This window comes from Lysinibacillus sp. LK3, from assembly GCF_001043675.1.
GTDB lineage: Bacteria > Bacillota > Bacilli > Bacillales_A > Planococcaceae > Lysinibacillus > Lysinibacillus capsici.
In genome coordinates, this window is the sequence record NZ_LDUJ01000018.1 from 115343 (window position 1) to 173013 (window position 57671).

Genomic DNA, 57671 nt, shown 5'->3' on the forward strand with positions numbered 1-57671 from the left:
AAGTGATTGGGGTTATTGGTTCAAAGCCACCTCATATTTTACCTGCGGATGTACGTAATAAGGTAGTAGACATTAAAGATATGTTTATTGATATTGGTGCAGCTTCTAAAGATGAAGTACTTGAGTGGGGTGTACGTCCTGGCGATATGGTAACACCGTACTTTGAATTTAATGTAATGAAAAATGATAAGTATCTATTAGCTAAAGCTTGGGATAACCGTATCGGCTGTGCAATCGCGATTGATGTTATGAAAGCGTTACAAAATGAAAAGCACCCTAATATTCTTTATTCTGTAGGGAATGTACAAGAAGAAGTTGGACTTCGCGGTGCAAAAACTGCTACACATAAAATCCAACCAGATATTGGATTTGCAGTGGACGTAGGTGTAGCAGGAGATACTCCTGGAGTTACAGCAAAAGAATCAACGAGTAAGATGGGTGCAGGCCCTCAAATCGTTGTGTATGATGCATCTATGGTTTCACATCGTGGCTTACGTGAATTCGTATTAGATGTAGCAGATGAGCACAATATTCCATATCAATTTGAAGCGATGGCTGGCGGTGGTACAGATGCTGGCTCCATCCACGTAACAGCAAATGGTGTACCAGCACTATCAATCGGTATTGCAACACGCTATATTCATTCACATGCAGGTATCCTACATCGTGATGATTATGATAATGCCGTTAAATTAATGGTAGAAGTCATTAAAAAATTAGACCGTGATGCAGTCAATAAAATTACTTTTGACTGATACTGCTAAATAGATATAGCATGATTTTGCCTTCTAACAAAATGTTAGGAGGCTTTTTTACTCATTCCAAGACAATTAGACTTGCTAATATGAATAGTAATTATAAACACAAGTCCCATTCTTATTAGTGAGTAAGACTCTTATAGAAATCAAAATATAGAGAAGTATTAATTTGTAGGTTAATGGAAAATATCTGCAAGTAAATTGATTGTTGCTGTGCTGAGCAACAGCCCATGTTAAGTTAGCTTATGACAAGAATCATTGCTAGCTTCTAGAAGCGTTTAACAAGCATAGAACTATTAAGAATGAGTAAAGGTTGACAGGTTTCAAGCTATGTATAGGAGCTACAAGTAGTTCTTGTGAAGAATAGGGTATTCCCGTTTATACCATTCAAGAAACACCCCATTTTCGCTATAAAGAATTTTGCAAGAGCTGTAGAATATTTTTCCCCATTTCAAGAGGGTTTGTTGCTAGTATAGAGGATCGATAATTGGATAGAATCACGACACCTGTTTGCTGTTTTTTATTAAATCCTAGATAACTAGAGAAGCCTTTCGTTGATCCGTTATGCCAAATAATATCGTCTTCAAGTACCCATCCTAATCCGATCCTTACATCTTTTGAAATAGTATGAGTAGCTTGATGTGTTAATAGATAGCCTGAATTTTGATTGCCAATGTGTATTTTTAAAAATTTTAATAAATCATCAACAGTGGATCGTATAGCGCCAGCTGCCATAAATTCATTCATTTCAAGTGGGGGCTTGTTATGTCCCCGAACAGAATATCCCTTCAATACGATATTTTCTTTAGAGGGGGGGATAGAAATAAAGGTATTCGTTAAATTTAAAGGTTCTACGATTCTACGAGTAATGGCTGTTTCAAAGTCAGTGTGAAGTTCATTTGCTAATAAATATCCTAAAAGGCCCATTCCTACATTAGAATATCTAAACTTAACTTTAGGCTCCTGGGTATGGGTTTTAAAATACTGTATTGCCTCATTCAATGAGTAGGGACAAAAGGGGTCACGAGGTGTTTGGCTATCAAAAAGATTATAGATGTTCTTCAGTACACCAATTCCCGGTAGACCAGATGTGTGATTTGCCAAATGCCTCAAAGTTACAGGGTGATTATCGGGAATTTCAGAAAAGTATTTGGCGATAGAATCTTCTATCTTCACGATTCCTTCTTGAATCATTTCCCCAAACATGGATGTTGTTAAAACTTTAGAGATTGACCCAATTTCATAGACATAGGGTTTTTTATCATATGTGACATTTGAGCCGTTGAATATAAAAGCAGCATCTAGATTACGACAAATAACACCAATGGATAGGATTACATTCGGACGAGTCTTTACGTAAGGATAAGCAATTTTAAAAATATCCTTTTTTAAATCATTTAAATCCACAAATATTCCTCCTTTTCAATCTCTAATTTTTTTGATCGCTAGAGACGATAGCATGGAGTTTCGTGTATATTTCTTTTAATTGCAGTAAATCCTCTTTAGAGAGCTGTGAATAGTATTTATTGATAATGGCTAGTTCAATTTCTTCCTGTTTTTGAAAATAATCAAAGCCCCGCGTATCTAACTCGATGATGATCTCTCTACGGTCCTTTTTATTTATGGTTCTTTTTATAAAGCTCTCCTGTTCTAATCTTCCTACTAATTGACTTACAGCACTAGCAGATGTCCCCATCAACTTTGCTAATTCGAAGGTTTGCAAAGGGCCATGTGTTTGAAGAAGACTTAAAAATAGTGCCTGCTTTGTAGTTAATGTTTCATCTAATAGGGTGGAGAATTCTTCTGTTAGCATCACATTTGTTTCATATTCTACTTGGTTCAGCTCTTTGACCAGCTGTATCAGCTCTTTTTCCATTTTTTCACCGCCTCAATAGTTAATGCATATTAATTATAAATATATATAAACTATAATGCAATTATTTAAGAATATGAATGTTTAGTAAAAAAGAAAATATGTATAAATATTCGCTTTGACGAATTTTTGACACATTTAATAACAAATGAATAATAATTAAGATTAATTATAAAAATTCAGTTGATTTTATATTTATGCATGTTATACTAATTTCAACAGCAACGATATAAGGAGCGAAGGCTATGAAATTACTCGAAGAAGTACAGTTAAAGTTAGTGTCTAGTTTAAAGGGAAAAGATTTACTAACTTTGCTAGACTATACAAGTCAAGAGGTCCAGGATCTTATTGAATTAGCAACACAGCTTAAGATGATTACAAAAGAGGGGAAATGTCCAAGATTACTAGAAGGTAAAACGCTTGGCATGATTTTTGAGAAACATTCAACTCGTACACGTATTTCATTTGAAGTTGGTATGAATCAATTAGGTGGGAAAAGCATGTTTATGCATGCGCGTGATTTGCAAATTGGTCGTGGTGAATCAATTTACGATACAGCGCATGTATTATCGGGCTATTTAGATGGCATTATGATTCGCGCAAACTCTCACAAAATGGTCAAAGAGCTTGCAGAGCATGCAGCAATCCCTGTCATCAATGGATTAACGGATATTTATCATCCCTGCCAGGCATTAGCTGATTTAGAGACGATTGCAGAAAATAAAGGCATGTTAAAAGGACTTAAAATTGCCTATGTAGGTGATGGCAACAATGTAGCACACTCACTCGTAGTAGCTTCAGCACACGTTGGCATGAATGTAGCTGTTGCGACACCTGTAGGGTATGAATGTGATGGGGAAGTCATCGCTAAAGCACAGGCCATTGCGGCAGCAAATGGCAGTACGATTATGATCACGAATGATCCTGTTGAAGCAGTATTAAATGCAGATGTCGTCTATGCTGATGTTTGGACATCTATGGGTCAAGAGGAAGAAACAGCAAAACGTTTACAAGATTTTGCTGGCTATCAAATTAATGATGAGCTAGTAGCCTATGCAAAACCAAATTATATGTTCTTACATTGCTTACCAGCACATCGTGAGGAAGAGGTTGCGACTTCAGTTATTGACGGACCTAATTCTTACATCTTTGAGCAAGCCGAAAATAGATTGCATGCTCAAAAAGCTGTATTAGCATCGATTTTAGCTTAAATTGAGACATATGCTTTCTCGAGTTGAGAAGTACGATAGATAGAGTTTACATGGACAACAGAGGGTGTTCATGTGAATAACATAAAAGTGGTAGGCAGACAGAGGGATGTTCACCACGTGCGATGTTTGTTGTCAAGATGGATGGCTACATCGCTACATAGTAAAGTAACCTGGGAGACGCTGGGTTACTTTTTTTCTTTGTCAAAAATATAAAACATAGTTTTCTTATAAGTTATAGAGAATATAAGGAATTATTTATATAATAGGTTAAATAAGTAATGAAGGAGTGAACTCCTCGTGAATATAGACCATATCGAGGCATTTTTATATGTTGTCCATTACAAAAGTATCCATAAAGCAGCCAATGCATTATTTCTTTCACAGCCGACTGTAACTGCACGTATTAAGTCATTAGAACGAGAGCTAGGTGTTGAGTTATTTTACCGAGATGGAAGAAGTGTGAGCGTATCAGAGAAAGGGAAAGATTTTTTACCATTTGCCACGCAAATTGTGCAAACATTTCAGCAAGGAAAGAAGCAATTAGAAGAAACGCAGGAGACCGATGAGGTATGTATTGGTGCAAACGGTGTAACAGCCCAGTATTTTTTAGCCTATGCATTGCCAAAATGGAAAGAGCAATTTCCTTATTTGCGTTTTCAATTATTTACAGGTTCCACAACAAACATTTTAGAAAAGCTACAAAGCCACCAAATTCATCTAGGCTTTATTCAATATGTACATGGGGATGACATTGAGAACGAGCTTTTATTGAACAATACAGTGAAACTTGTCAAACACCGTGATCACCCATTACAACTAAATGAACTTATTCAAGCAAAAGAATTAGCTCAACAGAAAATGGTGTTTTTTGAATGTGGCGCGTTTGATTGGAATTATGTGCATAAAATGTTCGAGGTAGAGGGAGTAGCAGCCAATATTGAGGTACGAACAGATCATTTAGAAGTTGCCAAAGAGTTTATTCGGACAAAAGACTATCTAAGCTTTTTACCACATCTATGCATTAAAAAGGAACTGGAAAGCGGTGAATTTGTGGAGATAGACGTTAAGCATTTGCTGGATATGAATCAACATATATTTTTAACCTATAAAGAGAAAGAGACGTTGCCATCAGCCTTTTGGCAGACAATTTGTGAAACAGCTAAGCATTTTGAAAGCATAGGAGACACGTATTGATAAAAAATTTTATCACCACATAAAATTTTTTCTATTACTGTACCTATTGCATATCGTCTAAAGGAACGGTAATATCATTCTCAATCCAACAAAACATACTTAACCACTATGTTTAGTAAAATAAAGATTGAGGAGGAATTGACATGGCTAGACAGGATAAAATTCGATTTGGAGCAATTATTCATGGGGTAGGAGGAAATATTTCTGGTTGGCGTCATCCAAAGGTGGCGAGCAATCAAAGTGTAAGCTTACCTTTCTATATTCAGCAGGCTCAGAAAGCAGAGCAGGGAAAATTTGATGTAGCATTTATTGCGGATGGTTTATTTATTAACGAAAAATCCATCCCTCATTTTTTAAATCGATTTGAACCTATTACAATCTTATCGGCTTTAGCAGTAGCGACGAAAAACATTGGGTTAGTTGGAACAGTCTCAACTTCCTATAGCGAACCATTTACAGTAGCACGCCAATTCGCTTCATTAGATCATATTAGTGCTGGGCGTGCTGGATGGAATGTTGTAACGACACCATTAGAAAGTACTGCTTTGAACTATAACAAAACAATCGACCAACATCCTAGCCATGCAGAACGCTATCAAATTGCGGAAGAATACTTAGAGGTTGTCAAAGGCTTATGGGACTCGTGGGATGATGATGCGTTTATTGCAGATGTCAACAAAGATCAATTTTTTGATCCAGAAAAATTACACACATTACATCATAAAGGGCGATATTTTTCAGTCCAAGGACCACTCAATATTGGTCGAACAAAGCAAGGCCAGCCCGTTATTTTCCAGGCTGGGTCGTCTGATGCGGGCATTCGATTAGCTGCAAAAGATGCAGATGCCATTTTCACACATGGGGCATCTATTGAAGAGGCACAGAAATTTTACTCGAGAGTAAAAAAAGAGGTGGCAACATTTGGACGAAATCCCGAAGAAGTAAAGATTTTTCCAGGTATATCACCAATTATTGGCGATACTGTGGAGGAAGCAGAGGCGAAATATCAAGAAATTGTTGAGTTAGTTTCCATAGACCGTGCTCTTGCTTATCTTGGACGTTACTTCGACCATCATGATTTTACCCAATACGATGTGGATGCACCGTTTCCTGATCTAGGGGATATTGGAGCGAATAGCTTTAGAAGCACAACCGATTATATTAAACGTTATGCTAAGCAGGAGGGTCTGACATTACGTCAAGTCGCTTTACGCGAGGCGACACCAAAAACAGCCTTTTTTGGGACAGCTGAGCAAGTAGCAGATCTTGTACAAGAATGGTTTGAAAAGGAAGCAGCAGATGGTTTTATTATTGGCGTGACAGTACCTGGTGCTCTTGAAGATTTTGTTGATAAAGTAGTGCCAATTTTACAAGCAAGAGGGCTATATCGTAAAGATTATGAGGCAGATACTTTGCGTGGGAATTTAGGTTTACCATTCAAGGAAAGTCGCTATGTTAAACAGTCTGTCTAAAAACCTAGTAAATTTATTTGAATAAAAGAAATTAGGAGGGGTTGTATGAGTTATACATTAGGCATATTAGATCAAAGCCCTATTATTGAAGGAGCAAGCAATGAACAAACATTACAAAAAACGGTGGCTTTAGCACAACGAGCTGAGCAGTTAGGCTATACACGTTTTTGGGTATCGGAGCATCATCATACAGAGTCATTAGCAGGTTCTTCTCCAGAAGTATTGGTTTCTTATTTACTTGCCAAAACCAAATCCATTCAAATTGGATCAGGTGGGGTTATGCTACAGCATTATAGCCCCTATAAAGTAGCGGAAAATTTCCATGTTCTAGCATCATTGGAGCCAGGACGTGTAGACTTAGGAATCGGTAAAGCCCCTGGTGGCTTGCCACTTTCCACGAAGGCTCTACAATATGGCACACTCAATCAAGGGGAAGATTTTGAAGAGAGACTAATATTTTTACAGCAATTAATTGAGCAATCCATACCAAAAGAGCACGAATTATATGGCATACAAGCAACGCCGATTCCAAAGGCAAAGCCGACATTATTTTTACTTGGCGCTAGCCCTGAAAGTGCTGCTCTTGCAGGAAAACTCGGCATTGCATTTGTCTTTGCTCGATTTATTAATAGTGATAATGATGTTTTGGCGCAAGCGGCTACAATCTATCGCAGTCATCATCCAAACGGTACTTTTGCGATTTCCATTGCTGCACTTGCTGCTCCAAGTAAAGAGGAAGCGAAAGAGCTAATAGGAGATCAAAAAATTACAAAGGTGCATTTAGCAAGTGGCAGAAGCCTGACGCTACAATCAGTAGAGCTAGCAGAGAAATTTGGTCAGGAATCTGGAGAGGAATACACGGTGGAGCAGTATGAGGCTGATATTTTATACGGTACAGCAGAAGACATTAGAGCCAATTTAGATGACTACCATGTACGATTCCAAATTGATGAATTTATTTTGCATACGCCCATCTTGAAGGAATTTGAACGTCAACGTTCGTTTGAGCTTTTAAGTCCTGTCCATTTGCAGTTACAGCAAAAGGTGAAGGTAATCTAAGGGAGGTCATGATATGACAAAAAGTTTAGATATAATTATTTGGTCGAAGCAAGGTTGTAGTTATTGCGAGGAAATAAAAGCATATCTACAAGAACGACATATTGCCTACAAAACAGTTGATGTCACGTCTAATGATAATTTTAGAGACATCCTTGATATAAAGTATGGTGTTCGACATGTACCCGTTGTAGAAATTGGTTCAAGTGAAACAGGTATCTATAGAGCCGTAACAGCAATTGGTTTAGAGCATCTACAGAAGGCACTTGCTGTGAATCTACCCTCATATGCATAACAGAAGGAGAGAGGAATCTTATGAAAAAAATATCATTTTATTTGCTACTTGTGCTAGCAGCGCTATTAACTGCGTGTGCAAACTCAGAAAAAACAGTTGGTGACGCAAGTGCTCAAAAAACAGCACAGAGTGGCAAGGATGTTCAAAAAATTATAGTTGGTACGGGAACTCAGTTTCCAAACATCTGTTTTTTAGATGACAAGGGAAATTTAACTGGTTATGATGTAGAGCTTGTTCGTGCAATTGATGAGAAGCTACCAGAATATGAGTTTGAATTTAAAACAATGGAATTCTCCAATTTATTACTAAGTTTAGAAACAAGAAAAATAGATTTTATTGCCCATCAAATGGAAGTTAATAGTGAGCGTGAAGAGAAGTTTTTATTTAATAAAGAGCCGTATAATGTTTTCCCATTAAAGGTGACAGTCAACGAGAAAAATAATGCAATTCAATCCATTGAGGATTTAAAAGGGAAAAATGTGAGTGTTTCACCAACAAGTAATTCTGCTGTTTTTATTGAAAAGTATAATAAAGAGCATAATTTAGGAGCAAATATCGTTTATTCTTCTGGCTCTGTCGATGTTAATAATCAACTTGCAACGGGACGAATTGATGCTATTATTACCACACCGTTTGCTGTTCGATACTATAACGAAAGCAATGAGGCACAGCAAAAGGTTGTAGGTGATGCATTATTAAATTCAAAGGTCTACTTTTTACTCAATAAAGATGAAGTGAAGTTACAGGAGCGCTTAGATGAAGCGATCGTTGAATTAAAGAATGAGGGGGTAGTGAGTGAGCTTAGTAAAAAGTGGTTGGGTGATGATTATACAGTAGACTTCTAATGAACAGGAAAGGAAGATGGCAGTATGGAAAATAACTTTGATGTCGTGCTAATTGCGAGAGTACTTCCAACATTGCTTCAGTATTTACCCATAACTTTCGAGATTCTAGTATTCTCCATACTTTTTGGTATGATGCTTGGGATTGTGCTAGCCATACCAAAGCTACTTCACATACCGATATTGAAGCAAATTATTACAATCTATATATCCTTTATTCGTGGTACACCCATTTTAGTGCAGTTGTTCTTAGTATTTTACGGTATACCCGCATTGTTAAAGCTCATTCATATTGATGTGACACGAATGGATGCAATGTATTTTGTTATTATTACGTACACATTCAGCAATGCGGCAGCCTTTGCCGAAATATTTCGTGCAGCAATTTTAACCGTTGATCGGGGTCAAATGGAGGCGGCCTATTCAGTAGGCTTAAGTGGATCACAGGCTTTTATGCGAATCGTTTTTCCACAGGCAATACGTGTTGCTTTTCCAAATATAGCAAATACAATGATTAGTTCATTAAAAGATACATCGTTAGCATTCTCCATCGGTGTAATGGATATGGTGGGGAGGGGAGAAACCTTGATTGCTTCTACGACACGAGCGTTTGAAATCTATGTAGCTTTGTCAATTGTTTACTATGTCATCGTGATAATCCTTGAAAAAGTATTTAAATTTAATGAACGCTATTTTAATCGCTATATGCCAAAGGAGCTTGCTTCACAATAGGGGGAATATGCTATGACCATTGATATCGCTTTTATAGTAGAAGCATTACGAGAAATTAGTAAAGTAATACCGTTAACCTTATTCATGACTATTACACCTGTTTTATTAGGAATCGTTATTGGCATAATTGTAGCTTTCGTGCGCATTCAACAGATAAAAATAGTCTCATCTGTACTTAATTTTTATGTTTCATTTTTCAGAGGAACACCTATCATTATGCATATCATGCTCGTTTATTTTGGCTTGCCAATGCTAGTTGATAGTGTAGCTAATTTGCTTCATTTAAAGATACAATCAAATTCTATTCCTATATTATTTTTTGTCATACTAGCCTTAACACTTAGTGCAGGGGCTTATGCCTCAGAAATTATTCGTTCAGGGATATTAGCTGTACCTAAAGGACAATTAGAAGCAGCATATGCGATTGGATTAACATTTCCTCAAGCGATGCGACGTTATATTTTACCACAAGCATTTGGGCAATCTATTCCCAACTTGACGAATGTTTTTATTGGTTTTTTACATGCTACATCATTAGCATTTTTCCTATCCATTAAAGAATTGACCGGTGTGGCAAATATTATTGCTTCCATGAACTTAAAGTTTTTAGAGTCATTTATTGCTGTTGGTCTTATTTATTGGGTAATTTCAATCATAGTAGAATGGGTTTCACACCGTATTGAAATAAGAGTAACAGCCTATAGTAAAGGCGGTTTTTCATCATAGAAAGGGGAAATTAGAATGACAGTAGCAGACATTGTGATTGAACATTTACAAAAGGAAGATTATGCAAGCTATCTTGAAGTTTTAGTTGAGAGCTATGCGCAATATGAAAAGGACTATGAAGACCCAGAGCGCTGGCAATCATATTTAAGTGATATCCGTGCTTCGGTTGGTAATCCGAATGCAGAGACAATTCTTATTGCAAAACGCGGAGATGACATATTAGGTGGATTACAACTATTTACAGATGCAGGGAAAGCGTATGGTTTGCCGGAGCTAAATATTCAATCGACGATTGTGCGCTTATTAGGTGTGCATCCAAAAGGAAGAGGACAAGGGGTTGCTAAGAAATTATTAAATGAAAGTTTTGCCTTTGCTAGAAAGAGACAGGATCAGGCACTTTATTTACACTCAGGTGATATGATGCAGGCTGCCATAAATCTTTACTTATCATTAGGTTTTGTGCGAGATGAGTCGAAGGAATTTTACAAGGGAGATATATTAGTCAAGAGCTTCCGTTATGATTTATAAAGATAAACCCGCTGATGCTCTAGTCAATCAGCGGGTTTTAATGTTAATTATAGTGTGAAAATCTTTCCAGGATTCATAATGTTAAGTGGATCAAGCGCTGCTTTTATGCTTTTCATGACGACTAAAGAGGTACCGTGTTCAGTGGCTTGGTATTTCATTTTGCCAATGCCAACACCATGCTCGCCCGTACATGTGCCACCTCGAAGTAATGCATATTGCACGATTTGTTCATTGAATCGATCCGCTTTTGCCTGCTCCTCGGCGTCATTTGGATTTAACATTAAAAGTGCATGGAAATTTCCATCGCCCACGTGGCCCACAAGCCCACCTGCGAGTCCAACATGATCAAGCTGTTCTCGTGCATATAAAATGGTTTCAGCAAGCACAGAGATTGGTACACAGACATCCGTTGACATGAGCTTCTTACCAGGATAAGCATGAATATATGCATAGGCTAAAGAATGTCGTGCTTCCCAAAGCTTATTACGAGCAGCATTATCTTGCTCGAATTCGACGGATAGACAGCTGTAGTCCTCAAAAATTTCTGTAGCAAATGCGATGTCCGCATGCATACCCGCTTCGTTTCCGTGGAATTCTAAAAACAATGTTGGTTTTTCGCTAAAGGATGTATCGTTATAGACATTGGCCTGCTTCATAGAGGATTCATCGACCAATTCCACTCGACCAATTGAAATACCAGCCTGTAATAAGGCGGTAACAGCACTAACAGCATCTCCAACTGTGTCAAAAACAGCTCGCCCCGCTGTCACAAATTCAGGTATACCATACACTTTTAACGTTAACTCCGTAAAGCAGCCAAGTGTTCCTTCAGAGCCGACAAATAGACCATTTAAATGATAACCAGAAGAGGATTTCGCGGCTAAATTACCTGTATGGATGACAGAGCCATCTGCAAGGACAACCTCTAAATCACGAACCTGATCACGCATAACACCGTAACGCACAGCAGTCGTACCACTAGCATTTGTCGCAGCCATGCCACCTAGTGTTGCATCTGCACCTGGATCCACTGTGAATTGTAGACCGTGTTTTTTTAACTCCTTATTCAGTTGAGAGCGCGTGACGCCAGGCTGAACTTTTACAAGAAGGTCGTCAGGTCGAACTTCTAAAATCTTATTCATTTCAGAGAAATCAATAGAAATACCATGTGCAATAGGAATCGCGTTTCCTTCTAAGCTGGAGCCAACACCGAATGGTACAACTGGTACACGTTGTGCATGTGCAATTTTTAAGATGGCACTGACATCAGCTGTGGAACGGGGAAAGACAACGATATCAGGTAAACTCATCATATGATGAGATTCATCCTTTCCATGTAGCTGTCGTACCGTTTCGTTTGTTGACACTTGTTCTTCTAATAAAACCTGTTTGAGTTGATTGACAAGTAATTCTACTGCAACAGTCATTCCAATCCCTCCAAATTTTCTGATAAGTAAAACTTTATCACGCATTTATTGGAAATGGAATGCACAGTTCATTAAAAATCAGTTAGCAAATACTTTTTCTAGTTTTTGAACAAATTCATCTTGTTCTGATGGACTGGATTGCTTCCACCATTTTTCAAAAAACACCCCAAGCCCTGGTAGTAAATGCTCTTCTCCACGATTAATAGCATCTTCCACAATGTCTTTGAATTCTGCGGCAGATTGACCATGTACATTCGCTGTAATTGCATCTCTTATTTGAAAATTCATCTATATCGCCTCCTTAGTAGTAATTTGTCCAACTATCGTTTAAATATGTATGAAATACCAAAGAAAATAGATAATTTTTGCAATAACTTTGGAGGAATTATGACTAAATATGCCAGGCATTTTATTCTTTCTGCGCGCTGAAATGTTGAAAATGGGCATTAGCTCTCAAACAACATGACAGTCTAAGATTGTGTTACCTAGGAATATTAAACTGTGCACAGTTGACAGGAAGAGTGGTATGTCCATTCGCAACAATCACAAGCTTTCATTAACACAATCTTTTGAAGAAATTTTAGAGGCTGTGCAACCAATGATTACAGCCATTTTTACGCAGCTTCATATTTACAAGGATTTTGATTACTATCGTCATATTGCTTCTATTGCGGTATGGAGGGCATGGCTAAAAGCAGATCCAGCAAAGGGACAATTTTCTGCTTATCTTTATTCTTCGATAAAAGGTGAGATTCTAAATGAATTATCAAAGGAAAAAAACTATTCAGAGCGAATAACGGTTGTTGATGGTGAAACACTCAATTTTATTCTTAGTGACTTGGAGGGATGGGACAATCAAAAAAATCCTAGCTTACTTGAAATTAAGTTGTCTCAGCTTAAGCAGATAGAAAGAGAAATATTACTACTTTATTATGTAGAAGGTTACAGTGATCAAGAAATAGCTAATGCATTAGGCTTATCCGCTGTTGCTATTAAAAAAAGAAGAGGTAGAATCATCCAGAGATTGAAACATCAACTTTCCAGGGTGGAATAAAGAACTAAAAATATCAAAAGTATGCTAATATTGAAATAAAATGAATATTAGCATACTTCACATAGGTGCATACAAATTCCGATAAAAGTGTTATGATTTGTAAGAAGTCAAAGAAATATACAATTCAAATTTAAATAATCGATATAGATAGATAAAATTTCCTAGTGAATGTTTATATAGTAGTATGGAGGGTTTGGAGTGGAGAGATGGTTTAATCAGATAGAGAAAAAAGAAATTTGGTACATGGTATTACCCTTATTACTTGTCATACCATTACTGAGCTTTAGCAATCAAATATATGGTGTTTTCCAAGGTAACATGTATCAAGATATAAAATTGGTGATACAAATATTAATCATTGTTTTTACAATGGCAATTGCGATCCAATCCTATTTAGTATTTTCACACTTATTATCCAATCAAACTTTATACATAGGAAACATGTTTTTCATTATTGCCTTATTAGAATTAGTTAGCTTGTTTTTTAGCCAATCTAGAGAATGGAACTTTATGAACGAGCCCCTACATATATTAATACGTTTATACTTAGCCATTGGATTTATACTTATTATTTTAAACCCTAAAAAGCGATTAACCATGAATCATCGGATACTGACATATGGTTGTTCGATGCTTTTCGTTCTAGGAAGCGTTTTTCTGGCTTATTATTCGCCCAAAGTATTGCCTAAAAATTGGTTAGATACGATTGATAATATGGTACACTTAATTGCTATTATTCTTCAAATTTTAACCATTGCTATTGTTAGTACATATGTAAAAAAATTACCAAAGCGTTCCATGTGGCTAATTAGCGCAGCTATTTCCCTTATTGTGAGTGATGTCTTCTTTATTGTTAGTCAAGATCAAAATGCGATATGGGATTTCTCAGCACTGATCTATCAGTTTTTAGCATTCTATTTTTTCCTAAAGGCGATTTATTATACATCTGTGGAAAAACCCTTTCAGCAGCTGTTGAAAATAAAAAAGGATCTTGAACAATCTCAACAGGAGCTTCGATTTCAAGCTTATCATGATGATATTACATTGTTGCCAAATGAACATTTTTTACTTAAGACGTTAAAAGAAAATTTACATGAACATAAAGCGCAAAAGGCTATCATTGCCATAGAAATTGATCGCTTTGCGGCGATTCGTTCGTCCATTGGGATTAGTAACTCTAATAAAATGATGAAACTTGTTGCAGAGCGAATTCAATCGATTGTACCTCCACATTATTTTGCAACTAAACTGCGTGAAGGACAATTTGTTATTTATATTGACCATGTAAAGACGATTGAGGAACTACTACAATTTTGCTTAAATCTTAAAAGTGCCATGGCAGATCCTTTACAGGTCCAATTATTTTCATTGAATGGCAGTCTAAATATTGGGATTGCTCTTTATGAGGAGCAATGGACTGGTGAAGAGCTATTAATGCATGCACAGTTAGCGATGCGAGAAGCTAGACAAATACCTCAAAGATTTCTTTTTTATAAACCATACATGTCTAAAGGTATTGCAGATCGAATATTGTTAGAGCAAGACTTACATAATGCGTTAGCCAATAATGAATTTTATTTAGACTATCAACCACAGGTCAACTTAAAAACAGGCACCATTGAATCGGTCGAAGCTTTGGTTCGCTGGCGTCATCCAACTCGGGGATTTGTTCCACCTGATGTCTTTATTCCTATTGCTGAAGAATGTGGCCTTATTATCCCGCTAGGTAAATGGATTTTAGAAAACGCATGCACTCAAGCGAAAATATGGGAGAAACTAGGCTTACCTCCGATGAAAGTGGCAGTGAATTTATCACTTGGCCAGTTATTTCAACAGGATTTAGTAGAAATGGTACAAGATATTTTACATCGTACCAATTTAGATCCGTCATTTTTACAATTAGAAATTACAGAAAGTATGACGATGAATATTGATCAAATGACACAGCTATTACATGAGTTAAAGGCATTAGGCATCCAAATTGCTGTAGATGATTTTGGAACAGGTTATTCCTCTCTATCTTATTTAAAGGAATTCCCAATTGATTGTTTAAAAATTGACCGAACATTTGTGAGAAACGTGCCACATAATCCGAATGATGAAGCACTTGTTTCCATGATTATTTCGATGGCTAAACATTTACGTTTGAAGGTTGTGGCAGAGGGCATTGAAGAAGTGGAGCAATTATCTTTTCTAATAGATGGTGGCTGTGATTATATTCAGGGCTATCTATTCAGTAAGCCAATATCCCCACAGCAAATTACGGAAACCTATAAAGATTTACATCATCGTGTGGAGGAAGTATTAACACAACTTCAATATATTGAAGATTATAGTATTTAAAAAAAGAACCTGCTTATTGCTATTGAGTAAGCAGGTTCTTGCTGTTTAGTGAACGAGATATTCTTCTTTTAATTCGGATATAGCTACTTCAGATCGCTCTTCTAAAGAACGGCGTAGGTGAACTGTCGCTGTTTTTTCATCATCGTGGAGCTGATCGATCCAGATGGAAACACCATTATAGCTCACTTCAAATTCTAAAGGTGAGGCGACAATTTCTTGTGCACGTTGAAAATCCAACTGAAGCCCCCCTTATTTTTTCTGCTTATTCTTATTTTGCGTGACTGTGTTAATTAGCTCCATAAACTCTTGAGAAAATTCCTCACTCACCTTGTTTGGTGCAATCTTTTGGTTTTTTGGCGTTTGAGGTAATGAGCCTTTATTATTGCTTTGACCTTGTTTATTGTCTCTTCCCATGTGAGTTGCTCCTTTCCTGTTGATATAAATTAATATGGCTTTGAAATGAACTTTTTATCCCGTCAGCACAGATCGCACTTTACAAGGAAAAATTCGCATAGCTCTTTGTTTATTGCGAACAATAATGAGTATTAAGATTTTTTAACAGAAAAATTATCGTTTAATAAAACCCAATTTTGAGGAAACGGGAATCCTAATGCCCAATAACTAATGCCACGTAAGTTGTAATGTTTAGTCATGTCAAATTTGGCTTGTGCACTTCTCGCATCTTCAAACCATACCTCGTGTTGCCTTCCTTGCTCATCAACATATCGATAAAAAGGAGATTGTGCCGTTGGATCATATTGGATTGTTGCCTCGTACTTGATGGCCCTATTGAGCGCTTCCTGCGGGCTAAACGTTTCGGCTTCTTGGCCTTTGACATGAGGCAAGAGCCAATCACGCGCATACAACTCAAAACCCAATAAGATTTTATCAGCTGGTATTTCAGTTAAAGCATACTCCACGACTCTTCGCATTTCATTAATCGGGGAAATAGCTTGTGGAGGGCCAAGACGATAGCCCCATTCATATGTCATTAATACAACAAAATCTGCTATTCTCCCATGTGCTTCGTAATCATGCGCTTCATATAATGTCCCAGTTTGTGAAGCACTTGTTTTAGGTGCGAGCGCTGTTGAAACTAAATAGCCTTTTGGATGAAGGGTATCCACAGCCAATTGAATAAAGGCATTGAAATTTTCGCGATCAGCAGGTAAAACATTTTCAAAATCAATATTTAATACTTGATAACCTTTATCTTGCATCACCTGTAATACATTATTCATGACCTTTTTACTTAACTCTGGACTGGACAAGACGACATGTGCTAAATTAGAGCCTTCTTCTGTAGAAGTAAAATTAGTGAGCGTTAACATAGGGATAATATGTTTAGCCTTTGCTGCCGCTATCATATTTTCATCATTAATGGGTTGTAATGTCCCATCTTCCTTCATCTTATAAGCAAAAGGACTAAAATAAGTTAGTAGATGACCAATAGCATTAATGGAGTCTACAGCTTCATCTGAAGGTTGGTAGGAATAAGCATTGACTTCAATCGTTGGTAATTTTCTTGGAATCATCAATTGTGAACCAACATAAAGCATATTGGGATTGTTTAGTTTATTTTCTATAGCAATGGCTTGAACGGTCGTACCATAGCGCTGTGCTATTTGCCATAAAGTTTCTCCTGGCTGCACGATATGAACAATGGGTGGAATAATTAATTTCGTTCCTGGTGTTAATTGATCGGGATTCGTTAGATGATTTTCTATTATGATAGATTGCAAGGGAACGCTAAATTTCTGTGCGATTGACCATAACGTATCTCCTTTTTGAACGGTATAAATTGTATAAGGAGAAGGGATAACCAGTGATTGTCCGATGGCTAATTGATCAGGAGTAGCTAATGCATTTAATTGGCTAATAGATTGAACGGGTACAGCATAACGATTAGCGATTTGCCACAGTGTTTCGCCAGCACTTACCACATGGATAAGCATAGAACACCTCCAACACGTTGTTGTTATTAGTGCATCATATGTTTCAAGTGTGAAAAAGAGTATTTTAGTGTGATTCTAGAAAAAAGCTGAAATTTTAAATTCTTTCTCAATGAGTTGCATAGGATAAGTATCATTGTGAGAAAGGGGCTTGATGTTGAAAAAGGCGAAGCTCACAGGAAGAATCGTCACGCCTGAAGATTCGGATTATGAACAAGCGAGAACGAATAATAATTTAAATAATCCCAAATATCCGAGTGTCATTGTGTTTTGTCAAAAAACGAAAGATGTGGTTAATGCCTTAAAATGGGCTAGAGAAAACAATGAGCCTTTCAGAATTCGAAGTGGTCGTCATAGCTATGAAAATTTTTCTTTAGTAAATAAAGGGCTTGTCATTGATGTAAGTGATATGAATGATATTTCGGTAAATCTCTCAGAAATGACGGCTAGGATTGATGCTGGAGCTAATATGGGAAACGTATACCGTACATTATGGGAGCAAGGTGTTACCATTCCTGCTGGTACAGAAAGTAGTGTTGGGGTGGTCGGTTTGACCCTTGGTGGTGGGATTGGGATGCTATCACGACCATTTGGATTAACTTGTGACAATCTTATTGAAATCGAAACGGTGGTAGCTAGTGAACATGAGGGTGCTCAGGTAATTAGAGCGAATAAGCAACAACATCATGATTTGTTTTGGGCAAGTCGTGGTGGAGGAGGAGGCAATTTTGGTATAGTCACTTCTTTGACATTCAAGCTTCATGCGATTAATGAGGTATCACTGTTCTCTATTACATGGGGATGGGATGACTTTGAAGTGGCCTTTGATGCATGGCAAAAATGGGCTCCCTATACAGATAAGCGTCTAACCTCACAGATTGAGCTAAAAACAAAGGAAGTAGGTGAGATAGTCGCACAAGGTGAGTTTATAGGAACAGCAGCTGAATTAAAGAAATTGCTTCGCCCTCTTAGAAAAACAGGCTTGCCAACAAGTATTTGGATAAAGGAAGTGCCATATAGCAAGGCAATAGAATTTTTTGATTTACCAAGCGGTAATCAGCCTGCGTATCGAAAAAGATCAGGGTCATTTTTGGAGAGACCGTTTCCATATAAGGCGATTCAGAGGATGAAAGAATTTTTAGCCCATGCACCTAATTCAAATACAACAATATGGCAACAGTCTTTAAGAGGAGCAGTAGGTGAAATTGCTCCCCAGCATACAGCCTATTACTATCGCAATGCGATAATAGCTCAAGAATATAATACTTCCTGGAAAAAACCGAAAGAGGAAGAACAAAATATTAAGTGGGTAGAAAATTTACGTCAAGCTTTATCACCTTATACGTCTGGTGATTATGTGAATTTTCCAGATCGATATATTAAGGACTGGCATACAGCCTATTACGGACGTAATTTTAGAAGGCTTCGTGAAGTGAAAACAAAATATGATCCGTATAATGTATTTCAATTTCAGCAGAGTATCCCACCTATTAGGAAGTGGTTGTAGCTGGAGAATGGAGCAGGTGAAGCGGCACTCCTGCTCCTTTTTGATTTTCACGTTTTAGCTTGATAAATACTGTTTAAGGGGTCACAATAAAACTATTACATATATTTCTAAAAGGATTGATTGGAATGGAAAATATTGTTGTTCGTAATAATGTAACAATACTCGGACAAGGGGACCAACCGCTTATTTTTGCACATGGATTTGGCTGTGATCAAAATATGTGGCGTTTCATTACGCCTGCATTTATGGACAAATATAAGATTATATTATTCGATTATGTAGGCTCAGGTAACTCAGATATAAATGCTTATTCATCAGAAAAATATCAATCGTTACAGGGCTATGTACAAGATTTATTGGACATTATTGAAACGCTATCATTACAAAATAGTATTTTTGTAGGGCACTCCATTAGCGCCATGATAGGACTGCTCGCATCTATCCAGCACCCTGACTATTTTAAGAAATTGATTATGATTGGTCCTTCTCCCTGTTATTTAAATGATGATGGTTATCGAGGGGGATTTGAGCGAAGTGATATAGCAGAGTTACTAGACATGATGGAAATGAACTTTACAGGTTGGGCTAGCTATATGGCACCTATTGCAATGAGTAATCCTGAACAGCCAGCATTAACACAGGAATTGAAGCAAACCTTTATAGCAGCAGACCCTATCATTGCAAAGGAATTTGCTGAGGTCACATTTTTATCTGATCATCGAAGTGAATTACCAAAGGTCTCTGTTCCTTCGTTAATTATCCAATGCTCGGAAGATAGTATTGTGCCAAGTAGTGTTGGAGATTATTTGCATCAGCATCTCAAAAATAGCACGTTACAATTAATGGAAGCAAAAGGTCATTATCCACATATTAGTCACCCAAATGAAACGATACAATGTATTGCAGATTTTTTGTAGGGAAAAATGAAAGGATTTTCAACAATGGAAAAACGACTCAACAATGCACCATGTGGATTTCTTTCCATCACACATGAAGGGCTTATTTCAGAAATCAATCGAACCCTGCTAGATTGGATCGGCTATGAGCAAGAGGAATTATTACATATGCATCTAGAAATTCTTCTATCTACGCCCAATAAGATGATTTTTCACTCTTATTTTTATCCTATGATTAATCTAGAGGGGCAAGTAGAGGAATTATTCATTCATCTCAAACAGAAGGACGGAATGTCGGTTCCGTTTTTAATGAATGCCAAATTGTACAAAGAGGATTTGGTAGAGCGCATTGATTGTATTTTAGTAAAGATGAAAAAGCGCATAGATTATGAACAAGAATTACGATCAGCCAAAAAACTACTTGAGGCTGCCTATCAAGAAAAGGATCGTGCATTAGCTAATTTGGAGCAAATTCATGTAGAAATAGAACATCAGCAGGCGAAATTATTGGAAATGAATGCTGCTTTAGTAGAATTATCAATGACTGATAAACTGACCGGCTTGAAAAACAGGAGATTTTTCCAGGAACAACTCGAAAAACATTTTAATCATTTTCATGAGACAGCAGAAACTTTTTCGTTATGCATTTTAGATATCGATCATTTCAAAAAGGTCAATGATACATATGGTCATCAAGTTGGAGACGATGTCCTCGTACAATTGGCACAACTATTACAAATACAAGTACGTCTAGAAGATATCGTCGCTCGTTATGGTGGGGAGGAGTTTATTATCATCCTACCTGAGACCGAGATACCTGCAGCAATAGAAATCGGCGAAAAAATTAGACACACCGTGGAGCAGGATGGTTGGCCAACAGGCAGTCTTACGATCAGTATGGGAATTGCCACAGTAACTTCAGAAGATACAGAGACGACATTGATAAAAAAAGCAGATAAAGCATTGTATGGATCGAAAGAGCACGGACGAAACAAAGTCACTCATTTTCATGAGATAAAGTGACTAGCCTTTACAATTCGGCCATTAATTTTTGAATAGAAGGAAGATCTGCTGGAGCAAATGGAAGGTCAAGCAATTGGTTGCGGGGAACCCATCTTGCTTCAGCATGTTCTAGAATTTGGGGTGTGCCTTTAATAATTGAAGCTTTGTATGTTTCTAAATGAACGAAAAATTGTTCGTATTCATGGAGTGTTACAGCCACTTGTTTACCTACTTGAATCGTACAGTTAAATTCCTCAAGAATTTCTCGAGAAAGTGCCTGTTTTGGTGTTTCACCCTGCTCTATTTTACCGCCAGGGAATTCCCAATAATTTGCTAATACCATTTGGGGGTTTCTTAAAGCACAGAAAATTTCTTGTTGCTCATTTTCAATTATAGCCCCTACTACATGTATTGTTTTTTTCATTTATATACCTCACTTTGTGTCTTCGTTAGATATGTATGATTATAGCATGTTTAAGTTGTACGCCACTTGCCACCACAGGAAAATAACAGTTTTCTTACTTAGCTATGAAATTTGCTATTTCGTAGGGTATAATAGTGGTCAATATATAGGAAAAAGGCGGTAAGAGGTAGCGATGAAGAGAATTGAATCTACGCAAAATGCGTTAGTGAAATATTGGAAAAAGTTAGCGACAACAAGAAAAGAGCGTGAACGTTCGGGTGAATTCCTAGTAGAGGGCTTTCATCTTGTTGAAGAAGCATTAAAAAATAAAAACCAAGTATTACAAATTATAGTGCGTGAAGGTATCGATTTGCCAATGTTATGGCCAATCGATGATATAGCTATTGTAGAGGTATCGACTGCGGTAGCGAAGGAATTTGCGGAGACAGAAACTTCCCAAGGTGTTTTTGCTGTATGTAAACAGCCCGTCTTAGAGGATAATGTGATGACTACTTGGCGAAAAGTGTTATTAATTGATGCTGTCCAAGATCCTGGTAACATTGGAACAATGATTCGTACAGCAGATGCTGCAGGTTTAGATGCTGTAATTTTAGGAAAAGGCTGTGCCGATCTTTATAATCCTAAAACACTACGTGCTGCTCAAGGTTCGCATTTCCATATTCCGGTAGTGCGTGGAGATTTAGCAGAATGGATAGATATATTACAGGATCAAGGTGTACCAGTATTTGGTACTGCATTAGATGAGGAAGCGGTGCCGTATAGTGATATTCAGCATACGGGTGCATTTGCGATTATTATGGGGAATGAAGGAAGTGGCATTCAGCCTCAGTTATTAGCGATGACAGATCAAAATATGATCATTCCTCTTTTTGGACAGGCCGAATCATTAAACGTCGCAGTAGCAACAGGTATTGTTTTATATGGCTTTGCCAAATAATTAATTGCTCATTGTGGGATTGAGGCAGTTGTCTCTTGATTTGCTACAGTCCATTATTGTATAATTTATTCTAAAATGTATGTTTAAATAATAAATGCTTTGACCGGGAAGTAGTAAAGATTGTGAATGGACGACAGGGAGCGTAGGCCAGAGATTGAGAGCCAACGCCGTATCAATGCAGTTTTGAATTCAGCCCGCGAGCAGCTACCGGGACCAGTGTACTGCTGTAAAGGTAAGCCGGCTTTATCAAGTCGTTATGTCAATGAAGTGATTGTAAGGCTTTGCTTTGCAATAACTAGGGTGGTACCGCGAAAATGTCCTCGTCCCTTTTTAGGGGCGAGTTTTTTTATGCCTAAAAAGCAGGCATTTATTTTCTGAGGAGGTTTTAACATGGAAGAGCAATTAAAACAATTAGAGCAAGAAGCACTTGCTAAAATTGAAGCAGCTGCAAATTTAAAAGAATTGAATGAAGTACGTGTTGCGTATTTAGGAAAAAAAGGACCTATCACTGATTTACTAAAAGGGATGGGCAAATTATCAGCTGAAGAACGTCCGAAAATGGGTGCTTTAGTGAATAATGTTCGTGAAAATGTAACGGCAGTATTAGAAACAAAGATTACCGTGTTGGAAGAGGCAGCCATTGCTGAAAAATTAGCGAGTGAGTCGATTGATGTCACTTTACCAGGTCGTGAAATTAAAGTGGGGAACCGTCACCCTTTAACACGTGTCATTGAAGAAATTGAAGATTTATTTATTGGAATGGGCTATGAAATTGCTGAAGGTCCAGAAGTGGAGAAGGATTACTATAACTTTGAAGCACTAAATTTACCAAAAGGTCATCCAGCTCGTGATATGCAAGATTCGTTCTATATTTCCGAGGAAATATTATTACGTACCCATACTTCACCAGTACAGGCTCGTACGATGGAAGCCAAAAAAGGTGAATCGATTCGCATAATTTGTCCTGGTAAAGTATTCCGACGTGATAATGATGATGCAACACATTCACATCAGTTTATGCAAATTGAAGGTTTAGTCATTGGCGAAAATATTCGCATGAGTGACCTAAAAGGAACATTAGATACGTTAGCGAAAAAAATGTTTGGTGCAGACCGCGAAATTCGACTACGTCCGAGCTTCTTCCCATTTACTGAGCCATCAGTAGAGATGGATATCTCTTGTTTCAAATGTGGTGGAGCAGGCTGTAACGTATGTAAGGGCACTGGCTGGATTGAGATTCTAGGAGCAGGTATGGTGCATCCAAACGTATTAGAAATGGCTGGCTATGATCCAAAGAAAGTTTCTGGATTTGCATTTGGTATTGGTGCAGAACGTATTGCGATGTTGAAATATGGTGTTGACGATATTCGTCATTTCTATACAAGTGACACTCGCTTCTTATCACAATTCGAGCGAACAGAAGCGTAAGGGGGATAAAACATGTTAGTATCATTAGAATGGTTAAAAGATTATATCAATACGCAGGACTTAGCACCTGAGCTATTAGCAGAAAAAATTACACGCTCTGGGATCGAAGTAGATGCAGTAATTGATCGTGCTAATGCTATGGATAAAGTTGTAGTTGGTTATGTAGTTTCTAAGGAGAAACATCCAGAGGCTGATAAGTTAAATATTTGCCAAGTTGACGTTGGCGAAGCAGAGCCTCAACAAATAATTTGTGGTGCACCGAATGTTGATGCTGGTCAAAAAGTCATTGTTGCTCGTCCAGGTGCACATTTACCAGGTGGCATTAAAATCAAAAAAGCAAAACTTCGCGGTCATGAATCGAACGGAATGATTTGTTCCTTACAAGAGCTTGGAATCGAAGGAAAGCTTGTGCCTAAGGCATACTCAGAAGGTATCTTTGTCCTACCAGCAGATGCAGAAGTAGGCACAGATGCACTGGCTATATTGGGCCTACGTGATACAGTGTTAGAACTAGGACTAACACCAAACCGCTCAGATGCCCTTTCAATGCTAGGTGTAGCGTATGAAGTAGGTGCCATTCTTTCAGAGGAAATTAAATATCCAGAAATTTCCTATCAAACTGCTAGTGAAAAAGCACAGGATTACCTGAAGCTTCATGTAGAAGATTTACAAGCAAATCCTATGTATGTAGCAAAAGTTGTCAAAAACGTAAAAATCGGTGAATCACCAATGTGGCTACAAAATCGTCTAATGGCTGCGGGAGTACGTCCACACAATAATGTCGTAGATGTAACGAACTATGTATTAATGGAATATGGTCAACCTTTACATGCTTTTGACTATGATAGTCTAGCAACGGGTGAAATCGTTGTTCGTAAAGCAACAGAAGGTGAAAAAATTACAACATTAGATGACCAAGAACGTACATTAAAAGCTTCAGATTTAGTCATTACAAATGGCAAAGAGCCAGTAGCCATTGCTGGTGTAATGGGTGGTGCTAATTCAGAGGTAACAGATTCAACAACGACTGTTGTCATTGAGTCAGCCTATTTTGATGGTTTAACAGTGCGTCAAACGTCTCGTCATCTTGGCCTACGTTCAGATGCATCGGCTCGTTTCGAAAAAGGGGTAGACCCAAATCGTGTCTTACCAGCTGCTGAACGTGCTGCCGCTCTACTTGCTGAATTAGCAGGAGGCGAAGTATTAGAAGGTACATGTTTAGTAGATGAGTTAGATAAAACACCAGCGCGAGTAGTCGTTTCCCCAGATTTTATTAATGAACGTTTAGGTATGAAGATTGCATTAGAAGATATGCTTTCTATTTTAGAGCGTTTAAAATTTGGTGTAGAGGCAGCAAATGGTTTATTAATTATTGATGCACCAACACGTCGCCAAGATATTAAAATTGAAGAGGATATCGTGGAGGAAATTGCTCGTCTTTATGGTTATGATGAAATCCCAATGACATTACCAGAGGGTGCAACACAAGTAGGTAATTTATCACCTTACCAAGCAAATCGACGTGTTGTTCGTCATTACATGGAAGGGGCTGGCCTATATCAAGCGGTAACTTATTCGTTAACGTCGGATGCATTGTCACAACGTTTTGCTTTGAAAGCAGAGCCGGTAACTCGCTTGCTTATGCCAATGAGTGAGGAGCGTTCTACATTACGTCAAAGCCTTATTCCACATTTAATCGAAGCGGCGGCTTATAATGTTGCACGTCAAGCTGAAGGCGTGGCTTTATATGAAATTGGCTCCGTGTTCCTTGGTCAATCAGATGAGGGGCAACCATATGAGGAAGAGCATGTGGCAGCAGTACTAACTGGCAAATGGCTAGACCATGCTTGGCAAGGTGAGAAAAAAGCTGTAGATTTCTTTGTGCTAAAAGGTATCATCGAAGGTGTCATTGGCAAACTTGGCTTAGCAAATCGCATGACATTTGTGAAATCACAAGTGGATGGCTTACATCCAGGTCGTACGGCTAGCATTTTATTGGATGGCAAGCAAGTCGGCATCATTGGTGGACTTCACCCAGCAGAGCAAAAAGCATGGGGTGTAAAAGACACGTATGTAATGGAAATGAATTTAGTGGCGCTATTAAGTGCAACGGCACAAGAAGCACCACTTGCCTATACACCAGTACCTCGTTTCCCAGCTATGTCTCGCGATATCGCTCTTATAATGGACCGTACAACAACAGCGGGCGAAGTAATGGAAGCTATTGATGCAGCGGGTGTGAAACTATTAAAAGATATCCGCGTATTCGATGTTTACGAAGGGGAGAAAATGGAAGCAGGTAAAAAATCGGTTGCCTTCTCACTCACATACTTTGATCCAGAACGTACTTTAACAGACGAAGAAGTAGTGGCCGCACATAACAAAGTGTTAAAAGCCATTGCTACGATTGCAGGCACAGAAGTACGCTAATATATGAAAAAAGACTGTCTTACGAGGCAGTCTTTTTTTGTTTGAGAATGGTGAAGATGATGATCCAAAAGGTGAAGAATGAATGATCCAAAAAATGAGGAAAGCGCTCAAAAAGGTTCCTAATGCGTCTCACGCTCATCAGGAACCCCAAAAAAGCTTTTTTAAGCAACCAATAGTATGATTTACTTCATCTTCCGTGCTTTATCAGTGTTGGCGAAATGCCATTTTGTGATGGAGCGTAGAAATTCTTCGCCCTGATTACGCCAGATTCGGGCTGCTTGCACATCTACCTTGTTAGAGGCGCCCTTCATTAATGTAAGCCCTGTAATGTCACTCAAACGGTCCATTTCCTTTAAAAAGGCAGCACGAGCTAAAATAGATGCTGTAGCCACAGCTACATGTAATTGTTCTGCTTTAGTAGAAAAGTAGACATTCTCTTGTACAAGTTCACGTTCATTTTTTAAATAATTGTAATAGACACCACGTTCAGCAAACTGGTCGATTAAGATAAATTCAGGTTTTTCAGGTGCCATTTTTGATAGTGTGTTTTGTAGTGCCTTGTTATGCATCATGGCTTTCATTTTACCTTGGGAATAGCCTTTCGCTTGTAAGTTGTTATATTTCTCGTTGCGTAAGACGAGAACACTATGGACACAGGCTGCACGCAAATCAGGTGCAATTTTCCTCATATAGTCATCTGTTAGCATTTTTGAATCTTTTACGCCAAGCTCATTCATGAGTTCGATTTTGGAAGTAGGTACATATACTGCTGCTACAGTGATTGGACCAAAATAATCACCTGTGCCTGTTTCGTCTGAGCCTAAGACAGACATGGTTGCGAAATTGTTAGGCAGTACATCCCCTTTTGCCCCGATAGTGGAGAGTGGAGTACCAGTTTTTTCAACAGTTCCCCAACGTGCTGCCTCACGTTCAGCACCGCCCCCCTGAAACATTAATTTGCCTGATTTATACATAGTTATGGCTGTATCTGGTAGTTTTGCCGCAAAAATGACTCCCGGAGCCTTTCGTTCTATAAAGTGCGATGCATAGTAAGCCATCACCTCTTTTTGAATATTTGTTGAAATGGAAAGCACAATATTTGCCATTTAATCGTTCCTTTCTGTCCTCGTTGTTCACAATTTTATACCTTTCATGGTATGATAATAAATAGCTTTTTTGTGTGATGGTGCTCACAAGCCTCTAAAATCGTGTGTGCATCGAATTTATAGGAGGGTGCGACTATGGAAAAACAAGAAAAGAATAAAATTTCTGTTGAAATATATGGTCATACATATAAAATGGTCGGCTCTGAATCCATTGGCCATATGCGACTTGTTGCTTCGATTGTTGATGACCGTATGCGCGAGATGAACGTACATAATCCCTCACTTGATAGCACAAAACTTGCTGTTCTGACAGCAGTAAATACAGTTCATGATTATTTACTATTAAAAGAACGAATGGAGCAATTAGAAGAAGAATTGAAAAAGTTAAAGGGTTGAAGAGAATGTTAGATTTAATCATATTAGTGGTACTGTTAGCTGGTATAGGCGTCGGTGCAAAACGAGGTTTTATTGTACAGATGATGCATATTGTCAGCTTTGTAGTAGCCCTAATTGTTGCGTATATTTATTATAAGCCATTAGCACAAAAATTTGTATTTTGGGTTCCGTATCCAGGTGTCACTGACACAGGTAGCCTTGGCGTTGTCATTGATAGTCTAGATTTAGACCGCACCTTTTATCGGGTAATTGCCTTTGCTGTTATTTTCTTTGCAGTAAAAATAACGTTGCAAATCGTGGCATCGATATTTGACTTTATCGCGTATTTGCCGGTGCTAAATACAGTGAATCGTTGGCTTGGGGCGTTACTTGGCATGATTGAAAACTATTTAATTATGTTTATTTTGCTATATGTGTGCGCCTTATTACCAGTAGATGCCATACAAAATTTAATGTCGAAGTCATTGTTAAGTGGTCTTATGTTGGAGCATACACCAATTATTACAAAGATGTTCCAAAACTGGTGGTATATTTATATGCAATAGTAACTGTGCACTTCTCTCTGTCTTGAGGGAAGTGTTTTTACGATAGGAGGAATTACCAATGAATAAAAAAACAATTATTCGCACACTCGAAAAAATTGCTTTATATATGGAACTACAGGGAGAAAATCCATTCAAGGTATCAGCCTTTCGAAAGGCTGCAGCAGCACTAGAGGGGGACGAGCGTTCATTAAGCGAAATGGATGATGTAACAAAACTCAAAGGTATTGGCAAGGGTACTGCGGCTGTAATAGAGGACTTAATGTTAACAGGTGAATCGAATTTGTTAAAGGAGTTAGAAGAGGTTGTACCTAAAGGGTTACTGCCATTGCTAAAATTACCTGGCTTGGGAGGAAAAAAAATTGCGAAACTACACCAAGAGCTTGGTATTGACTCTGCAGAAAGCTTGAAGGCAGCTTGTGAGGCAGGAAAAGTACGTGAATTAGCTGGATTTGCTGTAAAAACTGAGGAGAAGATTTTAAAGGAGCTAGCCAATTTAGCAAATCGTTCAGAACGACTACCAATTTGGCAGCTTGAGCCTGTGGTTTTACAAATTGAGGCGCTTCTAGGTAGTATGAAGGAAGTAGAACGGTTTTCAGTTGCTGGGAGTTTCCGTCGAGCATTAGAAACTAGCAAAGATATTGATTTTATTGTTGTGACAGAAGCAGTTGAGGAAGTACGCGAAAACTTGTTAAATAGCTTGGCCATTCAAGAAGTCGTGGCGGCAGGGGATACAAAAATTTCGGTGATTTTAGACTTAGATGAACCAGTTAGCGTTGATTTCCGTTTAGTGAAAGACAATGAATATGCGACTGCGTTGCATCATTTCACAGGTTCAAAAGATCATAATGTTCGTATGCGGCAAATTGCCAAAGCCCGTGGTGAAAAAATAAGTGAATATGGTGTCGAACAGGAAGATGGTACCGTTTTGACGTTCCAAGACGAGGCAGCATTTTTCGCTCATTTTGATCTACCTTGGATTCCACCTAGCTTACGGACAGGAACAGCAGAATTTGACAAAACAAACATAATTCAAAACTTAGTTCGACTAGAGGATATTAAAGCTGATTTGCATATGCATACAACATGGTCAGATGGTGCATACTCTGTTGCAGAAATGGGCGAGGCGTTACTAGCACGGGGCTATCAATATAGCGTTATTACAGACCATTCGCAATTCCTAAAAGTAGCAAATGGATTAACACCGGAGCGTTTAGAAAAGCAACGTGTAGAAATTGAGGCATTTAATGCAGCACATCCAGATTTTCATTTATTTAAAGGGACGGAGATGGATATTTTACCAGACGGCTCACTTGATTTCGAAGATCAGGTGTTAAAAGAGCTCGATTTTGTTATTGCTTCCATTCATTCTAGTTTTACACAATCACAAGATAAAATTATGGCACGTTTACTAACAGCTATGCAAAATCCCTATGTTCATATGATTGCCCATCCGACTGGTCGAATTATTGAAGATCGCGATGGTTATAATCCTGATATGAAACAGTTAATTGCCTGGGCAAAGGAATATGGTAAAATTTTAGAGTTAAATGCAAATCCGTATCGTCTCGATTTATGTGTAGAACATTTAGAAATGGCATGCGCTGCAGGTGTACCAGTAGCCATCAACACAGATGCGCATGATATTGCACATTTACGTTTTATGGATATTGGGGTTCGCTATGCAAATAGAGCATGGTTACCGAAAGATATGATTGTGAATACATGGACGCGTGAACAGTTTGAAGCGTTCATACAACGAAATAAATAGGCTGAGGAGGTGTTCTCAGTGATTGCTGAACGCGCATTGAAAACACTAGAATACGATAAAGTTAGGCAACAAGTGGCTTCCTATTGTACTTCCTCCATTGGTAAATCTGCCATTGAGGAGCTTGTGCCACAAACAGATTTTGATAAAGTAGTACAATTATTAGAGGAAATGGATGAGGGACTTTCCATTTTGCGTGTGAAGGGCAATGTACCAATGGGCGGAATTTTTGATGTCCGTCCCTCTGCCAGACGTGCTCAAATAGGAGGCATGTTAGCAGCAGTAGAACTAATGGAAATTTCAAGCACGATTCGAGCAAGCCGAATTCTACGTAATTTTATTGAAGATTTAGAAGCCGATGAAGTGATTGATATTCCCCATTTCATCTCCAAAAAGGAAGCAATGCCTGTCCTAACAGGATTGCAACATGAAATTAATAACTGTATTGACGACAATGGAGCTGTCTTAGATTCTGCTAGTCAAACATTGCGCTCTATTCGCCAATCTTTGCGTGCTGAAGAAGGGAAAGTCCGCTCTAAGCTGGAAAGTTTAATTCGGGGAAGTAATGCAGCGAAAATGCTTTCTGATACACTTGTGACAATTCGTAATGATCGCTTTGTTATTCCCGTAAAGCAGGAATATCGTCACCACTATGGTGGGATTGTCCATGACCAATCTTCTTCTGGTCAAACCTTATTTATTGAGCCAGATTCTGTTGTCCAAGCAAACAATGAAATTCATCGCTTGAAAATGAAAGAGCAGGCAGAAATTGAACGTATTTTACTAGCATTAAGTGCAATGGTGCAAGAAGTAGCATCAGATTTATTTAACTTAGTGAAGGTATTAGGCGATATCGATGTCATTTTAGCAAAGGGCAAATATGGCCAAGCCAATAAATGTACAATGCCTAAAATGAATCAGGATGGCTATATCCGACTAATACGTGCACGTCATCCACTACTACCAATAGAATCAGCTATTCCAAATGATATTGAATTTGGTAAAGACATTACAGCTATTGTCATTACAGGTCCTAATACAGGTGGTAAAACGGTGACATTAAAAACGGTTGGTCTGTGTACATTAATGGCACAAGCTGGATTACCAGTGCCAGCATTAGATGGCTCAGAACTTGCTGTATTTGAGCAATTATTTGCCGATATTGGTGATGAGCAATCAATTGAGCAGTCACTTTCTACGTTCTCGTCCCATATGGTTAATATTGTTGACATCCTACAAAAATTTGATCACGAATCACTTGTTCTTTTTGATGAGTTAGGGGCAGGTACTGACCCACAGGAAGGGGCAGCCTTAGCCATCTCAATCTTAGACGAAGTACATGGGCGCGGTGCTCGTGTAATGGCTACAACTCACTATCCTGAGCTAAAAGCTTATGGCTATAATCGACCAGGTGTAGCCAATGCCAGTGTAGAATTTGATATTGAAACTTTGAGCCCGACCTACCGTCTACTTATCGGTGTACCTGGGCGCTCAAATGCATTTGAAATTTCCAGTCGTCTTGGTTTACCTGAATCCATTATTGATCGTGCTAAAGGCTTTACTGGAACCGATCGACATGAGGTTGAATCGATGATTGCTTCATTGGAAGAAACACGTCGCCAATCTGAAGATGATGCAGAGCGTTCGCATGCATTGCTATTAGAATCAGAAACATTACGTAAAGAGCTTCAAGATAAATTGCAAGCCTATGAGGAGCGTAAAGAGGCGCTTGATAAGAAGGCGAAGGAAAAGGCGCGTAAAATTGTTGATGAAGCAAAACGTGAAGCAGAAGCGATTATTGCAGAGCTTCGAGAAATGCGTAAAAATGCTGATCAAGTTGTCAAGGAGCATGAATTGATTGAAGCACGTAAACGCTTGGAAGAAGCAACACCACTTGAAGACAATAAAGTGCTAAAAAAGGCGGCACAAGTCAAAGCTCGTGCACAAAACTTAGTTGTCGGAGACGAGGTAAAGGTGTTAAGCTATGGTCAACGAGGTACTTTGTTAGAAAAGGTGTCGAATACCGAATGGGTTGTCCAAATGGGGATTTTAAAAATGAAAATCTCAGATAGTGATTTGGAATATATTAAACCTGAAAAAGAGCCTGTATTACGAACAGCTGGTGTGAAAAATCGAAATAGTCATGTGAAACTAGAATTAGATTTACGTGGTGAACGCTATGAGGATGCAATCGTAAGAACAGAGAAATATATTGATGATGCATTACTCTCTAATTATGGTCGTGTGTCCATTATTCATGGAGTTGGTACAGGGGCTTTACGTCAAGGTATTCAAAGCTATTTGAAAAAGCATAAGCGCGTAAAATCCTTCCGTTTTGGTGAAGCCGGTGAAGGGGGCTTAGGCGTCACAGTTGTTGAATTGAAATAAGCTATAAAGGGGACGGAGAAAAATGCTGAATTCTGGCTTTTGGCGATATCCAATTATCGAAACGGCAGGATATTTTAGTGTTGTAGTATTATGTTTAGTCGTCTCGATGGCATTGTTCGAAGTCGTTACGAAATATAAAAATTGGGAAGAAATTAAAAAAGGTAATGTCGCTGTGGCTCTTGCAACAGGTGGAAAAATACTAGGGATTTGTAATATCTTCCGCTTTTCCATTGCACGTCATAGTACATTAAGTGAAATGATCGGTTGGGGCCTTTTTGGCTTTACATTATTGATTGTAGCGTATTTCTTATTTGAATTTATGACACCTCGTTTTAACGTTGATCAAGAGATTGCCAATGATAATCGCTCAGTTGGTTTCATTTCCTTTACCATTTCAGTCGGTCTTTCGTTTGTAATTGGGGCAAGTATTGCATAGGAGTGTCATGACATGGAAAAATTAGCAAAAGTACTAATCGTTGTCTGTATTGCATTTTTGGCAGTAGGTGTCTACTATATGTTAACGATTTAAATAAAAAACGCATTCTCTTTATGAGGATGCGTTTTTTGTTAATTGTACATAGCATAAATTTCTACTACAACCTATTAACTTTCTTTCATATAACTCTATTAAAGGGTAGAAAAATTATTTTTATAATATAGGAATATGCTCATTATTTTTTTATGGAGTGACTCAAGAATGAACGAGCATTCATAAGGTGTATTCAAATAAATCCCGATAAATACCAATCATATTAATGTTGTTAATTGCATAATAATTAATCGAAAATGCATTTATTTTCTATTTTCTGTTTGAAACTGTATTTCTTTTTCATTATAATAAATATAAGAATTGACAAAGTTTGGGACAAAGGGGAGAGGACGTATGACAGCAAAACCATGGCTAGCAAATTATCCTGAAGAAGTACCATCGTCTTTAACGTTTGAGGAAATTCCAGTGCAAGAGTTTTTGACACGTGCCTATAAAAAGAATCCATCCAAAGTAGCGATTCATTTTATGGGAAAGGATTTGACGTACACCGAGCTATATGAGTCAGCTTTAAGGTTCGCAAACTATTTACAAGCACTAGGTGTGGAAAAGGGAGATCGAGTAGCAATTATGCTGCCTAACACGCCACAAAGTGTAATCGCTTACTATGGTGCCATGTATGCAGGTGCTGTTGTAGTACAAACAAATCCACTTTATACTGAACGTGAGCTTCAATATCAAATGGCTGATTCAGGAGCAAAGGTTATTCTCGTAATGGATATTTTATATCCGAGAGTCATGAAAATTATGAAAGAGACAGCTCTTGAAAATGTCATTGTGACAGCTATTAAAGATTATTTACCATTCCCAAAAAATTTAGTCTATCCATTTATTCAAAAAAAGCAGTATGGCTTTAGTGTCAAGGTTGAACATAGCGGCCAAAATCATCTGTTTTCAGAAATAATGCGTTCAGCACCAATTAAGATAATTGACAATATGCCATTTGATTTTGAAGAAGACCTAGCACTCCTTCAATATACGGGTGGGACAACAGGTTTCCCAAAAGGCGTTATGCTGACCCATAAAAATTTAATTGCCAATACGACAATGTGTGATGCTTGGATGTATAAATGTGTTCATGGTGAAGAAACCATTATGGGCATTCTACCATTCTTCCACGTCTATGGCATGACAACTGTTATGCTTTTATCTGTATTTACTCAAAATAGAATGGTGCTTTTACCGAAGTTTGATGCTGAAACGGCATTAAAGACGATTGATAAACAAAAACCAACACTGTTCCCCGGCGCACCAACCTTATACATCGGCCTTTTAAATCACCCAGACATTGCGAATTATGATTTATCATCCATTAAGGCATGCCTAAGTGGCTCTGCTTCATTGCCGATTGAAGTGCAAGAGAAGTTTGAGGCAGTGACTGGTGGAAAGCTAGTAGAAGGATATGGGTTAACAGAAACCTCACCTGTAACACATGCTACGCCAATTTGGGGGAAGCGGGTGATTGGCTCGATTGGTTTACCTTGGCCAAATACAGAAGCGGTTATTTTACGTACAGGTGATACAGAAGAGCTACCTATTGGTGAAGTTGGTGAAATTGCTGTTAAAGGACCACAAGTAATGAAGGGCTACTGGAACCGTCCAGAGGATACAGCTGCGACATTTGCTGATGGTTGGTTTTTAACAGGTGATCTTGGTTATATGGATGAGCAAGGCTTCTTCTATGTAGTAGATCGTAAAAAAGATTTAATAATAGCAGGCGGCTTTAATATTTATCCACGTGAAGTAGAAGAAGTGTTATATGAACGTGAAGAGATCCAAGAGTGCGTAGTAGCAGGCATACCTGATCCGTATCGTGGTGAAACAGTTAAAGCTTATATTGTATTAAAAGAAGGATATTCGATTACTGAGGACGAATTAAATAAATATTGCCGTCAGCATCTAGCAGCTTTTAAAGTTCCGCGTTATTATGAATTTAGAGAAGAGCTGCCAAAAACAGCTGTAGGAAAAATTTTGCGTCGTACGTTAGTTGAAGAAGAAAAAACAAAATTAGCGAATAAAGAAGCGAAATAAATACGTGTGAAAGTATTGACAAGCAATGCTGTAAAATATAATATGAAAATATGAATGAATGACCATTCATATTTTCATATTTTTTTAGGTTTACACGTCATATGACGTGCGCATGTTTTTTAGGTGGTGATATAAAAGTGAAACGAGATAAGCCAAAATATAAACAAATTATTGATGCAGCTGTCATCGTTATTGCGGAAAATGGGTATCACCAAGCGCAAGTATCGAAAATCGCCAAACAGGCAGGGGTGGCCGATGGAACAATCTATTTATATTTTAAAAATAAAGAAGATATATTAATTTCTGTCTTTAATGAAAAAATGGCTGTTTTTGTAGAGGCATTACAAGATATAATAGAAAAGGGGAGTACGTCTAAAGACAAACTTTCACGAATGATTGAAAATCATTTTAATGTTCTAGCGACAGATCGATACCTAGCAACTGTCACACAATTAGAGCTTCGCCAGTCAAACAAAGACTTACGATTAAAAATTAATTCCGTATTGCGCGAGTATTTACAGCTACTTGATCAAATTTTAATCGAGGGTATGCTTACAGGTGAGTTCAATCAGACGATGGATGTACGCTTGGCTCGACAAATGGTTTTTGGAACAATTGATGAAACTATTACGTCGTGGGTTATGAATGACTATCGATATGATTTGATGGAACAGGTTCCAAAGGTTCAGGCATTAATCCTGAACGGCATTAAAGCTTAAAAGGATGTGGAGAAATGGAATTTCTAAGTTGGAAAGTAGAAGATGGAGTAGCGATTATTACAATTGCACGTCCACCAGCAAATGCATTATCTCGCGGTATTATTGCAGAAGTTAACGCTGTGCTTGATGCTGTAGAACACGATGATGCTGTAAGAGTCCTTGTACTTCATGGTGAAGGCCGTTTCTTCTCTGCAGGGGCAGATATTAAAGAATTTATTGGGGTAGAATCTGGTGAGGAATTTACAAAGCTAGCTAGCAACGGGCAGCAGGTTTTTGAGCGTGTTGAATCGTTTTCTAAGCCTGTAATTGCAGCCATCCATGGTGCGGCATTAGGCGGAGGGCTTGAGTTAGCAATGAGCTGTCATATGCGATTTGTCACTGAATCAGCAAAATTAGGTTTACCTGAATTACAATTAGGGCTTATTCCTGGTTTTGGTGGTACACAGCGCTTACCACGCTATGTTGGAGTAGCAAAGGCTGCTGAAATGATGTTTACAAGTGAACCAATCTCTGGTAATGAAGCTGTTCAGTGGGGCTTAGCAAACCGTTCATTCTCAGACGAAGCATTGCTAGAAGAAACGTTAAAGATTGCTAAGAGCATTGCTAAGAAAAGCCCAATTGCTTTAAAAGCAGCTATTCAAACATTGCAATATGCAAAGCATGCATCATTCTATGAAGGCATTGAAGCAGAGGCTAAATCCTTTGGGACAGTATTTGTCACAGAAGATGCCAAAGAAGGAATTCAAGCATTCATTGAAAAGCGTGAGCCTGTGTTTACTGGCAAATAATTTTCCAAATGTCGATAGCAACGTTCAGTATGTTATCGGCGTTATCGAAACTGAAAATATATAATATTTATAAGTTTACTTAGAATTATAAAACGTTCCAGGAGGTATGGATATATGAACATTTTTGCATTAATTAAACGTACATTTGATACAGAAGAAAAAATCGTTGTGTCGGGTGGTAAAATCCAAGAGGACGGCGCAGAATTCATTATCAACCCTTATGATGAATATGCCATTGAAGAGGCAATCCAAGTTCGCGATGCTGCTGGTGGTAAGGTAACAGTGGTGACAATTGGTGGCGAGGATGCAGAGAAGCAATTACGTACAGCACTTGCTATGGGAGCAGACGAAGCAGTGCTTATTAATACAGAAGATGATTTAGATGAGCTGGACCAACATGCAGCAGCTTATCTACTAGCAGAATACTTAAAAGATAAAGATGCAGATTTAATTTTAACAGGAAATGTTGCGATTGATGGTGGTTCAGGGCAAGTTGGTCCACGTGTTGCTGATTTATTGGATATGAATTATGTAACTACGATTACAAAACTTGAAATTGACGGAACATCTGCGAAAATTGTTCGCGATATCGAAGGGGATTCAGAGGTAATTGAAACTTCTTTACCGTTATTAGTAACTGCTCAGCAAGGTTTAAATGAGCCTCGTTACCCATCTCTACCAGGTATTATGAAAGCGAAAAAGAAACCGCTTGCAGAGCTTGAGTTAGATGATTTAGATATCGATGAAGATGATGTAGAAGTGAAGATTGAAACAGTAGACATCTTCTTACCAGCTCAAAAAGCAGCAGGCCGTATTTTAGAAGGCGACCTTTCTGCACAAGCAAAAGAACTGGTAAATCTACTTCACACGGAAGCAAAAGTTGTTTAATTACTTGATGTCAATCGAATCTTAAAGGGTAACGGAGGGAATATGCTATGTCAAAAAAAGTATTAGTATTAAGTGAAGTTCGTGAAGGAAGCTTACGTAATGTTTCTTTCGAAGCAATTGCAGCTGCAAAACAAATCGCTGATGGTGGCGAAGTTGTTGGGGTACTTTTAGGGGATGCTGTAGCAGGTTTAACAGGTCCATTATTTGAATATGGTGCTGATCGAGTAGTAACAGTGGAACACCCGCATTTAAAACAATATACATCTGATGGCTATAGTCAAGCACTATTAGCTATTATCGAGCAAGAACAACCAGCAGGTATTGTCTTTGGTCATACAGCAAATGGGAAAGATTTATCGCCAAAAATTGCAAGCAAATTGCAAGCAGGTCTAGTATCTGATGTCACTGCTATTGAAGGTGCAGGCGATGATGTGGTATTCATCCGACCAATTTACTCTGGTAAAGCCTTTGAAAAAGTAAAAGTTAAAGAAGGCGTTGTCTTAGCTTCTATTCGTCCTAATAACATTACACCTTTAGAAAAAGCAGAAGGTAAAACAGGTGATGTGTCTGCCATCTCTGTAGAGATTACAAATCTGCGCACAATTATTAAAGAAGTTGTTCGTAAATCTTCAGAAGGTGTAGATCTTTCAGAAGCGAAAGTAGTTGTTGCAGGTGGTCGTGGCGTGAAGTCAGAAGAAGGCTTCGAGCCATTAAAAGAGCTAGCTGATTTACTAGGCGGTGCAGTAGGTGCATCACGTGGTGCATGTGACGCTGAATACTGTGATTACTCGCTTCAAATCGGACAAACAGGTAAGGTTGTAACACCAGATCTTTATATTGCAGCAGGTATTTCGGGCGCAATTCAGCATTTAGCTGGAATGTCCAATTCAAAAGTCATTGTTGCTATCAATAAAGATCCTGAAGCAAATATTTTCAAAGTAGCGGATTATGGTATCGTAGGAGATTTATTTGAAGTTATTCCGCTTCTAATTGAAGAATTTAAAGCATTAAAAGTGAACGCATAATACAGATGCAGGAAGGGATAACCCTTCCTGCTTTTTTATATTGCTTTCCATTTTAAAAAGTACTATTTGAAAATTATTGCAAAATAAAATATTGACATAATTAACGATAGACATTATAGTGATGGATACATTAATGATTTGAAACGCAAAGATTAGGAGTAGTAAAAGCTCGTTATTCGGTGAAGAGAGCTGCGGGTTGGTGCAACGCAGACCAATAAGACTTTGAACTTGCCTAGGAGTGGTAACACAAATAGAATTATCAGATTATTCTATTTGTTTGACGGTTAACCTTCGTTACAAGGTTTTTTAAGCTGGGTTCTCAAGAGCCAATTAGAGTGGTACCGCGGTTTGCTGATAGCATATCGTCTCTTCTTTCATTTGATGATGAAGGAATAGATGGTATGCTTTTTTGATATTTAGGAGGTAAGAAAGTGGAAAAAAACAAGCAACAATTAACAAGAACAATGACCTCGCGTCATATCACGATGATGGCGTTAGGTGGTGCCATTGGCGCGGGATTATTTAAAGGAAGTAGTGCAGCCATTGATATGGCAGGACCATCTGTGCTGATTGCGTATTTAATCGGCGGCATTATTTTATTATTTGTTATGCAAGGCTTAGCAGAAATGGCCGTGCGTAATAAAGAAGCAAGAACCTTTAGAGATTTAGTGCAATCCGTGTTAGGTAAATACCCTGCGTATTTCCTAGATTGGATCTACTGGAAAATGTGGGTTTTAAATATTGCAGCAGAGTCTGTCGTGGCTGCTATCTTTATTCAATATTGGTTACCAGAATATCCAATTTGGATACTGGCACTATCTGTTTCTGTGTTAGTAACAGCGATTAATTTATTATCCGTAAAAATCTTTGCAGAAACAGAATATTGGCTAGCATTAATCAAAATTACTGTTATTATTGTCTTTATCATTGCAGGACTTATTTTATTGCTTGTGACGTTTGGAAATCATAGTGCTGTTGGTTTTGCTAACTTAACGGAGCATGGTGGGTTTTTCCCTAATGGCTCGACGGGATTAATTGCTGCAATGCTTGTAGTTATCTACTCCTATGGTGGGACAGAAATCATTGGGATTACATTAGCTGAAACGAAAAATCCGGAAAAAGTAGTGCCAAAAGCTGTTCGCAGTACATTAGTACGTATTGTTACTTTTTATTTACTGCCATTCTTTATTATCGTAAGCTTGATTCCTTGGAATGAAGTAAATGGGGTTCCTGAAAGCCCCTTTGTCATGGTTTTTAAAATGGTTGGTATTCCAGGGGCAGACCATATTATGAACGCTGTTGTTTTACTTGCCATTATTTCATCAATGAATTCAGGACTGTATGGTTCATCACGCGTACTATATACACAGGCTGTAGATGGACGTGTGCCTAAAATCTTTGCTTATTTATCGAAACGAAAAGTACCAGTATATGCTATTTTAATGTGTACTTTAGCGATGTATTTAGGGGTCATTTTATCTTTATATGCGGGAAGCAAAACATTTGATTTTCTAATGGGATCACTTGGTTATACTGTGTTATTTATTTGGTTAATTATTGCGATTGCACATTTAAAATCACGTAAAAAACAAGCAGAACACACAAGTGCCTATGAAGTAAAATGGTTCCCTTATACGACTTGGATAGCTATATTGGCGTTAAGTGCGATTCTCATCGGAATTATTTTCACCACATCTATTATTGTGACAGGCATTACGTTAGCTATTTACCTTTTTATTACGTTAACCTATGTATTGAAGGGTCGTTATCAAGTCAATTAATGACTGTGTATTGATTTTTCGACACAGATTTGCATAAAAAATACATTGTAGGCAGATTGTTCGCTCAAGTGAATTTATCCATGCTATACTACAAGCATAGTAAGTTTAAGGAGGATTTCAAATGGCAATTGTACATGCAACAGATGCTACGTTCCAGGACGATATTAAAGAAGGGTTAGTACTAGTAGACTTTTGGGCTGCTTGGTGCGGACCATGTAAAATGATTGGGCCAGTTCTTGAAGAAATGGACGCAGCAGGTAGTGCGGCTAAAATTGTAAAAGTTGACGTTGACAATAACCAAGGTACTGCAGCTCAGTATCAAATTATGTCAATCCCATCTTTACTATTATTTAAAGATGGAGAATTAGTTGACAAAACAGTAGGCTTCCAACCAAAAGAAGCTTTAGAAGCATTTATCGCAAAACATGCGTAATGAATGAAGTTCACAAAGCCGAGCCATCAATTGATGTGTTCGGCTTTTTTTCGTTATATAATAAAGAAAATAACTAACATTATTCTAATGAGGGGAATTTTTACTTAGGGGGGCAGGTAGGTAATGAACGATTTAATAAAGCGAAAACTGGATATTTTACCAGATCAACCTGGCTGCTATTTGATGAAGGATCGACAAGGGACTATCATTTATGTCGGTAAAGCAAAAGTTCTAAAAAACCGTGTACGTTCTTATTTTACTGGAACACATGAAGGGAAAACGCAAAGGCTTGTAGGTGAAATAGAAGATTTTGAATATATTGTAACGTCATCAAATATTGAAGCACTTATTTTAGAGCTGAATCTCATCAAATTACATGATCCAAAATATAATGTCATGTTAACGGATGATAAGACCTATCCATATTTAAAAATTACGAATGAAAAACATCCTCGTCTGATTACGACACGGAAGGTAAAAAAGGATAAGGCGAAATATTTTGGTCCTTATCCGAATGCCTATGCAGCAAGTGAAACGAAAAAGCTATTGGATCGATTGTATCCGCTGCGCAAATGTGTACAATTACCTTCCAAGGTTTGCTTGTACTATCACATGGGTCAATGCTTAGCACCTTGTGTGAAGGAAATTGAAGGTCAGGTTTATCAAGAAATGATTGAGGATATGACGAAGTTTCTAAATGGTGGTGTGGAGGCAGTCAAAAAAGAGCTTGAAGTTAAAATGCTAGCAGCTGCAGAAAACCTGGAATTTGAGCGAGCGAAGGAATTCCGAGACCAAATTGCCCATATTGATACGGTTATGCAGAAACAAAAAATAGTTTCAAGTGATACAACAAATCGAGATGTATTTGGCTATGCTGTTGAAAAAGGATGGATGTGTGTTCAGGTTTTCTTTGTGCGCCAAGGAAAGCTGATTGAGCGCGATGTCTCAATTTTCCCCATCTATCAAGATGCAGAGGAAGAATTTTTAACATTTGTTGGGCGCTTTTATGAAAAGCCAGAGCATATTAAGCCAAAAGAAATTTTTATTCCACAAGCCATTGATGCAGCTATCTTAACAGAATTATTAGAAATTAAAGTGCTCACACCGAAAAGAGGTCAAAAGAAGGAATTGGTTGAATTAGCTACCAAAAATGCTGAAATTGCTGTGGCAGCTAAATTCCAGCTAATAGAGCGTCAGGAAGAACGTACGATTGGTGCTTGTGAGGCACTTGGTGAAGCAATGGGTATTAGTACACCTTTACGAATTGAAGCTTTTGATAATAGTCATATGCATGGAACGGATGCAGTGTCTGCTATGGTTGTTTTCATTGATGGGAAGCCTGCGAAAAAGGAGTACCGAAAATATAAAACGCGTACAGCAGCCAAGCATGATGATTACGGTGCAATGCAGGAGGTTATACGTCGTCGCTATATACGTGTTTTAAAGGAAGGACTACCATTACCAGATTTAGTCTTAATTGATGGTGGTAAGGGACAAATGGAAGTAGCCCGTGAAGTACTAGAAGATGAGCTTGGTCTTGTTATACCGATTGCTGGTTTAGCCAAGGATGATAAGCATAATACATCTCAGCTCTTGTTTGGTGATCCACCAGAAGTGATTAGCTTAAAACGTACAAGTGATGGCTTTTATTTATTACAACGAATTCAAGACGAAGTCCATCGCTTTGCTATTACCTTCTTGCGTCAACAGCATGAGAAGCATGCCATTCAATCTGTATTAGATCATATTGAAGGGGTAGGACCAAAACGAAAGCAACAGCTGCTTAAACATTTCGGTTCAGTCAAAAAAATTCGAGAGGCGAGCGAGCTAGCATTACAGGAGGCTGGGATGCCCGCTAATTTAGCAAGCCAAATTTTTAGCTATTTTCAGCAACAATCATTGTCAAAGGAATAGGCATGTGCTATGGTTATAAATAACATTGTTTTCAATGTTATGGAGAGCCAACTGCGTGACTAGTTTGTTTACGCTAAGGCTTAATGAATTGAATACATTCACTTTAAAGTGATGATAGAGGTGCAAGATTCAAGAGTAACACGATGGAGGATGGACAAGTCCAGAGATATTGTGTGAAAGGGGAGCTTGCCGAAGTACAGTATTGTTGTTCCATTGCTGTACTGGTTTTGCATTTAAGAAATGTAAGACTGTCGATTCTAAACGTTTCGGAGAGCTATCACACATGCGCAAGTTACGATTATTGTACATGTTATAGGCAGCTTTCACGTTATGTGGAGGCTGCCTTTTAGTTTTCTAGAAACGGTTTTACCCCCCATAATTTGGTGAAATACATGAACTGGAAGGGAGAACGAAAGAAATGGCTAAAATCGTGATGAAGTTTGGAGGAGCTGCATTAGCTTCTTCTGAACAAATCCAAGAGGCTGCTAGGAAAGCGATTGCTGAAAAGGACAAAGGATTGGATGTAGTAGTGGTCGTTGCAGCAATGGGACACACTGCGAAAGAGATGAAAATGATGGTACACCAACTAACTGACGATGTGTCGAAAAGAGAATTAGATGCAGTTTTGTCAACTGGATCTCAATTATCTAGTGCTTTATTTACCATCGCTTTGCAGGAAGCAGGCTATGAGGCTGTATCTCTAACTGGATGGCAAGCTGGTATACATACGGATGGTATGTATCGACATGCTCGTATCGACTATATAGATATTAGTCGTATGGAAGAACATTTTGCACAGGGACAAATTGTGGTTATTGCTGGAGAACAAGGGATTGACGAAGTGCACAATATCACCACGCTTGGAAAAGGTGGAGCTGAAACAGCTGCTGTTGCACTTGCCATAGCGTTGGAAGCGGAGAGAGTAGATATGTATACAAATGTGGATGGTGTTTATACAGCAGATCCACGATATGTTCCCAATGCCCAAAAGCTTCAAGAAATTTCATATGATGAAATGTTGGAATTATCGAATTTAGGGTCTCATATCATACATCCTCGTGCGGTGGAGTTAGCGAAGAAATTTCAAATGCCTGTTATTATACGTTCAAGTTTAATAGAATCAGTAGGCACTTTATTGAAGGAGGAAGTGGAAATGGAAAAAAATTTAGTCGTTCGTGGTGTTGCATTTGAATCAGATATTATTCGTTTAACAGTAGGGTATGATGCTTTTTCCAATGCTTCATTAGCAGATATATTTACGGTTCTTGCAGAGAACCGTATTAATGTAGATATTATTGTCCAAGCCATTATTGATGGGTTGAAGCCAACTGTATCGTTTTCCATTTTAAAAGAGGAATTTGCGGAAGCATTACGTGTTTTAGAGGATAGTAAATTATCACTGGGATTTAGTTTTGCTGACTTCGAAATTGGACTAGCAAAAGTTTCTATTATTGGTTCAGGCATGGCTTCCAATCCAGGCGTTGCTGCTCGTATGTTTGATCGGTTACGTCGTGAAAATATCCCTGTAAAAATGGTTAGTACTTCTGAAATAAAAGTGTCCGTTGTTGTACCACAGGATGATATGATCCAAGCAGCTAATGCTCTCCATGATGAGTTTAATTTAGAGCAAGCACTTTACATATAATAATAGAAGAAACAGCATTTTATGTAATTGACCGAAATAAAAGGAAGAAAAAAGAAGGATTGTCATCCCATTCTTTAATGGGAAACAATCCTTTTTAATTATTCTGAGGGAATGGTATTCATAATACGTTCTTTAACGTCCCATTTGACTGTAAACATGACGTATTGTTGCTTTTCCCGTTTTTCATTATAGCATTCTGTCAGGTAGCCTTTAGCTAGTTGAATTTGCTCTGCTATAAATCCTGCTTCAAGTTTAAAGCTACGCTGCTTTATTTGAAGAATTTCAGGGTCATTTGTCAACTGGAAAATACGTCCATCTTTTGATTCCTTTATGAGTTCTAATGTACCCCAGCAGGCATCTGCGAAAAATGCGATAAGTTCATCTTGACTTTTACATGGGAACTTGCGAGCAAGCTCTTTACCTGCCCAATAAAGGACGTCATCTTCATGTTTACCAAGTATAGAAGATAGAATATGATCACGAATGATCTCATAGCCAAATGATGAGATTGTAGGAGATGGAGTGTTTAACATTGTTATCCTTCTTTCTTAGAATTTTCTTAAAATTTAACGGTAATAAAGTAATGATAGATTTTTCGAGAAAAAACGACGCATCATGTACTAGATTAGTTCTTTAATAAGCTCTATGAAAAACTCCGAGTTGCCTTGACGCTCGTAGCTCTTGAGAGTACAATAAACATGTCATAATATTGTACCATGATGAAATACACAGTCAATGAAGTATCATTTACAAAATGATGACTTCTTTTGTTGTGCTATTTTAAGTACTAAGGGGGGTAACAGTCTTGTCGAAAGATCGAGAGTTTTTATGGCGTCGCTTACATTCTCTACTTGGGATCATTCCAGTAGGTCTGTTTTTAACGATGCACCTGTTCATTAACTTTACAGCAACAGGCGGGGCAGAAAGTTACAACGATGCTACCGCAGTAATGGAAAAGATTCCATTCCTTATCCTAGTTGAATGGATTGTCATCTATATTCCATTAATGTTCCACGCATTCTATGGTGTCTACATTGCATTCACTGCTACACCAAACACAGGACGTTTCAGCACGTACCGTAACTGGATGTTCTCTTTACAACGTTTTACTGGTGTATTCTTAGTGATATTTATTGCATGGCATATTTTCCAAACTCGTATTCAAAAAGCACTTGGCACACACGTTGATTACGACATGATGGCGAATATTGTTGCTAATCCATTCATGCTTGGATTCTACATTGTTGGTATTTTATCAGCAACTTTCCACTTATCTAACGGTTTATGGGCATTCCTAGTAAGCTGGGGTATTACACAATCTCCTCAGTCTCAAAAGATCGCTACTTACGTAACAAACATTCTTTTCGTAATTCTAAGTGTAGTTGGTGTGGCTGCTATTTTAGCTTTCGTATAATTCAATAGAAGCTACGATAGAGCACATGCAATCATTGCAATTTTTTAAGAGGAGTGAGAAATAATCATGGCGAAAAGCAAAATAATTGTTGTCGGCGGTGGTCTTGCCGGTCTGATGGCAACGATTAAAGCAGCTGAAGTTGGTACTGAAGTTGATTTATTCTCATTAGTTCCTGTAAAACGCTCACACTCTGTTTGTGCGCAGGGCGGAATTAATGGTGCGGTAAATACTAAAGGTGAAGGGGATTCTCCATGGATCCACTTTGATGATACAGTTTATGGTGGGGACTTCCTAGCGAACCAACCACCAGTTAAAGGTATGTGTGATGCAGCACCTGGCATTATCCACTTAATGGACCGTATGGGTGTTATGTTCAACCGTACACCAGAAGGACTTTTAGATTTCCGTCGTTTTGGTGGTACTTTAATGCACCGTACAGCTTTCTCTGGTGCAACAACAGGTCAACAATTACTATATGCGCTAGATGAGCAAGTTCGTTCTCATGAAGTAGCTGGTTTAGTAAATAAATATGAACACTGGGAATTCCTTGGTGTTATTATCGATGAAGACGGCGTTTGTCGTGGTATCGTAGCGCAAGATATGCGTACAGAAGAAATTAAATCATTCCGTGCAGACGCTGTTATTATGGCGACTGGTGGCCCTGGTATTATCTTCGGTAAAACAACAAACTCTGTTATTAACACAGGTTCTGCTGCTTCTATCGTTTATCAACAAGGTGCTTCATATGCGAATGGTGAATTCATTCAAATTCACCCAACAGCGATTCCTGGAGATGACAAAAACCGTCTAATGTCAGAATCAGCTCGTGGTGAAGGTGGTCGTATTTGGACTTATAAAGACGGTAAACCTTGGTACTTCCTAGAAGAGAAATACCCAGCTTATGGTAACTTAGTACCACGTGATATTGCAACACGTGAAATTTTCGACGTTTGTGTAAACCAAAAACTTGGTATCAATGGCGAAAACATGGTATACCTAGATCTTTCACATAAAGATCCACATGAATTGGACGTTAAACTTGGTGGTATCATCGAAATCTATGAAAAATTCGTAGGGGATGACCCACGTAAATTACCAATGAAAATTTTCCCAGCAGTTCACTATTCAATGGGTGGATTATGGGTTGACTACAATCAAATGACTGAAATTCCTGGTCTATTTGCAGCAGGTGAATGTGATTACTCTCAACATGGTGCAAACCGTCTTGGTGCAAACTCATTATTATCTGCTATCTACGGTGGTATGGTTGCAGGACCAAACGCAGTAGACTATGTAAAACACCTTAAAAAGCATGCTGAAGATCTTCCACAAGAGATTTACGATGCTCGTGTAAAAGAGGAACAAGCGAAATGGGATGCTATCATGAAAATGGAAGGCACAGAAAACGCTTACTTACTGCATAAAGAGCTTGGTGAAATGATGACTGCTACTATGACTGTAGTACGTTACAATGATCAGCTTGAAGATACATTGAAAAAACTTGATGAGCTTACTGAGCGTTGGAACAACATCAACATCAATGATACGCAAAAATGGAGCAATCAAGGCGCACACTTTACACGTCAGCTTAAAAATATGTTAGTGCTTGCAAAAGTAATGACAAAAGGTGCACTATTACGTAATGAATCTCGTGGTGCACACTATAAACCTGATTTCCCTAACCGTGATGATGAGAACTTCTTAAAAACAACAATGGCGAAGTTTGACCCAGCTACTGGTAATCCAATCATCACGTACCAAGAAGTCGACGTTTCATTAATCCCACCACGTAAACGCGACTACTCTGCGAAAGGAGACTAAAAGTTATGCAAATCGCAGCTAATACTGGAAGAATGGTCAAAGTGGAAATCTTACGTCAAGATACACAAGGCGGCAATAGCTACTGGCAAAAATTCCAAGTGCCTTACCGTCATGGTATGAACGTAATTTCAATTTTAATGGAAATTCAAAAAAATCCTGTTACTGAAGATGGTGTAAACACATCACCAGTATCATGGGATATGAACTGTTTAGAAGAAGTTTGTGGTGCATGTTCAATGGTGATCAATGGCCGTCCACGTCAATCATGTTCTACACTAGTAGACCAATTGACAGAGCCGATTAAATTGGAGCCAATGAAAACATTCCCTGTTATTCGTGACCTACAAGTTGACCGTGAACGTATGTTCAACGCGCTTAAAAAAGTTAAAGCATGGGTACCAATCGATGGTACGTATGATTTAGGTGAAGGTCCACGTATGCCAGAAGGTAAACGTCAATGGGCTTATGAACTATCTAAATGTATGACTTGTGGTGTATGTATGGAAGCATGTCCAAACGTGTCTGAAAAAGCTTCATTCATCGGACCAGCTCCATTATCACAAGTACGTCTTTTCAACACTCACCCAACTGGTGCTATGATTAAAGATGAACGTTTAAATGCGATTATGGGTGACGGTGGCCTTGCAAACTGTGGTAACTCTCAAAACTGTGTTGCTGCATGTCCAAAAGGGATTCCTTTAACAACATCCATCGCTTCATTAAACCGTGCAACTACAGTGCAAATGTTCCGTAACTTCTTCGGTTCTGACCACTACGTAGACTAATATACGGACAAGCTGAACTCCCTTACACGAAGTGTAAGGGAGTTTTTTATAGTTATAGAAATGAAATTTATCAAGTTGTTTATTTACATTTTTTCTATGATAATATAGCATTTTCTTTTATAATGAATATGTATTCATTTTGTTTGCCGTTGATTGATAAAAGACGGGCAATTACATGACAGGGGATGGTATATCATGAAGGCAAATTATATCGATAATTTTCAAGAGTGGGAAAAGGGTTTTTCATTTTTTAGCGAGGTACGAGTGCGATTTTCAGAAACAGACATGTATGGTCATATGAACAATACGATTAGCTTTACATATTTTGAGCAAGCAAGAATTGATTACTTCAGACATTTAGGAATTTTAATGGCCCCAGTTGGAGAAGAGAATGTGAAATCTATACCTATTGTAGCCGATTTACAATGCGATTATGTAAAGCAGGTTTTCTTTGATGACGTACTACGAATCTATACAAAAATCGCGCAAGTTGGGAATTCGTCGATGGACATTCACTATCTAGCAAAAAATCAAAAGGACGAAATCTGTTTCACTGGTCGTGGAACAATTGTACAAATGGATCCTCGTACAGGTAAAAGTGTGCCGATTTCAGAGGAAGAAAAAACGAAATTCATTCAGTTGGCCATTCTGCCTCACTAGTTCAATATATAAGTATATGTAAATTTATTGAAATAGTAGGTTTTGCTTTTTACGTAAAATTTATGAATGTAACAATGTAATTTTCGAAATTTTTAAGGAAACATGGAATAATCATGCAAATAGCCGTCACCGCTTCCTGCCCCTTAACATAAGTTACAATACGTGCGGGGGAGGAGGGTGTAACTGAATGAATGGCTCTCATCATCGTTCTCTTTTAACAAACCGAGAACGTGAAATATTTGCGCTTTTATTAGCTGAAAAAACAACGAGAGATATTGCAGAGCAGCTTGGTATTAGTGAAAAAACAGTGCGAAATCACATTTCCAATACAATTCAAAAGCTAGGTGTAACGAATCGATCTCAGGCGTTAATTGAGCTGTTACGCTTGGAAGAATTTAAATTAGACTAATGGACACTTGCTATTTCGTGAAAAAAACGACAAAATAGAACTATTCAACGTATTTTTAGGAGTGAAATAGTTATATGTCGGATGAAGTAACAAAGCACTCACCTGAAACCGTTGCAACGGTTGAAAAGGAATTACGCTATATAGCGGCCATCGTGAAGCAAAAGGGAAGAGAAATTGTTTCCGATTATGCGATTACGCCGCCACAATTTGTTGCATTACAGTGGTTAGAAGAGCTTGGTGATATTACAATTGGCGAATTATCAAACCGTTTATATTTAGCTTTTAGCACGACAACAGATTTAGTGGACCGAATGGAGAAAAATGAATTAGTCAAGCGTGTGCGTGATGAAAATGATCGCCGTGTCGTTGTCGTTCATCTTCTCGAAAAGGGCGAACGTATCATTCAAGAAGTAATTGAAAAAAGACAGCAATATTTGCAAGAGATGCTTGTTGGTTTTAATGAACAAGAAGTCGCGCAATTATCAAGCTATTTAGAAAAACTACATGTACACATGAAACAGGATTGAGGCGGAAAGTATGAATGCCCCGATAGGCGTTATTGACTCAGGAGTAGGCGGTTTAACCGTAGCAAAAGAAATCATGAAGCGATTGCCAAACGAAACGATTTATTATATTGGCGATACAGCAAGGTGTCCGTATGGTCCAAGAAGTCGTCAGGAAGTACGGAATTTTACTTGGCAAATGGCAAAAGCACTCGAAAAAATGAATGTTAAGATGCTCGTTATAGCTTGTAATACAGCGACTGCAGTAGCACTCGAAAGTTTACAAAGAAATATGCCTTTTCCAGTACTAGGTGTTATCAATGCTGGCGCACGTGCAGCTGTAAAAAAAACGAAGCGACATGAAGTCGTTGTGCTTGCAACAGAAGGAACAATTAAAAGTGGGGCGTATGAAGAAGCCTTATTGTCACTCAATACGTCAACACATATTATTCCACTAGCTTGTCCCACATTCGTACCACTTGTAGAAAGTGGCGAATATAAAGGTGACTTTGCAAATAATTTAATAGCAGAAGGCTTAAAGCCGTTGAAAAATCGACAATTTGATACGGTTATTTTAGGGTGTACACATTATCCTATTTTACAAAAACAAATTGAAGCTGTTGTCGGAGAAGATGTGAATGTTTTATCTTCTGCGGAGGAAACAGCAAAGGATGTACAGGAAATGTTAGCGTATAATGGCACTTTAGCAAATGCAAATGCGGTGCCTGCTCATAGATTTTTTGCAACTGGTTCTGTCCCAATTTTCCGTTCGATTGCTGAGAATTGGTTAGAGCAAGGTACTCTCGACATAAAACGTATCACATTAAAATAAAAAATCAGCTTAGCAACAGGCTAGGCTGATTTTTGCCGTTTTTAGCATTGTACATAAGCCACCGAGTACTTTTTTGATGGCACAAATTATGATAAGATGAGGGCGCGAAAGTTTTTAGGAGGAACGAAATATATGACAAGATATGATGGTAGAAATGCAGATGGGCTACGACCTGTGAAAATAGATAGTGAGTATCTATTACACCCTGAAGGCTCCGTATTAATTCAAGTAGGCAATACAAAAGTAATTTGCACCGCAACGATTGAAGACAAGGTACCTGGTTTTCTACGTGGGCAAGGGAAAGGGTGGATTACTGCCGAGTATTCCATGCTGCCTCGTGCAACCGCTCAACGTACACCACGTGAATCCTCTCGTGGGAAAGTCAATGGTCGTACAATGGAGATTCAGCGCTTGATTGGGCGTGCATTGCGTGCTGTAGTCGATTTAGAGGCGCTAGGCGAACGTACTGTATGGATTGACTGTGATGTCATTCAAGCGGATGGCGGTACTCGTACAGCATCCATTACGGGAGCATTTGTTGCCATGACACAGGCCATTGCTAAATTTGCTGAAGAAAAGCCATTTGAAAAATTCCCAGTAATAGACTTTTTAGCAGCTACAAGTGTTGGGATCGTTGAAGAACAAGGCGCTATTCTTGATTTAAATTATGTAGAAGATGTGGCTGCAGCTGTTGATATGAACATTGTGATGACAGGCGCAGGACGATTTGTTGAATTACAAGGTACTGGTGAGGAAGCTACTTTTTCTCGTGAAGAACTAAATGAATTGTTAGCATTAGGTGAAAAAGGCATACAACAATTAGTTGATCTTCAAAAAATAACGCTTGGTGAACTGGCACACAAAGTTGGAGGGAATCAATAATATGAAACAAGTAGTCATCGCCACAAAAAATAAAGGAAAAGCAAAAGATTTTGAAGCATTATTTGGACCACTTGGTTATGAAGTCGTAACAATGTTTGAAGTGGCACCAGATATGGAAATAGAAGAAACAGGAACAACATTCGAAGAAAATGCCATCTTAAAAGCAGAAGCATTGGCGAAGGAGCTTAATACCATTGTTATTGCAGATGACAGTGGTTTAGCAGTAGATGCATTAAATGGTGAGCCAGGTGTGTACTCCGCTCGCTATGCTGGTGACCATGACGATGAAGCAAACATGATTAAACTGTTAGAAAATTTACAAGGTGTCGAAGATGACAAACGTACAGCACGTTTTTGCTGCTGTATTGCAATTGCAGGACCTGATTTCGCAACAACAACGGTATTTGGTACATGTGAAGGCGTCATTGCCCATGAAAAGCGTGGAACGAATGGCTTTGGCTATGATCCAATCTTTTTTGTGCCAAGCTTAAATCGAATGATGGCTGAGCTTTCACCAGAGGAAAAGGGTTCTATTTCTCACCGAGGCAATGCAATTCGCAAGTTAAAGGAGCAATTACCGAATCTTATCAAATAAGAGGTGATATCCATGAAAATGCTTGTTATGAGCGATACACATGGTGACAGCCATGTCATCGAAAAGGTTAAAGGTTTTTATCCTGAAATAGATATTGTGGTTCATTGTGGAGATAGTGAACTTCCCTATTCACATGAGGCATTAGAAGGATTGAAAAAAGTACGTGGAAACTGTGATCGTGAGAAGGCTTTCCCTGAAGAAGAAATGTTCATGGTCCATGATGTAAAGATTTTTGTGACACACGGTCATTTATTCAATGTGAAAAATTCCATCTTATCATTATCCTATCGTGCTAAAGAAGTAGGTGCACAGATCGTTTGCTTTGGTCATTCACATATTCTTGGTGCCGAAATGATGGATGATATCCTATTTTTAAATCCAGGCAGCTTATTAAAACCACGTGGTCGTAAAGAGAAAAGCTTTGCTGTTGTGGAAATCAATGCGACATCTTTTAAAGTTGATTGCATGACAGATGATAATCAATGTATGGCTACATATACATTTGATCGACAATAATAGAGAAAATCCGCATAACTAGTAAAGTATGCGGATTTTTATTTGGGCTACTGATAATGGTAAAATTGCCTATGAATGATTCATGCTGAAATAGCAAAAATAAATCGTAAAGGCAATAAAGGAGAAAACATGAAAAAAACAATTGGCTGGCATTTTGATAATAGTTACCTTCAACTACCAAGTATTTTTTATTCCGACATATCGTTAAATCCTGTTCGTTCACCAAAATTGATCTTATTAAATGAATCAGTTGCAGCCTCACTTGGGTTAGACATTCAGGCTTTAAAGAGTGAGGAAGCATTAGCCGTTTTAGCTGGTAATACAATCCCAGAAGGTGGCGAACCGATTGCACAGGCTTACGCAGGGCATCAATTTGGTCATTTTAATATGCTAGGTGATGGTAGGGCTCTATTATATGGGGAGCAAATCACACCCCAAAAGGAACGGTATGATATTGCTCTAAAAGGATCAGGTAGAACACCTTATTCTCGGGGTGGAGATGGGCGAGCCGCATTAGGTCCAATGCTAAGGGAGTATATTATTAGTGAAGCGATGTTTGCACTAGGGATTCCAACTTCACGTAGTCTAGCAGTAGTCACTACAGGTGAAATGATTATTCGAGAAACGGAACTACCAGGCGCTATTGTCACAAGAGTTGCAAGTAGTCATTTGCGGGTAGGGACATTTCAATATGCTGCGCAATGGGGGACAGATGAGGAGCTACAGCTTTTAGCTGATTATGCAATAGAACGACATTACTCAGCTAATATTGGCAATCAAAATCGTTATCTTTATTTGTTAAATGAAGTCATAAAGAAACAAGCCTCCCTTATAGCAAAGTGGCAGTTAGTGGGCTTTATCCATGGCGTCATGAACACCGATAATATGACCATTAGCGGTGAAACCATTGATTATGGTCCTTGTGCATTCATGGACATCTATGATCCTGCGACTGTGTTTAGCTCGATTGATCACCAAGGACGCTATGCTTATGGAAATCAGCCCAATATCGGTGGCTGGAATTTAACGCGCTTAGCAGAGTCCTTACTACCTTTAATTGATGATGATCAAGAAAAAGCCATTCAACTGGCACAAGAAACGCTACAACAGTATCCAAAATTATATGTAGAAAATTGGTTGAAAGGAATGCGTGCAAAGCTAGGCATTTTTAATGAGGAGCAAGAAGACATCCAGCTTGTTGAAGAGCTTCTTCAGCTTATGCAGCAATATCAAGCAGATTATACGAATACATTTATCGCCTTATCGTTTGAGCAATTGGAGGATTCCCCATTATTTAACGCACCAGCTTTTAAGGACTGGTATCACAAATGGCAAGCTCGATTAGCAAGACAGCAGCAAAACAAAGACATGTCACAACAATTAATGCGCCAACATAATCCAGCTGTTATTCCGCGTAACCACAGGGTAGAAGAAGCTTTGGAAGCGGCTGTAGAACAAGGCGATTATAGTGTGATGAACAACCTACTAAAAGTCCTAGCTCAGCCTTATGCTCATGCGAAAGAACAACAAGAATACGCTTCATTACCTGAACACACTAATCAACCATATCGTACGTTTTGTGGCACATAAGTAAAAAACGAGAGTTATTTATTCTCTCGTTTTTTATTTGTATAAAGGCACTCTACCGTATTCAAACGCATATTCTATGTATGAATAAAAATAAAGGAGAATAAGGTCGGTGCATAAGTATTCAAAGGGTTGGTTTGTCAAAGTTTTACGTGCTCATGGAATAATGGTTCATCCTCAATTTAAAAGTCATTTAGGCTTATATAAAGAATCTGAATTACGAAACTTATATTATCGTTATGTCGAAATAGAGTCTGCTGAGCAAAATCAATAGACCGTTTGTTTGAAGAACTCCTTTCTAGGAAAAACTAGTGATTAGAAAGGAGTTTTACTATGTGGATGATGACTCAAACATGGCAAGATGTTCTATTTTTACATTGGCCGATAGCCCCTCAAGAACTTGAAAAACATGTACCTAAAGAACTGAAGCTCGATCTCTTTGAACAAAATGCCTGGCTTAGTGCTGTAGTTTTTAAAGTTTATCGACATCGGCTACGCTTTCTACCACCTCTTCCGGGGATGAATACCTATTTACAATTGAATGTCCGAACATATGTGGAGTATAACGGCATGAAAGGCATCTATTTTTTTCATTTAGATGTGACGAATAATTTCTTATCAAAAATTACGGCAATAGGTAGCTTGCCATATCGCCATTCCAACATCCTAGTAAAACAAAGAGGGAATCACTATTCATACACAAGCCATTACAAAGCATGTGACGAAAGATTGAGGGTTATTTATACAATAGGAGACAAGACCAATACTAATTTTGACCGATGGATTGTAGAGCGCTACCATTCATGGGCGAAATGGAAGGATACACTTTTTCGCATTGATATTCACCACTCCCCATGGGAATTAAAAAGAGCCAACGTAACGATTGAAAGCAATACATTAGCCTCTTTTATGAAGGGGAAACTTCAGGGCATGCAGCCTCGTGCTCATTATGCTAAAAACAAAACAGCGAGAGTTTTTCCTCCAGCAGTTGAGCATAAAATGATCATAAATCCATCAAGATTTTTGCATTAAAAGAGGTAACAAAATTGCATAACGATGGCGCTGGCTATCATATCTGACATCGCAAGTGCCTCTGCTTCAATTTCATCAAATACCTCTACATCAGCCTGATAATCTTTTTGTATCATCGTGACAGCTTCATTTTTCGTTAAAGCTAAATGCGTATAAAACATTTTTTGTACGGCCTCTCTAGTTAGGTATGGATTGATTGTATGCAAAAAGAAAGCAATATCATCTGCATTACGATACCATTCCCTCTCTTTAGCTTCCGCTGTGGTAGCGTCACCTTTCGCAGCAGCTGTCACTAATTGAGCCGCAATTACCAGATGCTCTTTAATTAAAGCTGCATAACGATCCGCCACGGAGTCACCATAAAAGGGGCGTAAACAATTCCCTAAATCGGTTGCATTGCGTAGCAAACGCTGCTGCACAAAGGGTAAATCAGGCAAATTAAACACAATGCTTATAATAGTCATCCGTGTCCAATTCACATGCTCCATCCAAAGTAAGCGGTTCATAGCCATAAAGTCTGCTTCGCCTTTACTAATACAGCGTCGGTAATCATTTGACTGTAAAAAGTGACGAATCGGAGCCGTATACTGCGTATAGGGAGCATGATACAGCTGGCTTAATGAAAAACCATTTGAATAGGGGTACAAGGCTTCACTCCTTCTTGTTCTTTCTCCTACAGTAGCATACTCTAAGGAATCTCGGAGTATGAAGAACAAGAAAGAAAAGAAGAGACAACAAAATTACGCTTCATACATCATTTTCTTCGTCATGCCACCATCAACTGTAAGATTAATACCTGTCACAAAGTTATTGATCGGGTTTGTTAAATAGAGACAAGCCTGTGCAATATCTTCAGGCAGACCAACCCTTCCTGACAAATGCTGCGCATGATCGATTGGCCGTAGTGCCTCGTAATCACCTGTTTCAATCCACCCAGGTGAAATACAATTCACTGTAATTTGATCTGGCCCTAAAGATCGCGCTAAAGCATGTGTTAACGCTATGATACCACCCTTTGTAGCCGCATAAGCTTCTGTATGAGGCTCTGACATTTCAGCTCGCGTTGAGGCCAGCGAAACAATGGAACCACCCTTTGCATTATGCCGCATCACTTTTGCAGCCTCCCTGGCACAGAAAAAGGTAGCCGTTAAATTCGTCTGCAACAAATCCTGCCACTCATCAAACGTCACCTCATAGGGAGATTGATGCTGGAACTTCCCAGCATTATTAATTAAAATATGAATGGTCCCATATTGCTCAACAGCTCGCTGCATTAAATTGATGATATCCTGTTCCTTTGTCACATCCGTTGGCACAAATAATGCAGAGTAGCCTTGAGCAAGCATATCCTGTTCTAACTGTTGACCTAAGCCTGCATTCAAATCAGCAATCACCACTTTTGCACCTTGTTGTGCATATGCAAGCGTAATACCCTTACCAATCCCTTGTGCACCACCTGTGACAATAACGACTAAATCTTTAAACATCCACAAACCTCCTACTTTTTTATCGCCAATAGTGTAGCAAATATTTTGCTATCCGTCCTGTTAAGAGGGTGAAGAAATGGTATAATGGATGCTGTAGCAACATATGATAAAAAATATGAGGCAAACCTTGCCTGCATAGTAAAATTAATGTTGACATTATGCTATAAAGTACATATAATAAATATTGTCCTTCCTATGGAATACATAAGAAACGACATCATGTCTCAGTAGCTCAGCTGGATAGAGCAACGGCCTTCTAAGCCGTCGGTCGGGGGTTCGAATCCCTCCTGGGACGTCAATAAAAGCCTTACAGCCACAACGGTTGTAAGGCTTTTTATTTTTATGCAAGAATGTATAATTCTTTGTTTGGTGCCCAATAGGTGCCCAAATCAATCTTTTTCTTCAAAAAGTTTATCAAAGTGGGAACTTGCTCGCTGATCCGTTTCTTGTAAAAGATGTCCATAAGTATTCATGGTAGTTGTGATATTAGAATGACCTAATCTAGATTGAATGACTTTTGGATGTTCACCAGCATGAATTAAGAGGGTAGCAGAAGTGTGTCTTAAATCGTGAAAACGAAATCTAGGTAAATCGGGATTCTTTTTCATAAAACGATCCCACCACTGACTTATTGAATCTGGTCGATAAGGTTTACCAAACTCATTTGAAAAAAGAAAAGTATGTCCTTCCCATACTCGTTCATCGCCAGCCTCTTCTAGTTGATATTTTTTCACTGCAGCAAGCGTTACTAAATCATTCATAATATTGGAAGGAATAGTAACTACTCGTTTTCTTTTACCTTTTGTTTCTTTTACGATAATTCCATCTCCAGTTAAATTAACTAAAGCTTGTTCTATTAATAAGGTATTGTTTTCGACGTTTAAATGTTTTTCTTCAATGGCAACTAGTTCACCTTGTCGAACAGCACTTACCACGGCTAGTTCAACTAACAACCGTTTTTCAGCAGTCTCTCTATTATTTAATCGTTCAAACAATCATTTAACTTGTTCCTCGCTGTAGGCCTTACCTTCTTCATATTTGAGTTTTGGTAGCTTTATATTTTTACAAGGACTCTCCTCGATTAAATTCC

The 57671-nt window shown here is 38.4% G+C and carries 58 protein-coding genes, 1 tRNA gene, 1 riboswitch and 1 other annotated feature (1 of these 61 cut by a window edge); of the genes, 46 read left to right on the plus strand and 13 right to left on the minus strand.

Translation table 11 applies throughout. The annotated features are described in order from the left end of the window. Positions 1-755, plus strand: partial view of a M42 family metallopeptidase gene (locus VK91_RS13955; protein ID WP_016994857.1) — the 3' portion only. It extends 334 nt beyond the left edge of the window; 755 of the gene's 1089 nt are visible here — the last part of the coding sequence; its start codon lies off the left edge, out of view; its stop codon occupies positions 753-755. Between the two features lie 411 nt (positions 756-1166). Here VK91_RS13955 and VK91_RS13960 read toward each other — a convergent pair whose 3' ends face one another. After that, positions 1167-2165 (minus strand): serine hydrolase, encoded by a 999-nt coding sequence (locus VK91_RS13960; protein WP_048393619.1) that lies wholly within the window; start codon positions 2163-2165, stop codon positions 1167-1169. A gap of 22 nt (positions 2166-2187) precedes the next feature. Beyond that, positions 2188-2634 carry a MarR family winged helix-turn-helix transcriptional regulator gene (locus VK91_RS13965; RefSeq protein WP_048393621.1) on the minus strand — a complete coding sequence of 149 codons (447 nt, stop codon included), beginning with the start codon at positions 2632-2634 and terminating at the stop codon, positions 2188-2190. 242 nt (positions 2635-2876) lie between these two features. Between VK91_RS13965 and argF the strand changes: the two genes are divergently transcribed. The 9 genes from argF to VK91_RS14010 all read left to right on the plus strand — a co-directional run bounded on the left by argF (position 2877) and on the right by VK91_RS14010 (position 10687). Beyond that, positions 2877-3842 (plus strand): ornithine carbamoyltransferase, encoded by a 966-nt coding sequence (gene argF / locus VK91_RS13970; RefSeq protein WP_048393624.1) that lies wholly within the window; start codon positions 2877-2879, stop codon positions 3840-3842. A gap of 297 nt (positions 3843-4139) precedes the next feature. Next, a complete protein-coding gene (locus VK91_RS13975) occupies positions 4140-5036 on the plus strand; it encodes a LysR family transcriptional regulator (RefSeq protein WP_048393626.1) in 897 nt (298 codons plus the stop codon). Between the two features lie 143 nt (positions 5037-5179). After that, positions 5180-6508 carry an LLM class flavin-dependent oxidoreductase gene (locus VK91_RS13980; protein ID WP_048393628.1) on the plus strand — a complete coding sequence of 443 codons (1329 nt, stop codon included), beginning with the start codon at positions 5180-5182 and terminating at the stop codon, positions 6506-6508. A gap of 45 nt (positions 6509-6553) precedes the next feature. Then, a complete protein-coding gene (locus tag VK91_RS13985; RefSeq protein WP_048393629.1) occupies positions 6554-7567 on the plus strand; it encodes an LLM class flavin-dependent oxidoreductase in 1014 nt (337 codons plus the stop codon). A gap of 13 nt (positions 7568-7580) precedes the next feature. Beyond that, positions 7581-7859, plus strand: coding sequence for a glutaredoxin family protein (locus tag VK91_RS13990; protein ID WP_048393631.1), 279 nt, complete (start codon positions 7581-7583; stop codon positions 7857-7859). A 20-nt stretch (positions 7860-7879) separates the two neighbouring features. Continuing rightward, positions 7880-8704, plus strand: a complete 825-nt coding sequence (locus VK91_RS13995; protein ID WP_048393633.1) for a transporter substrate-binding domain-containing protein — start codon at positions 7880-7882, stop codon at positions 8702-8704. A gap of 24 nt (positions 8705-8728) precedes the next feature. Then, positions 8729-9433, plus strand: a complete 705-nt coding sequence (locus VK91_RS14000) for an amino acid ABC transporter permease (protein ID WP_048393635.1) — start codon at positions 8729-8731, stop codon at positions 9431-9433. Positions 9434-9445: 12 nt separating this feature from the next. Beyond that, the gene (locus tag VK91_RS14005) at positions 9446-10159 is read left to right on the plus strand and encodes an amino acid ABC transporter permease (RefSeq protein ID WP_048393636.1); all 714 of its coding nucleotides are present in this window, start codon (positions 9446-9448) and stop codon (positions 10157-10159) included. 15 nt (positions 10160-10174) lie between these two features. Then, positions 10175-10687, plus strand: coding sequence for a GNAT family N-acetyltransferase (locus VK91_RS14010; RefSeq protein WP_048393639.1), 513 nt, complete (start codon positions 10175-10177; stop codon positions 10685-10687). A gap of 47 nt (positions 10688-10734) precedes the next feature. On the opposite strand, the gene VK91_RS14015 is transcribed toward VK91_RS14010, so the two are convergent. Then, the gene (locus tag VK91_RS14015) at positions 10735-12114 is read right to left on the minus strand and encodes an FAD-binding oxidoreductase (protein ID WP_048393641.1); all 1380 of its coding nucleotides are present in this window, start codon (positions 12112-12114) and stop codon (positions 10735-10737) included. A 78-nt stretch (positions 12115-12192) separates the two neighbouring features. Continuing rightward, positions 12193-12402, minus strand: a complete 210-nt coding sequence (gene sspI / locus VK91_RS14020; RefSeq protein ID WP_004226361.1) for a small acid-soluble spore protein SspI — start codon at positions 12400-12402, stop codon at positions 12193-12195. 238 nt (positions 12403-12640) lie between these two features. Here sspI and VK91_RS14025 point away from each other — a divergent pair, with 238 nt between their 5' ends. Both VK91_RS14025 and VK91_RS14030 read left to right on the plus strand, forming a co-directional pair. Beyond that, on the plus strand, positions 12641-13168 hold the full coding sequence (locus VK91_RS14025; RefSeq protein ID WP_048393644.1) for an RNA polymerase sigma factor: 528 nt from the start codon (positions 12641-12643) through the stop codon (positions 13166-13168). A 198-nt stretch (positions 13169-13366) separates the two neighbouring features. Then, complete coding sequence (locus VK91_RS14030; RefSeq protein ID WP_231595665.1) at positions 13367-15511, plus strand: EAL domain-containing protein; 2145 nt, start codon at positions 13367-13369, stop codon at positions 15509-15511. Between the two features lie 45 nt (positions 15512-15556). Here the strand turns inward: VK91_RS14030 and VK91_RS14035 are convergent, their stop codons facing one another. The 3 genes from VK91_RS14035 to VK91_RS14040 form a co-directional block, all read right to left on the minus strand. After that, a complete protein-coding gene (locus tag VK91_RS14035) occupies positions 15557-15748 on the minus strand; it encodes an H-type small acid-soluble spore protein (RefSeq protein ID WP_004226369.1) in 192 nt (63 codons plus the stop codon). 12 nt (positions 15749-15760) lie between these two features. After that, positions 15761-15925 carry a YfhD family protein gene (locus tag VK91_RS22735; RefSeq protein ID WP_004226371.1) on the minus strand — a complete coding sequence of 55 codons (165 nt, stop codon included), beginning with the start codon at positions 15923-15925 and terminating at the stop codon, positions 15761-15763. 131 nt (positions 15926-16056) lie between these two features. Then, positions 16057-17466, minus strand: coding sequence for a LysM peptidoglycan-binding domain-containing protein (locus tag VK91_RS14040; protein ID WP_048393646.1), 1410 nt, complete (start codon positions 17464-17466; stop codon positions 16057-16059). 154 nt (positions 17467-17620) lie between these two features. On the opposite strand from VK91_RS14040, the gene VK91_RS14045 reads away from it, so the two are divergent. From VK91_RS14045 to VK91_RS14055, 3 genes are all read left to right on the plus strand, one after another. Then, positions 17621-18970: an FAD-binding oxidoreductase gene (locus VK91_RS14045; RefSeq protein ID WP_048393649.1), complete on the plus strand. Its 1350-nt coding sequence runs from the start codon at positions 17621-17623 to the stop codon at positions 18968-18970. Between the two features lie 125 nt (positions 18971-19095). Continuing rightward, positions 19096-19887 carry an alpha/beta fold hydrolase gene (locus tag VK91_RS14050; protein ID WP_048393651.1) on the plus strand — a complete coding sequence of 264 codons (792 nt, stop codon included), beginning with the start codon at positions 19096-19098 and terminating at the stop codon, positions 19885-19887. A gap of 24 nt (positions 19888-19911) precedes the next feature. Next, positions 19912-20889, plus strand: a complete 978-nt coding sequence (locus tag VK91_RS14055; RefSeq protein ID WP_048393652.1) for a sensor domain-containing diguanylate cyclase — start codon at positions 19912-19914, stop codon at positions 20887-20889. Positions 20890-20896: 7 nt separating this feature from the next. On the opposite strand, the gene VK91_RS14060 is transcribed toward VK91_RS14055, so the two are convergent. After that, complete coding sequence (locus VK91_RS14060) at positions 20897-21292, minus strand: (deoxy)nucleoside triphosphate pyrophosphohydrolase (RefSeq protein ID WP_048393654.1); 396 nt, start codon at positions 21290-21292, stop codon at positions 20897-20899. Between the two features lie 172 nt (positions 21293-21464). On the opposite strand from VK91_RS14060, the gene VK91_RS14065 reads away from it, so the two are divergent. The 3 genes from VK91_RS14065 (at position 21465) to pheT (ending at position 26087) form a co-directional block, all read left to right on the plus strand. Next, a complete protein-coding gene (locus tag VK91_RS14065; RefSeq protein WP_048393656.1) occupies positions 21465-22229 on the plus strand; it encodes an RNA methyltransferase in 765 nt (254 codons plus the stop codon). Positions 22230-22619: 390 nt separating this feature from the next. Beyond that, a complete protein-coding gene (gene pheS / locus VK91_RS14070; RefSeq protein WP_004226385.1) occupies positions 22620-23657 on the plus strand; it encodes a phenylalanine--tRNA ligase subunit alpha in 1038 nt (345 codons plus the stop codon). Between the two features lie 12 nt (positions 23658-23669). After that, a complete protein-coding gene (pheT, locus tag VK91_RS14075) occupies positions 23670-26087 on the plus strand; it encodes a phenylalanine--tRNA ligase subunit beta (RefSeq protein WP_048393658.1) in 2418 nt (805 codons plus the stop codon). 182 nt (positions 26088-26269) lie between these two features. Here the strand turns inward: pheT and rnhC are convergent, their stop codons facing one another. Then, positions 26270-27193, minus strand: coding sequence for a ribonuclease HIII (gene rnhC, locus VK91_RS14080; protein ID WP_048393660.1), 924 nt, complete (start codon positions 27191-27193; stop codon positions 26270-26272). 135 nt (positions 27194-27328) lie between these two features. Between rnhC and zapA the strand changes: the two genes are divergently transcribed. The 14 genes from zapA to VK91_RS14150 all read left to right on the plus strand — a co-directional run bounded on the left by zapA (position 27329) and on the right by VK91_RS14150 (position 44058). Continuing rightward, positions 27329-27589, plus strand: coding sequence for a cell division protein ZapA (gene zapA / locus VK91_RS14085; protein ID WP_016991554.1), 261 nt, complete (start codon positions 27329-27331; stop codon positions 27587-27589). A 5-nt stretch (positions 27590-27594) separates the two neighbouring features. Continuing rightward, on the plus strand, positions 27595-28134 hold the full coding sequence (locus VK91_RS14090) for a CvpA family protein (RefSeq protein ID WP_004226395.1): 540 nt from the start codon (positions 27595-27597) through the stop codon (positions 28132-28134). A gap of 58 nt (positions 28135-28192) precedes the next feature. Next, positions 28193-29902, plus strand: a complete 1710-nt coding sequence (gene polX / locus VK91_RS14095) for a DNA polymerase/3'-5' exonuclease PolX (protein ID WP_048393662.1) — start codon at positions 28193-28195, stop codon at positions 29900-29902. An 18-nt stretch (positions 29903-29920) separates the two neighbouring features. Continuing rightward, entirely contained in the window at positions 29921-32287 is a 2367-nt protein-coding gene (locus VK91_RS14100) for an endonuclease MutS2 (protein WP_048393664.1), read from the plus strand. Between the two features lie 22 nt (positions 32288-32309). Then, positions 32310-32723, plus strand: coding sequence for a DUF350 domain-containing protein (locus VK91_RS14105; RefSeq protein WP_008179180.1), 414 nt, complete (start codon positions 32310-32312; stop codon positions 32721-32723). 447 nt (positions 32724-33170) lie between these two features. Then, positions 33171-34865, plus strand: a complete 1695-nt coding sequence (locus VK91_RS14110; protein ID WP_048393666.1) for an AMP-binding protein — start codon at positions 33171-33173, stop codon at positions 34863-34865. 137 nt (positions 34866-35002) lie between these two features. Beyond that, positions 35003-35584 carry a TetR/AcrR family transcriptional regulator gene (locus tag VK91_RS14115; RefSeq protein WP_048393668.1) on the plus strand — a complete coding sequence of 194 codons (582 nt, stop codon included), beginning with the start codon at positions 35003-35005 and terminating at the stop codon, positions 35582-35584. Positions 35585-35598: 14 nt separating this feature from the next. Next, the gene (locus tag VK91_RS14120) at positions 35599-36372 is read left to right on the plus strand and encodes an enoyl-CoA hydratase (RefSeq protein WP_004226413.1); all 774 of its coding nucleotides are present in this window, start codon (positions 35599-35601) and stop codon (positions 36370-36372) included. Positions 36373-36486: 114 nt separating this feature from the next. Then, positions 36487-37260 carry an electron transfer flavoprotein subunit beta/FixA family protein gene (locus VK91_RS14125; protein ID WP_004226415.1) on the plus strand — a complete coding sequence of 258 codons (774 nt, stop codon included), beginning with the start codon at positions 36487-36489 and terminating at the stop codon, positions 37258-37260. 47 nt (positions 37261-37307) lie between these two features. Next, on the plus strand, positions 37308-38285 hold the full coding sequence (locus tag VK91_RS14130; protein WP_048393670.1) for an electron transfer flavoprotein subunit alpha/FixB family protein: 978 nt from the start codon (positions 37308-37310) through the stop codon (positions 38283-38285). A 139-nt stretch (positions 38286-38424) separates the two neighbouring features. Continuing rightward, positions 38425-38658 (plus strand) — a binding site (T-box leader). A gap of 91 nt (positions 38659-38749) precedes the next feature. Further along, positions 38750-40066, plus strand: a complete 1317-nt coding sequence (locus VK91_RS14135; protein ID WP_284705897.1) for an amino acid permease — start codon at positions 38750-38752, stop codon at positions 40064-40066. A gap of 121 nt (positions 40067-40187) precedes the next feature. Further along, positions 40188-40499: a thioredoxin gene (gene trxA / locus VK91_RS14140; protein WP_004226420.1), complete on the plus strand. Its 312-nt coding sequence runs from the start codon at positions 40188-40190 to the stop codon at positions 40497-40499. Between the two features lie 123 nt (positions 40500-40622). Next, positions 40623-42413, plus strand: coding sequence for an excinuclease ABC subunit UvrC (gene uvrC / locus VK91_RS14145; protein WP_048393674.1), 1791 nt, complete (start codon positions 40623-40625; stop codon positions 42411-42413). 107 nt (positions 42414-42520) lie between these two features. Then, a riboswitch (Lysine riboswitch) is annotated at positions 42521-42698 on the plus strand. Positions 42699-42831: 133 nt separating this feature from the next. Continuing rightward, positions 42832-44058, plus strand: a complete 1227-nt coding sequence (locus VK91_RS14150; protein ID WP_048393676.1) for an aspartate kinase — start codon at positions 42832-42834, stop codon at positions 44056-44058. 98 nt (positions 44059-44156) lie between these two features. Here the strand turns inward: VK91_RS14150 and VK91_RS14155 are convergent, their stop codons facing one another. Further along, positions 44157-44591, minus strand: coding sequence for a YslB family protein (locus tag VK91_RS14155; protein ID WP_048393678.1), 435 nt, complete (start codon positions 44589-44591; stop codon positions 44157-44159). A gap of 272 nt (positions 44592-44863) precedes the next feature. Between VK91_RS14155 and VK91_RS14160 the strand changes: the two genes are divergently transcribed. The 13 genes from VK91_RS14160 to VK91_RS14215 all read left to right on the plus strand — a co-directional run bounded on the left by VK91_RS14160 (position 44864) and on the right by VK91_RS14215 (position 55094). After that, entirely contained in the window at positions 44864-45472 is a 609-nt protein-coding gene (locus VK91_RS14160) for a succinate dehydrogenase cytochrome b558 subunit (protein WP_004226428.1), read from the plus strand. A gap of 66 nt (positions 45473-45538) precedes the next feature. Beyond that, positions 45539-47293, plus strand: a complete 1755-nt coding sequence (gene sdhA, locus VK91_RS14165; RefSeq protein ID WP_004226429.1) for a succinate dehydrogenase flavoprotein subunit — start codon at positions 45539-45541, stop codon at positions 47291-47293. Positions 47294-47298: 5 nt separating this feature from the next. Beyond that, positions 47299-48078, plus strand: coding sequence for a succinate dehydrogenase iron-sulfur subunit (sdhB, locus tag VK91_RS14170; protein WP_004226431.1), 780 nt, complete (start codon positions 47299-47301; stop codon positions 48076-48078). Between the two features lie 195 nt (positions 48079-48273). Continuing rightward, entirely contained in the window at positions 48274-48738 is a 465-nt protein-coding gene (locus VK91_RS14175; protein WP_048393680.1) for a thioesterase family protein, read from the plus strand. Between the two features lie 187 nt (positions 48739-48925). Beyond that, positions 48926-49147, plus strand: coding sequence for a LuxR C-terminal-related transcriptional regulator (locus VK91_RS14180; RefSeq protein WP_004226437.1), 222 nt, complete (start codon positions 48926-48928; stop codon positions 49145-49147). Between the two features lie 74 nt (positions 49148-49221). Next, a complete protein-coding gene (locus VK91_RS14185; RefSeq protein WP_016991542.1) occupies positions 49222-49674 on the plus strand; it encodes a MarR family winged helix-turn-helix transcriptional regulator in 453 nt (150 codons plus the stop codon). A 10-nt stretch (positions 49675-49684) separates the two neighbouring features. After that, the gene (gene racE, locus VK91_RS14190) at positions 49685-50482 is read left to right on the plus strand and encodes a glutamate racemase (protein ID WP_004226440.1); all 798 of its coding nucleotides are present in this window, start codon (positions 49685-49687) and stop codon (positions 50480-50482) included. 132 nt (positions 50483-50614) lie between these two features. Next, positions 50615-51364: a ribonuclease PH gene (rph, locus tag VK91_RS14195; RefSeq protein ID WP_048393682.1), complete on the plus strand. Its 750-nt coding sequence runs from the start codon at positions 50615-50617 to the stop codon at positions 51362-51364. A 1-nt stretch (position 51365) separates the two neighbouring features. After that, positions 51366-51959, plus strand: a complete 594-nt coding sequence (locus VK91_RS14200; protein WP_004226443.1) for an XTP/dITP diphosphatase — start codon at positions 51366-51368, stop codon at positions 51957-51959. Between the two features lie 12 nt (positions 51960-51971). Next, complete coding sequence (locus VK91_RS14205) at positions 51972-52475, plus strand: metallophosphoesterase (RefSeq protein ID WP_009373890.1); 504 nt, start codon at positions 51972-51974, stop codon at positions 52473-52475. A gap of 129 nt (positions 52476-52604) precedes the next feature. After that, the gene (locus VK91_RS14210; RefSeq protein ID WP_048393685.1) at positions 52605-54065 is read left to right on the plus strand and encodes a YdiU family protein; all 1461 of its coding nucleotides are present in this window, start codon (positions 52605-52607) and stop codon (positions 54063-54065) included. Between the two features lie 109 nt (positions 54066-54174). Beyond that, positions 54175-54336 (plus strand): DUF2639 domain-containing protein, encoded by a 162-nt coding sequence (locus VK91_RS22505; protein WP_016991537.1) that lies wholly within the window; start codon positions 54175-54177, stop codon positions 54334-54336. Between the two features lie 59 nt (positions 54337-54395). Next, positions 54396-55094: a YqjF family protein gene (locus VK91_RS14215; RefSeq protein WP_048393687.1), complete on the plus strand. Its 699-nt coding sequence runs from the start codon at positions 54396-54398 to the stop codon at positions 55092-55094. Here VK91_RS14215 and VK91_RS14220 read toward each other — a convergent pair. Beyond that, entirely contained in the window at positions 55091-55741 is a 651-nt protein-coding gene (locus VK91_RS14220) for a hypothetical protein (RefSeq protein ID WP_048393689.1), read from the minus strand. The two genes, VK91_RS14215 and VK91_RS14220, sit on opposite strands and share 4 nt — an antisense overlap. Positions 55742-55834: 93 nt before the next feature. Then, positions 55835-56581, minus strand: coding sequence for an SDR family NAD(P)-dependent oxidoreductase (locus VK91_RS14225; protein ID WP_048393691.1), 747 nt, complete (start codon positions 56579-56581; stop codon positions 55835-55837). A 221-nt stretch (positions 56582-56802) separates the two neighbouring features. On the opposite strand from VK91_RS14225, the gene VK91_RS14230 reads away from it, so the two are divergent. Beyond that, positions 56803-56876 (plus strand) — tRNA-Arg (locus VK91_RS14230). 94 nt (positions 56877-56970) lie between these two features. On the opposite strand, the gene VK91_RS14235 is transcribed toward VK91_RS14230, so the two are convergent. Continuing rightward, a complete protein-coding gene (locus tag VK91_RS14235; protein ID WP_048393693.1) occupies positions 56971-57576 on the minus strand; it encodes a site-specific integrase in 606 nt (201 codons plus the stop codon). Positions 57577-57671 lie beyond the last annotated feature (95 nt).

Bases quoted from the DNA above. Each gene is read 5' to 3' on its own strand.
- VK91_RS13965 (WP_048393621.1), bottom strand. From the start codon at position 2,634: ATGGAAAAAGAGCTGATACAGCTGGTCAAAGAGCTGAACCAAGTAGAA.
- argF (WP_048393624.1), top strand. From the start codon at position 2,877: ATGAAATTACTCGAAGAAGTACAGTTAAAGTTAGTGTCTAGTTTAAAG.
- VK91_RS13980 (WP_048393628.1), top strand. From the start codon at position 5,180: ATGGCTAGACAGGATAAAATTCGATTTGGAGCAATTATTCATGGGGTA.
- VK91_RS13985 (WP_048393629.1), top strand. From the start codon at position 6,554: ATGAGTTATACATTAGGCATATTAGATCAAAGCCCTATTATTGAAGGA.
- VK91_RS13990 (WP_048393631.1), top strand. From the start codon at position 7,581: ATGACAAAAAGTTTAGATATAATTATTTGGTCGAAGCAAGGTTGTAGT.
- VK91_RS13995 (WP_048393633.1), top strand. From the start codon at position 7,880: ATGAAAAAAATATCATTTTATTTGCTACTTGTGCTAGCAGCGCTATTA.
- VK91_RS14000 (WP_048393635.1), top strand. From the start codon at position 8,729: ATGGAAAATAACTTTGATGTCGTGCTAATTGCGAGAGTACTTCCAACA.
- VK91_RS14005 (WP_048393636.1), top strand. From the start codon at position 9,446: ATGACCATTGATATCGCTTTTATAGTAGAAGCATTACGAGAAATTAGT.
- VK91_RS14010 (WP_048393639.1), top strand. From the start codon at position 10,175: ATGACAGTAGCAGACATTGTGATTGAACATTTACAAAAGGAAGATTAT.
- VK91_RS14015 (WP_048393641.1), bottom strand. From the start codon at position 12,114: ATGACTGTTGCAGTAGAATTACTTGTCAATCAACTCAAACAGGTTTTA.
- sspI (WP_004226361.1), bottom strand. From the start codon at position 12,402: ATGAATTTTCAAATAAGAGATGCAATTACAGCGAATGTACATGGTCAA.
- VK91_RS14025 (WP_048393644.1), top strand. From the start codon at position 12,641: ATGTCCATTCGCAACAATCACAAGCTTTCATTAACACAATCTTTTGAA.
- VK91_RS22735 (WP_004226371.1), bottom strand. From the start codon at position 15,925: ATGGGAAGAGACAATAAACAAGGTCAAAGCAATAATAAAGGCTCATTA.
- VK91_RS14040 (WP_048393646.1), bottom strand. From the start codon at position 17,466: ATGCTTATCCATGTGGTAAGTGCTGGCGAAACACTGTGGCAAATCGCT.
- VK91_RS14050 (WP_048393651.1), top strand. From the start codon at position 19,096: ATGGAAAATATTGTTGTTCGTAATAATGTAACAATACTCGGACAAGGG.
- VK91_RS14055 (WP_048393652.1), top strand. From the start codon at position 19,912: ATGGAAAAACGACTCAACAATGCACCATGTGGATTTCTTTCCATCACA.
- VK91_RS14060 (WP_048393654.1), bottom strand. From the start codon at position 21,292: ATGAAAAAAACAATACATGTAGTAGGGGCTATAATTGAAAATGAGCAA.
- VK91_RS14065 (WP_048393656.1), top strand. From the start codon at position 21,465: ATGAAGAGAATTGAATCTACGCAAAATGCGTTAGTGAAATATTGGAAA.
- pheS (WP_004226385.1), top strand. From the start codon at position 22,620: ATGGAAGAGCAATTAAAACAATTAGAGCAAGAAGCACTTGCTAAAATT.
- pheT (WP_048393658.1), top strand. From the start codon at position 23,670: ATGTTAGTATCATTAGAATGGTTAAAAGATTATATCAATACGCAGGAC.
- rnhC (WP_048393660.1), bottom strand. From the start codon at position 27,193: ATGGCAAATATTGTGCTTTCCATTTCAACAAATATTCAAAAAGAGGTG.
- zapA (WP_016991554.1), top strand. From the start codon at position 27,329: ATGGAAAAACAAGAAAAGAATAAAATTTCTGTTGAAATATATGGTCAT.
- VK91_RS14090 (WP_004226395.1), top strand. From the start codon at position 27,595: ATGTTAGATTTAATCATATTAGTGGTACTGTTAGCTGGTATAGGCGTC.
- polX (WP_048393662.1), top strand. From the start codon at position 28,193: ATGAATAAAAAAACAATTATTCGCACACTCGAAAAAATTGCTTTATAT.
- VK91_RS14105 (WP_008179180.1), top strand. From the start codon at position 32,310: ATGCTGAATTCTGGCTTTTGGCGATATCCAATTATCGAAACGGCAGGA.
- VK91_RS14110 (WP_048393666.1), top strand. From the start codon at position 33,171: ATGACAGCAAAACCATGGCTAGCAAATTATCCTGAAGAAGTACCATCG.
- VK91_RS14120 (WP_004226413.1), top strand. From the start codon at position 35,599: ATGGAATTTCTAAGTTGGAAAGTAGAAGATGGAGTAGCGATTATTACA.
- VK91_RS14125 (WP_004226415.1), top strand. From the start codon at position 36,487: ATGAACATTTTTGCATTAATTAAACGTACATTTGATACAGAAGAAAAA.
- VK91_RS14130 (WP_048393670.1), top strand. From the start codon at position 37,308: ATGTCAAAAAAAGTATTAGTATTAAGTGAAGTTCGTGAAGGAAGCTTA.
- VK91_RS14135 (WP_284705897.1), top strand. From the start codon at position 38,750: ATGACCTCGCGTCATATCACGATGATGGCGTTAGGTGGTGCCATTGGC.
- trxA (WP_004226420.1), top strand. From the start codon at position 40,188: ATGGCAATTGTACATGCAACAGATGCTACGTTCCAGGACGATATTAAA.
- uvrC (WP_048393674.1), top strand. From the start codon at position 40,623: ATGAACGATTTAATAAAGCGAAAACTGGATATTTTACCAGATCAACCT.
- VK91_RS14150 (WP_048393676.1), top strand. From the start codon at position 42,832: ATGGCTAAAATCGTGATGAAGTTTGGAGGAGCTGCATTAGCTTCTTCT.
- VK91_RS14155 (WP_048393678.1), bottom strand. From the start codon at position 44,591: ATGTTAAACACTCCATCTCCTACAATCTCATCATTTGGCTATGAGATC.
- sdhA (WP_004226429.1), top strand. From the start codon at position 45,539: ATGGCGAAAAGCAAAATAATTGTTGTCGGCGGTGGTCTTGCCGGTCTG.
- sdhB (WP_004226431.1), top strand. From the start codon at position 47,299: ATGCAAATCGCAGCTAATACTGGAAGAATGGTCAAAGTGGAAATCTTA.
- VK91_RS14175 (WP_048393680.1), top strand. From the start codon at position 48,274: ATGAAGGCAAATTATATCGATAATTTTCAAGAGTGGGAAAAGGGTTTT.
- VK91_RS14180 (WP_004226437.1), top strand. From the start codon at position 48,926: ATGAATGGCTCTCATCATCGTTCTCTTTTAACAAACCGAGAACGTGAA.
- VK91_RS14185 (WP_016991542.1), top strand. From the start codon at position 49,222: ATGTCGGATGAAGTAACAAAGCACTCACCTGAAACCGTTGCAACGGTT.
- racE (WP_004226440.1), top strand. From the start codon at position 49,685: ATGAATGCCCCGATAGGCGTTATTGACTCAGGAGTAGGCGGTTTAACC.
- rph (WP_048393682.1), top strand. From the start codon at position 50,615: ATGACAAGATATGATGGTAGAAATGCAGATGGGCTACGACCTGTGAAA.
- VK91_RS14200 (WP_004226443.1), top strand. From the start codon at position 51,366: ATGAAACAAGTAGTCATCGCCACAAAAAATAAAGGAAAAGCAAAAGAT.
- VK91_RS14205 (WP_009373890.1), top strand. From the start codon at position 51,972: ATGAAAATGCTTGTTATGAGCGATACACATGGTGACAGCCATGTCATC.
- VK91_RS14210 (WP_048393685.1), top strand. From the start codon at position 52,605: ATGAAAAAAACAATTGGCTGGCATTTTGATAATAGTTACCTTCAACTA.
- VK91_RS14215 (WP_048393687.1), top strand. From the start codon at position 54,396: ATGTGGATGATGACTCAAACATGGCAAGATGTTCTATTTTTACATTGG.
- VK91_RS14225 (WP_048393691.1), bottom strand. From the start codon at position 56,581: ATGTTTAAAGATTTAGTCGTTATTGTCACAGGTGGTGCACAAGGGATT.